At 70.8% G+C, this 45320-nt stretch carries 29 protein-coding genes and 3 pseudogenes; 15 read left to right on the top strand and 17 right to left on the bottom strand.

Going from position 1 to position 45320, the window contains the following annotated elements:
• The first annotated feature begins 21 nt into the window (after window positions 1–21).
• Window positions 22–390, top strand: a complete 369-nt coding sequence (locus A5624_RS27670) for an HAD hydrolase-like protein (RefSeq protein WP_369827507.1) — start codon at window positions 22–24, stop codon at window positions 388–390.
• On the opposite strand, the pseudogene A5624_RS21145 reads toward A5624_RS27670, so the two are convergent.
• From A5624_RS21145 to A5624_RS21125, 5 genes and pseudogenes are all read right to left on the bottom strand, one after another.
• A pseudogene (locus tag A5624_RS21145) lies at window positions 309–743 on the bottom strand (HAD-IIA family hydrolase); the annotation flags it as partial. The gene A5624_RS27670 and the pseudogene A5624_RS21145 overlap by 82 nt on opposite strands.
• A 1-nt stretch (window position 744) precedes the next feature.
• Window positions 745–1545 carry a tetratricopeptide repeat protein gene (locus A5624_RS21140; RefSeq protein WP_232002298.1) on the bottom strand — a complete coding sequence of 267 codons (801 nt, stop codon included), beginning with the start codon at window positions 1543–1545 and terminating at the stop codon, window positions 745–747.
• A 28-nt stretch (window positions 1546–1573) separates the two neighbouring features.
• Entirely contained in the window at window positions 1574–1936 is a 363-nt protein-coding gene (locus tag A5624_RS21135) for a DUF732 domain-containing protein (protein ID WP_066870543.1), read from the bottom strand.
• 98 nt (window positions 1937–2034) lie between these two features.
• Window positions 2035–3306: a tyrosine--tRNA ligase gene (gene tyrS, locus A5624_RS21130; protein WP_066870540.1), complete on the bottom strand. Its 1272-nt coding sequence runs from the start codon at window positions 3304–3306 to the stop codon at window positions 2035–2037.
• A gap of 32 nt (window positions 3307–3338) precedes the next feature.
• Complete coding sequence (locus A5624_RS21125; protein WP_066870537.1) at window positions 3339–3983, bottom strand: DNA-3-methyladenine glycosylase; 645 nt, start codon at window positions 3981–3983, stop codon at window positions 3339–3341.
• A 108-nt stretch (window positions 3984–4091) separates the two neighbouring features.
• Between A5624_RS21125 and A5624_RS21120 the strand changes: the two genes are divergently transcribed.
• The 4 genes from A5624_RS21120 to A5624_RS21105 all read left to right on the top strand — a co-directional run bounded on the left by A5624_RS21120 (window position 4092) and on the right by A5624_RS21105 (window position 7671).
• A complete protein-coding gene (locus A5624_RS21120; protein WP_066870534.1) occupies window positions 4092–5369 on the top strand; it encodes an ammonium transporter in 1278 nt (425 codons plus the stop codon).
• 127 nt (window positions 5370–5496) lie between these two features.
• The gene (locus tag A5624_RS21115; RefSeq protein ID WP_066870531.1) at window positions 5497–6261 is read left to right on the top strand and encodes an ABC transporter ATP-binding protein; all 765 of its coding nucleotides are present in this window, start codon (window positions 5497–5499) and stop codon (window positions 6259–6261) included.
• A gap of 2 nt (window positions 6262–6263) precedes the next feature.
• Window positions 6264–7013, top strand: a complete 750-nt coding sequence (locus tag A5624_RS21110; RefSeq protein ID WP_232002299.1) for an ABC transporter permease — start codon at window positions 6264–6266, stop codon at window positions 7011–7013.
• Between the two features lie 34 nt (window positions 7014–7047).
• Window positions 7048–7671, top strand: a complete 624-nt coding sequence (locus tag A5624_RS21105; RefSeq protein ID WP_066870525.1) for a TetR family transcriptional regulator — start codon at window positions 7048–7050, stop codon at window positions 7669–7671.
• Here the strand turns inward: A5624_RS21105 and A5624_RS21100 are convergent.
• The 3 genes from A5624_RS21100 to A5624_RS21090 are packed head-to-tail and all read right to left on the bottom strand — an operon-like array spanning window position 7637 to window position 12406.
• Window positions 7637–7852 (bottom strand): Trm112 family protein, encoded by a 216-nt coding sequence (locus A5624_RS21100; RefSeq protein WP_066870523.1) that lies wholly within the window; start codon window positions 7850–7852, stop codon window positions 7637–7639. The genes A5624_RS21105 and A5624_RS21100 overlap by 35 nt on opposite strands.
• Window positions 7845–10883 (bottom strand): acyl-CoA synthetase, encoded by a 3039-nt coding sequence (locus tag A5624_RS21095; RefSeq protein WP_156749111.1) that lies wholly within the window; start codon window positions 10881–10883, stop codon window positions 7845–7847. Before A5624_RS21095 ends, A5624_RS21100 begins: the two co-directional genes overlap by 8 nt.
• A gap of 29 nt (window positions 10884–10912) precedes the next feature.
• Window positions 10913–12406, bottom strand: coding sequence for an HNH endonuclease signature motif containing protein (locus tag A5624_RS21090; RefSeq protein ID WP_066870517.1), 1494 nt, complete (start codon window positions 12404–12406; stop codon window positions 10913–10915).
• An 89-nt stretch (window positions 12407–12495) separates the two neighbouring features.
• On the opposite strand from A5624_RS21090, the gene A5624_RS21085 reads away from it, so the two are divergent.
• The 9 genes from A5624_RS21085 (at window position 12496) to A5624_RS21045 (ending at window position 23233) form a co-directional block, all read left to right on the top strand.
• Entirely contained in the window at window positions 12496–13335 is an 840-nt protein-coding gene (locus A5624_RS21085) for an SDR family oxidoreductase (RefSeq protein WP_066870515.1), read from the top strand.
• Between the two features lie 403 nt (window positions 13336–13738).
• Entirely contained in the window at window positions 13739–14242 is a 504-nt protein-coding gene (locus A5624_RS21080) for a hypothetical protein (protein ID WP_066870512.1), read from the top strand.
• Window positions 14243–14260: 18 nt separating this feature from the next.
• Window positions 14261–15007: a gluconate 2-dehydrogenase subunit 3 family protein gene (locus tag A5624_RS21075; RefSeq protein ID WP_066870509.1), complete on the top strand. Its 747-nt coding sequence runs from the start codon at window positions 14261–14263 to the stop codon at window positions 15005–15007.
• Complete coding sequence (locus A5624_RS21070) at window positions 15007–16713, top strand: GMC family oxidoreductase (RefSeq protein WP_066870506.1); 1707 nt, start codon at window positions 15007–15009, stop codon at window positions 16711–16713. The genes A5624_RS21075 and A5624_RS21070 overlap by 1 nt, the downstream gene beginning before the upstream one ends.
• Window positions 16706–18496: a glycoside hydrolase family 15 protein gene (locus A5624_RS21065; RefSeq protein WP_066870503.1), complete on the top strand. Its 1791-nt coding sequence runs from the start codon at window positions 16706–16708 to the stop codon at window positions 18494–18496. Before A5624_RS21070 ends, A5624_RS21065 begins: the two co-directional genes overlap by 8 nt.
• 31 nt (window positions 18497–18527) lie before the next feature.
• On the top strand, window positions 18528–19544 hold the full coding sequence (locus tag A5624_RS21060; RefSeq protein ID WP_066870500.1) for an SDR family oxidoreductase: 1017 nt from the start codon (window positions 18528–18530) through the stop codon (window positions 19542–19544).
• Window positions 19541–20656, top strand: coding sequence for an enolase C-terminal domain-like protein (locus A5624_RS21055; protein WP_156749110.1), 1116 nt, complete (start codon window positions 19541–19543; stop codon window positions 20654–20656). Before A5624_RS21060 ends, A5624_RS21055 begins: the two co-directional genes overlap by 4 nt.
• A 69-nt stretch (window positions 20657–20725) precedes the next feature.
• Complete coding sequence (locus A5624_RS21050) at window positions 20726–21412, top strand: PAS and ANTAR domain-containing protein (RefSeq protein WP_066870497.1); 687 nt, start codon at window positions 20726–20728, stop codon at window positions 21410–21412.
• Window positions 21413–21436: 24 nt separating this feature from the next.
• Window positions 21437–23233, top strand: a complete 1797-nt coding sequence (locus tag A5624_RS21045; protein WP_066870494.1) for an ABC-F family ATP-binding cassette domain-containing protein — start codon at window positions 21437–21439, stop codon at window positions 23231–23233.
• A 32-nt stretch (window positions 23234–23265) separates the two neighbouring features.
• On the opposite strand, the gene A5624_RS21040 is transcribed toward A5624_RS21045, so the two are convergent.
• The 9 genes and pseudogenes from A5624_RS21040 to A5624_RS21000 all read right to left on the bottom strand — a co-directional run.
• Window positions 23266–24327, bottom strand: a complete 1062-nt coding sequence (locus A5624_RS21040; RefSeq protein WP_066870491.1) for a type III polyketide synthase — start codon at window positions 24325–24327, stop codon at window positions 23266–23268.
• A gap of 160 nt (window positions 24328–24487) precedes the next feature.
• A complete protein-coding gene (locus A5624_RS21035; RefSeq protein WP_066870489.1) occupies window positions 24488–27577 on the bottom strand; it encodes a type I polyketide synthase in 3090 nt (1029 codons plus the stop codon).
• A gap of 1 nt (window position 27578) precedes the next feature.
• Window positions 27579–33944 (bottom strand): SDR family NAD(P)-dependent oxidoreductase, encoded by a 6366-nt coding sequence (locus A5624_RS21030; protein ID WP_369827506.1) that lies wholly within the window; start codon window positions 33942–33944, stop codon window positions 27579–27581.
• 22 nt (window positions 33945–33966) lie between these two features.
• Window positions 33967–40347, bottom strand: coding sequence for a type I polyketide synthase (locus A5624_RS21025; protein WP_066870483.1), 6381 nt, complete (start codon window positions 40345–40347; stop codon window positions 33967–33969).
• A 69-nt stretch (window positions 40348–40416) separates the two neighbouring features.
• The gene (locus A5624_RS21020; protein ID WP_066870480.1) at window positions 40417–41478 is read right to left on the bottom strand and encodes a type III polyketide synthase; all 1062 of its coding nucleotides are present in this window, start codon (window positions 41476–41478) and stop codon (window positions 40417–40419) included.
• A 111-nt stretch (window positions 41479–41589) separates the two neighbouring features.
• The gene (argH, locus tag A5624_RS21015; protein ID WP_066870477.1) at window positions 41590–43008 is read right to left on the bottom strand and encodes an argininosuccinate lyase; all 1419 of its coding nucleotides are present in this window, start codon (window positions 43006–43008) and stop codon (window positions 41590–41592) included.
• Window positions 43005–44222: an argininosuccinate synthase gene (locus A5624_RS21010; protein ID WP_066870474.1), complete on the bottom strand. Its 1218-nt coding sequence runs from the start codon at window positions 44220–44222 to the stop codon at window positions 43005–43007. The genes argH and A5624_RS21010 overlap by 4 nt, the downstream gene beginning before the upstream one ends.
• A gap of 27 nt (window positions 44223–44249) precedes the next feature.
• The gene (locus tag A5624_RS21005) at window positions 44250–44744 is read right to left on the bottom strand and encodes an arginine repressor (RefSeq protein ID WP_066870470.1); all 495 of its coding nucleotides are present in this window, start codon (window positions 44742–44744) and stop codon (window positions 44250–44252) included.
• Window positions 44741–45175 (bottom strand): annotated as a pseudogene (locus tag A5624_RS21000) (ornithine carbamoyltransferase); the annotation flags it as partial. The pseudogene A5624_RS21000 and the gene A5624_RS21005, both read right to left, overlap by 4 nt.
• A gap of 21 nt (window positions 45176–45196) precedes the next feature.
• Here A5624_RS21000 and A5624_RS27665 point away from each other — a divergent pair.
• Window positions 45197–45320 (top strand): annotated as a pseudogene (locus A5624_RS27665) (ornithine carbamoyltransferase); the annotation flags it as partial.

The following is a 45320-nucleotide window of genomic DNA, read 5'->3' as shown; positions in this document are numbered from 1 at the left end:
GACGACGACCCGGCCGCCGTCGTGCAGGGCCTGTCCCAGACCCTCGGGTGGCCGGACCTGGCCGAGGCGGCGTTGGCCATCCGGGCCGGCGCGCTCTGGGTGGCGTCCAACGTCGACCTGACCCTGCCCACCGAGCGCGGGCTGCTGCCCGGCAACGGATCGTTCGTGGCCGCGCTGCGGGCGGCCACCGGCGGCGAGCCCCAGGTCGCGGGCAAGCCGGCGCCCGGACTGCTGCGCGACGCCGCGGCCCGCGGCGACTTTCGCGCCCCCCTGGTGGTCGGCGACCGCCTCGACACCGACATCGAGGGCGCCAACGCCGCCTCGGCCAGGTCCGGCCACCCGAGGGTCTGGGACAGGCCCTGCACGACGGCGGCCGGGTCGTCGTCGTAGCTGCGCACCGGGCGCAGTCCGACGGCGGTGACCTCGTCGGCCAGGGCGTCGGTGCCCACGATCAGCACCGGTGCGCCCGGCGGCAATTGGTCGGCCAGCAGCCGGGCGGCGCTTTGCGCGCTGGTGGCGACGTCGTCGGCGACGGCGGTGAAGCCCAGCTCGGTCAGGTGCGCGGCCACCTCCTCGGCGCTGCGCGAGGCGTTGTTGGTGACGAAGTACGCGCGGCTGCGCACCCGCGCCAGCGCCTGCACCGCGCCGTCGGTGGGCCGACGACCGCGAAACATCGTGCCATCCAAATCGATGAGCAGGCAGTCGTATTGCTGCGCAAGGGTTTTGGGTTGTTCGGCGGACATGTCAGCCGAGTTCACTGACCCGGTCTTCGGCGTCGGTGACACCGTCGACGTCCGCGGCGGCGGAGCGCAGGAACCATTGCAGCGCCTCGTCGGCGCGGCCGAGCGCCAGCAGTGTGTCCGCGTAGGCGTAGAACAGCCGCGCCGCCGTGCTGCCGGTGCGGCCCGGATCCAGTTGCGGCGTCGACAACACGGTCAGCGCCTGTTCCAGCTGGCCGAGGTCCGCGCGCGCCCCGGCCGCGACGATGCGCAACTCGTCGGCGTCGTCCCCGGACAGTTCGGCGGCCTCGGGCCCGCGCGCGAGCTCGATCGCCCGCTCCGGGCGGCCAAGTCCGCGTTCGCAATCGGCGATCAGGGCCAGCAGCGGGGACTTGCTGCCCATCCGGCGGGCCGCACGCAGTTCCGCGAGCGCCTGCGACCAGTCGCCGCAGTGGTAGGCGGCGATGCCGACCGCTTCCCGAATGGTGGCGAGCCGGCTGGACCGGGCGCGCGCCGCCCGGGCGTGGCTCAGGGCGGCCTGCGGGTCTTCGTCGAGCAATTCGCCCGCGGCCACCAGGTGGCGCGCCACCGCGTCGGCGGTGGCGCGGTCCAGGGTGCTCAGCTCGCGGCGGATGTCGGGTGCCAGCTGCTTTGCCTCCACTCCGGGCGGTATCGGCGGGCCGTCCTGCGGCGCGCGCTCGGCCTGGCCGTCGCGGCGTCCGGCGCTCTGCGGCTGGACCGGGCGCGCACGGCCCGGACCCGACCAGCCGTTGGATGCCGGCCGCCCCCGCCGTTCGCCGCGCTGCCGTTGCCTGTCGTCGACCACGCTGCCGAGAATACGGGCAGCGCCACGCCTAACTTTGCAGCCGGTTACCCAGCAGGGGCGCAATCACCGCCGGACAGTAGGTCGCGATCGCGACGATGGTGAACCGGCCCGCCATCTCGTACGACATTCCGTTGCCCTCGGCCATCCTGGACGTCACCTCGTCGAACGACCCGCCGGGCTCGAACAGCATCGGGCACACCGACTGCCCCATCGCCATGGTGCTGGTCGGCTGCGTGTAGGCGATCCCGGCGTTCGTCAGCGCCGACAGGAAGGCATTGCCCAGCATGTCCGCGCGGATCGGTGCCGACAGCGTCGCGGCCAGCGCCACCAGGCCGGCGTTCACCCCCAGGATCCGCAGGGCGGTGGACCGCACACGCGTCGCGAAAATCACCGTGACAACAGTGGTCGCCCACGGTCACGTCGACGACACGGGGAGGTAAAGATCTGTGCACGCACGCGTTTTGCGGCGCCCCCCGGCGGCCGGTCGGGCTAGAGCTTTTCGACCCCGGCGACCGTGCGCTTGCCGCGGCGCAGCACCAGCCATTTGCCGTGCAGGAAGTCCGACAGTTGCGGCGCCCATTCCTCGCTCTCGATGCGGACGTTGTTGACCGAGACGCCGCCCTCGCCGAGCGTGCGGCGCGCGGCCTTGCGGCTTTCGGACAGGCCGGTGGCGACCAGCAGGTCCACGATCCCGTCCGGGCCACCGGGTTTGAGCTCGGCGACCGAGGTCTCGCGCAGCGCCGCCGCCAGCGTGGCCTCGTCCAGCCGGTCCAGCTCGCCCTGCCCGAACAGCGCCCGGCTGGCGTGCTCGACGGCCTCGGTGGCCGCCTCGCCGTGCACCAGCACGGTCAGTTCGCGCGCCAGCCGCCGCTGGGCGGCGCGCTGCTGGGGACGCTCGGCGGTCGCCTGTTCCAGCTCGCCGAGCTCGTCGGCGGTCAGGAAGGTGAACCAGCGCAGGTAGCGGACGACGTCGGCGTCGGCGGTATTGAAGAAGTACTGGTACCAGGCGTACGGCGTGGTCAGCGCCGGGTCCAGCCACAGGCTGCCACCGCCGGTGGATTTGCCGAACTTGGTGCCGTCAGCGGCCGTCACCAGCGGCACCGTCAGCGCGTGCACCGAGGCGGACAGCTGCTGGCGCACCAGCCGCACGCCGGCGATGATGTTGCCCCACTGATCGGAGCCGCCGATCTGCAGCGTGCAGCCGTACCGCCGGTGCAGTTCGACGTAGTCGTTGGCCTGCAGGAGCATGTAGCTGAACTCGGTGTAGGAGATGCCGTCGCCGTCGAGGCGCCGCCGCACGGTGTCGCGGTCCAGCATGACGTTGACCGAGAAGTGCTTGCCGAGGTCGCGAAGGAACTCGATCGCCGACAGCGGGCGGGTCCAGTCCAGGTTGTTGACGACGATCGCGCCGGTGGGCGAATCGTCGAAGTCGACGAAGCGCCGCAGCTGTCCGCCGATCCGCTCGGTCCATTCGGCGACGGTGTCGGCCTCGTTGAGGGTGCGCTCGCCGACGTCCCGCGGGTCGCCGATCATGCCGGTGGCCCCGCCGGCGAGCACGATCGGGCGATGGCCGGCGCGCTGGAAGCGGCGCAGCGCCAGCAGGGGCACCAGGTGCCCGGCGTGCAAGCTCGGCGCGGTGGGGTCGAAGCCGGCGTACACCGTCAGCGGCCCGCGCTGCGCTTCGGCGGCCAGCGCATCGAGGTCGGTGGACTGCGCGATCAGGCCGCGCCAGCCCAGCTCGTCGATGATGTTCTCGCCCATGTCCAAGATCCTTTCACCCCAGATCGGTTCGGCTAGTCGCTGGCGCCCGGCGCCGCCGCGCGGGGACTGCGGCGGTAGGCCGAGACCTCCGGGCGCCCGGGCAACCACAACCGCCACGGCCGGTCGGCGGCCTGGCTGACGCCGACCCGGGGGCCGGCCGACGCGGTCAGCGGTTCGTGCAGTTCCAGGCGCACCGGGCTGTCGCGCGCGAACAGGTCGATGCCGTTGTCCTCCATGGTGATTCCCATGGCAGCGCACAGGTTGCCCGGACCGCGCGCCAGCGCCGCGGTGTGCACCAGCTCGCCGCGGCGGGCGCGGGCGACCTCGGTGCCGTCCTCGATGGCGGCGGCCCGCAACAGGACCGCGGCGGCGGTGCCGTCGGGCCCGCAGGACACGTTGGCGCAGACGTGGATCCCGTGGCTGCGGTAGGTGTAAAGCCGCCCCGGGGGCCCGAACATCACGAAGTTGCGGGCCCGCAATCCCTTGTACGAGTGGGCGGCGGCGTCGGGCCACGGACCGTCGGGAACTCCCCCATACGCCTCGACCTCGACGACTATCCCGCTCACGCCCCGCGCGGTCAGGGTGGCGCCCAGGAGCCGGCGCGCAGCCTCGACCGGGTCGACTAACAGCTGGGCCGCAGCCGTGCCTTCGCGAAATCGTCCTCGAGCCTCGACCACATCAGATCCTGAATCCTCTTTTCTTAACCCAACGAACCTACCGGCAGTCCGGACGTGGCAGTATCCCGGTGTCCCGTGACCCCAGGGCCGCGAGAAGGAGCCCACCTGATGCATGCGATCGATCCCGCCGCCACCGCGTGGCTGCTGGCCAGCACCGCACTGGTTCTGTTGATGACCCCCGGCCTGGCCATCTTCTACGGCGGCATGGTCCGCACCACCGGCGTGCTCAACATGATCATGATGAGCTTCATCTCCATACCGCTGGTGACGGTGGCGTGGCTGCTGGTGGGCTACACCATCGCCTTCTCCGAGGACGGGGTCGGCGGACTCGCCGGCAACCTCAGGCATTTCGGCATGCTCGGCATCACCCCCGACACCGTGCACGGCACGGTCCCCGAACTGCTCTTCGCCACGTTCCAGTTGACCTTCGCGATCATCACGGCCGCCCTGGTCAGCGGGGCGATCGCCGACCGCGCCAAGTTCGCCGCCTGGATGGTGTTCGTCCCGGTGTGGACGATCGCGGTGTATTCAATTGTCGCGCACTGGGTTTGGGGGTCCGGCGGTTGGCTGGCCAAGCTCGGCGTGCTCGACTATGCGGGCGGGCTCGTCGTCGAGATCGTCTCCGGGTCTTCGGCGCTGGCGCTGGCGCTGGTGCTCGGGCCGCGCATCGGGTTCAAGAAGGACGCCATGCGGCCGCACAACCTGCCGCTGCTGTTCGTCGGTGTCGGGCTGCTGTGGTTCGGCTGGTTCGGGTTCAACGCCGGTTCCGCCTTGGCCGCCAACGGAACCGCCGCGGCCATCTTCCTCAACACCCTGGTGGCCGGATGCCTGGGCATGCTCGGCTGGCTGTCGGTCGAACAGATCCGCGACGGCCGGCCCACCACGTTCGGTGCGGCGTCGGGAGTGGTCGCCGGCCTGGTCGCCATCACCCCGTCCTGCGGCACCGTCAACACGCTCGGCGCGACCGTCGTCGGACTCGCGGCCGGCGTCGTGTGCGCGTTCGCGGTGGGCGCGAAACTGCGCTTCAACTATGACGATTCGCTCGACGTGGTGGGCGTGCACTTCGTCGGCGGCGTGGTCGGTGTGTCGTTGATCGGCCTGTTCGCCACCGCGGTCATGACGGCGGGCCCGCGGGGCCTGTTCTACGGGGGCGGCTTCGGCCAGTTGGGCAAGCAGGCGCTGGCGATCGCGGTCGTCGCCCTCTACGCGTTCACGATGACGTTCGTGTTGGGCAAGGCGATCGACCGGCTGATCGGATTCCGGGTCAGCGCCGAGGACGAGACCACCGGCGTCGACCTCACCCAGCACGCCGAAACCGCCTACGCCGAAGGCGTGCACGGGCACCTGCCGCAGCGCCGCCCCGCGACCGGCGAGCGCTTCAACTAGGCCCGTCGGCGCGGCGCTAGCGGCCGTGCCAGCCGTTTAAAACTCACTACGGCGACGGAACCGCGACCCCTCGCGCCGTCGTCGGCAGCCCTTGACAACCCGGCGCGACGCGACGATTATTCATCGCATGATGAGTTCATCCCGTGATGAATTAATTGCCGGCCCCGCGGAGCCGGCGGTGCGCATCGATCACCTGCGCGTCATCCGCGGCAAACGCCCGGCCCTGCACGACTTCTCCGTGCAGATCGCCAAGGGCAGCATCACCGGCCTGCTCGGACCGTCGGGCTGCGGCAAGACCACACTGATCCGCTGCATCGTCGGCACCCAGATCCTCACCAAGGGCACCGTCACCGTGCTCGGCAAAACCGCCGGCAGCGCCGAACTGCGCCACCGCGTCGGTTACCTGCCGCAAGACCCGACGATCTACAACGACCTGCGGGTGGTGGACAACGTCCGCTATTTCGCCGCGCTGTACGGGTTCGACGGCCAGGCCGCCGACGCCGCCATCGACCGGGTGGGGTTGACCGATCACCGAACCGCCTTGTGCGCCAACCTCTCCGGGGGTCAGCGCACCCGGGTGTCGCTGGCCTGCGCGCTGGTCTGCCAGCCCGACCTGCTGGTGCTCGACGAGCCGACGGTGGGCCTGGACCCGGTGCTGCGCGCGGATCTCTGGGAGCAGTTCGCCGAACTGGCCCGCGGCGGGACCACGCTGCTGGTCTCCAGCCACGTGATGGACGAGGCCGATCACTGCGGCGACCTGCTGCTGATGCGTGACGGCCGGTTGGTCGCCCACACCACCCCAACCCAACTGCGAGAGGACACCGGATGCACGTCACTGGAGGACGCGTTTCTGTCCATCATCAAGCGCAGCACCATGCGCGAAGCGGGCTGACCCTGCGCGGCTACACCGCGACCACGGCGCGCATCCTGCGCCAGCTCGTCGGCGACCGCCGCAGCGTCGCGATGATCCTGTTGGTGCCGGTCCTGGTGATCACGCTGATGTACTTCATGTTTGAGAACGCCCCGCACCGCCCGGGCGGCCCGACCCCGTTCGACAACGCCTGCCTTATCCTGCTGGGCCTGTTCCCGTTGTTCGTGATGTTCATCATCACCGCGATCACCATGCAACGTGAACGGGCCTCCGGGACGCTGGAGCGCATTCTGACGACGCCGCTGCGGCGCCTCGATCTGCTGATCGCCTACGGCACCGCCTTCTCCGTCGCCGCTGCGGCGCAAGCGATTCTGGCGTGCATCGTCTCGTTCTGGCTGCTGGGTTTCGACACGGCGGGCAGCCCGGTCTGGGTGTTCGTCATCGCGATCGTCAACGCCGTGCTGGGCGTCGGCCTTGGCCTGCTCTGTAGTGCGTTCGCCCGCACCGAGTTTCAGGCCGTGCAGTTCATTCCCCTGGTAATGGTGCCGCAGCTGTTGCTGGCCGGCATCATCGTGCCGCGGGCCCTGATGCCACACTGGCTGCAATGGATCAGCAACGTGCTGCCGGCCAGCTACGCGCTGGAGGCCTTACAGCAGGTGGGTGCCCACCCGGACCTGACGTTCATCGCGGTGCGCGACATCGTCGTGGTGCTGGGCTTCGCCCTGGCGGCGCTGTGCCTGGCCGCGGCCACGCTGCGACGGCGGACGCCCTAGTGGCGATCGCAAGCGCGGCGCAGCCGGGCGCCTGGTGACGGCCACCAGCGCCGGGCGCCGGCGGCGGGGGCGGCCGGCCGGTGTCTCCGACAGCCGCGACCGCATCCTGGCCAGCGCGCGAGAGCTGTTCGCCAGCAAAGGAATCCGTAACACCTCCATACGGGCGGTGGCCGCGGCGGCGGGCGTGGACTCGGCGCTGGTGCACCACTACTTCGGCACCAAGGAGCAGCTGTTCGCCGCGGCCGTGCACATCCCGATCGACCCGATGGAGGTCATCGGCCCGCTACGCGAGGTGCCCGTCGAGGAGCTCGGCTACCGGCTGCCCTCAATGTTGTTGCCGCTGTGGGACTCCGAGATCGGTGCGGCGTTCATCGCCACGCTGCGATCGATCCTGGCCGGTTCGGAAACCAACCTGTTCCGCACCTTCATCGAGGACGTGATCGCCGTCGAAGTCGGCAGCCGCGTGGACAATCCGGCGGGCAGCGGAACCCTGCGCATCCAATTCGTGGCCTCGCAGCTGGTGGGCGTGGTGATGGCGCGCTACATCCTGGCACTGGAGCCGTTCGCGTCGCTGCCGCCCGAGCAGGTCGCCCGGACCATCGCGCCGAACCTGCAGCGCTATCTCACCGGGGATCTGCCGGATGGTCTTGTGCCATGATCCGCGCGTGCTCGTCGTCGCCGACGTCGCGGGCCTCGTCGATCAGCAGCACCGGGATGCCGTCCTCGATGCGGTAGGCGCGCCGCAGCCTCGGGTTGTAGAGCAGTTCCTCGCCGACCAGCACCAGCGGGCCCCGGTCGTCCGGGCACACCAGGATGTCGAGCAATGCCCGGTCAATCATCGTCACCTCGATACACGGCGCTCAATTCCGCCCGCACAGCGGGCGTCAACCTACGGTACTGCTCGCTGGCGGTGTCGAAATACCAAGCCTGGCGCCCGGACTTGGGAATCCCGGCCGCCCGCAGCGCGCTGACGGTGGGACGGTAGGTCGCGCTCAGGTTCATTTCCGGTATGACACACACGATGTCGGGGCCCAGTCCGATCGGCAGGTCCGCGAAGGCTTCGGTCAGATCCGCCGCGGTGATGCTGGCCCCGGGCAACAGCGTCACGGCCGACACCGCGACATCGAGGTTCCCGAACGGCACGTTGTAGGTGACCGCGAGGTCGACACCGTTGATGCACCCCAGCGCGTCGGTGACCGGCTCGGCATAGACCAGGCCGCGCGCGGTGTGCACCACCGAGCCGCGCCGGCCCGCCAGCCAGTAGTCGCCGTCGTCGTCGCGATAGAACAGGTACTCGGTCGATATCCAGGTGTCGCCGGCGGCGAAGACGCCGCGTTTGACCGAGGCGCTCGGATCGATCGGGCCGTTGGAGGCCGCGAGCAGGACCCCGACCTCCTTGGGTGCGGCGATCTGCACGAAGCCGCGTTCGTTCTCCAGGATCAGATCGTGCTCGGCGTCGTAGGCGCCCAGCTCGATGCGCCCGGCGCCCGGCAGCGGTCGGCCCTTGCTGCCGACCTTGGCGCCGGACACGTTGGCCAGCACCGCCTGCCCGTCGGTGGTGGCGAAGAACTCGACGACGTGGGCCGGCGCGAACGCCTCGACGACGCGCCCCCACAGCCCGGTCGGCATGCCGGAACCGATGAACAGCCGCACCGGGTGATTGCCCTGCAGCACGAACGCCGGGTCGTCGACGATCTCGCGGAGCATGGCCCAGGTGTAGGACACCACCGTGACGCCGTACTGGCGCACCTCCTGGACGAATCGGTTCCGGTCCAGGCCCCGCGACAGCGCGATGCGGGTGCCGCCGACCACCGCGCCGCCGAGGCTGACCAGCAACGCCGACTCGTGGTGCAGCGGCGTCAGGCAGTAGACGGTGTCGCGGCGGTCCAGGGCGGCCGTCGAGGCGGTGCCGAAGGCCGACACCGCCCAGCGGTAGTTGGTGATCTGCCTGGCCACCAGTTCGCCGCCGGCCGCGGTGAACGCGATGAACGCCAGGTCCCGGGCCAGTCCCGGGTTGGGGCGATACCAGCCGGGCAGCTCGACGGCGTCCGGGTCGATCTGTTCCATGTCGATGACGTCGGAGTCCTCGGGCAGGTGCAGGTCCCGCGACTCGCCGCCGCCGAGCACCAGCACCTGGCGCAGGCCTTGGCGGTCGGAGCCCAGCACCGCGTCGAGGTTGGTGGGGTCGGTCAGCAGCTCGGTCACTCCCCCGAGCCGCACCGAGGCGGCCAGGTCGGTGTCGGGCCGCATCACCACCGCGATGGCGCCGAGCCGGGACAGCGCGGCGATGGCCACCAGCGCGCTGGGCCGGGTCTCCATCAGCACGCCGACACGATCGCCCTGTCGCACCCCGACGTCGATCAGGCCGCGGACGACGTTGTTGACGCGCCGGTTCACCGCCTCGTAGGTATGCACGCGGCCGTCGAACAGCAGGAATTCGCCCTGCGGGGCGTCGTGGGCCTGCTCTTCGATGATGCGGCCCAGCGAGATTCGGGTGTGGTCGTTGATCTGGCCCAGGCGGACCAGGCGGGGCAGGGTCCGGGCCGTCTCGACGGCGAGGGTGCGCACGGACTTGTTGGCGGCGACGACGGTGTTGGCCGCGCCACGCGCGATGCCCAGCGCCGCTTCGGAGGCCTCCCCGAGGCCGTGCGCGATCCGGGAGCTGAGCGCCACCCCGCTGTCGGTGTGCTCCGCGGGCTGGTCGGCCATCAGGTCGATGCTGGTGGGTTTGTCGCCGCCGGTGGACAGCCACTTCACCCATTCGGCAACCGTCGGCCAACTGTGCTGTGCCGCTTTGGATCCCACGACCAGGCCGAAATGCCCTGTGCGGATGGTGTATTCGTAGACTTCGGCGTTGGGGGCAGCCCGCCGGATGCCGCGCACCGAGGCGGGCTGTCCGATGTCGTCGACCTCGCCGACGAACGCCAGCACGGGGCAGGTGATGTCGGTGAGCGTGACCATCTGGCCGTTGACGGCGAAGCCGCCGGTCATCATCCGGTTGTGGGCGATGAACTGCTTGAGCAGCTCGGAGATCGCCGGACCCGACCACGCGATCCAGCCTTCGCGCTCGAGGAATCGGCGCTGCTGCTCGCGCGGCAGCAGCGCCTCGCGGTCGTGCAGCTGGCGCAGGAAGTCCACCCGCGCCTTGGCGGTCTTGAGCGGGTCGAGCATCTGGAAGCCGGTGCGCGCCATCCAGCTGGGGATCGCCAGCCGGCTGAAGACGTGGTCGGCCATGAAATTGGCGGCGGGCGCCGCGAAATTCGCCGGGATGCCCATGGGCAGCGCGGCCAGCGTGTCCACCGGCGAACCAAAGGTGACGATGCTGGCGAGGGCCTTGGAACGCCGGTAGGCGGCGACCTGGTAACACCACATCCCGCCCTGGGAGTAGCCGACCAGGTGCACGTCGCTGCCGGTCACATCCTTGACGGTGTCGATGGCCTGGCCGAGCGCGACGATGTGGTCGGCCAGGGTGCGCCGCATGCCGCCTTCGACCTTGTCCGGCTCGCCGAAGTCGATGACCCAGGGGTCGATGCCCTGGGCGTGCAGGATGCCCACCGCGCCTTCCTCGCGCGTGACGTCCCACATGTCCGCCGACATCATCATCGGGTGCACCATCAGCACCGGCGGCCCGGCGGGTGACGGGCCGCGCCGGCCGTCCGGCGGAAAATACCGCCGCAGCTTGTACATCGGCACGCTCTCGACGATCTGCGACGGCGACGGCACGCTACCGGTTTCCAGGCCCCCCAGTCGCAAGACCTCCAGCCCGTTCTGCGCGGTAGCGATCAACCGCTCGACCGGTCGTGTGACCATCGAAAAATTGAGATCCACTGCTGCTCCCTGAGTCTTGACAGCTTGGACATCATGGCACATCAGGGCAGCTAGAAAGGCGGTGGTTCCCGTTAGAACGGTGGTGGATCCTCGTCGAACCCGTGCGTGGTGGGCCAGGCGTGGTTCGCCGGTGGGGCCGCTCGGGCCAGGCGTGCGTCGCGGTTGTGGCGGCGTTCGGTGGCCACGCGCGCGGCGCGGTCCTGGGCGCGGGTGCGGCGGCGTTTGGGCATCATCGCCGTCCGGTCGGCGCAGTAGTCGCGGGGCGGGTCGGCTTCGGTGGCCGATATCGCGCCGGTGGGCACGCACAGGCTGGGGAAGAGCGCGCTGCCCGGGGTGGTGACGTAAGTGTGTCCCGCCGGTGAGGTCAGGATCAGGGTGCCGTCGGGCAGCTGCTGTTCGCGCCAGCCCCAAAACGTCTTGACCAAATGATGGGTGCGGCACAGCGCCTTGAGGTTCGACGCATGCGTCGGCCCGCCGTCGGCGTACGGGATCGTATGGTCGAGGTCGCAGTCCGTGGCCGGGCGGTCGCAGCCGGGCCAGCGGCAGGTCAGGTCCCGGCACCGCACGAAATCGGCCAGCGCTTTCGAAGGGATGTAGCCGTGCTCGGGGGCGGCCTCGCCGGGGTGGATCAGCGGGGAGAGTTTGGCCGTGGCGGCCAACTCGGCGACCAGTTCGGGGGCGATGAGCCCGTCGGCGCCCAGCTCTGATGCCGGCGCCTTACCCACCCCGTCCAGCACCGAGCGCTCGGCGATCACGTGGATTACCACCGGACTCGGCGCGGGTCGTTTGCCGGCCGCGCAGTCGGCGCGCCCGCAGCGGCAGCCCAGCCGGTCCGCCCCGCATGCCAACGCTCCCAAGGCATCGGCGCGGCGCTGGTCACGGCTACGCGGGTCGTGCTCGCATACCGTGCCCGCCAACGCAGTCAACCGCCGGTCCAGCGCATGGGCGTCCGGGGTGAGCAGGCTGGCGTGAATCTCCGCGATGCCCCCGACACCATCGGCGATACAGACCTCCCGGTCTGCCACGAACTCCTTGCGTCGCCGCACCGCATCCGCATCGGCCATGGCCACGATCTTGTCTATCTGCGCGCCGAGCCGTCCGCGGGTCATCGACGGCCACCGCGCCAAGTTGGCGGCCAGCGCCGCGTCCACCGCCGCCAGCACTTCCACGTCCTCAATCAAATCGGTGCGGAACACGATCGTCTGGAACATCAAATATCCGATGTCGCCGGCCCTGAAGACCGCGCCCACCTTCGGCAACCGTTCCCGCATCGCCCGCGCGTAGCGCAACCGGCTCGCGGCCAACCCCTGACTGATCCGCAAGGCCGCGGCCACCTCGGCGGCCGCCGCCGCCTCGGTGTCGACCGCCCAGTCCTCGGTCTCCGAACACCGCGACAACCGGTAGGCGAACAACTTGCCGATCGCGACCAGCTGGGCGGCCGCGGCCCGGTTCTCTGCGCGCGCCGACCCGCAGATGTCGTCGATCAACGCCCTCGACTCCCCCGTGGTCGACGGATAATGCCGCTCGAACTGCCCATCGAACCGCGCGATGACTTCTTCGAACATACGTGCGATCATGCCACCGGCCACCGACAACTTCAGTCATCGCCGGCGAACCACTGTTGAGCTGCGCAGACGGCGCCTATCCTGCCCCCATGGCGTCGAGCGTGTCGGGCAAGGTCGCATTCATCACCGGCGGAGCGTCGGGCATCGGCGCAGCGCTGGCCACCAAGTTGGTCGACGGCGGCGCGCAGGTCTGGCTCGCCGATCGCCAGCTCGAGGCGGCCCAGCGGCTGGCACAGCGCCTCGGCGGCGGCAAGGCCCACGCGATCGAGCTCGACGTCCGCAGCTACCCCGCGTTCGAGGACGCGGTCGCCCAGGCCGTGCAGCGCTCCGGGCGGATCGACTACCTGTTCAACAACGCCGGCATCGGCGTCGGCGGTGAGGTCGACTCCTACAGCCTCGAGGACTGGAACGACGTCCTGGCCGTCAACCTGCACGGTGTCGTGCACGGCATCCAGGCCGTGTATCCGATCATGATCCGGCAGCGCTCGGGCCACATCGTGAACACGGCGTCGATGGCCGGTCTGCTGGCCGGCCCCGGCACCGTCAGCTACACCGCCTCCAAGCACGCCGTCGTCGCACTGTCGAAGGCGCTGCGGCTGGAGGCCGAACGCCACAACGTCAAGGTGTCCGTGCTGTGTCCGGGCGCCATCCGCACCCCGATCCTCACCGGCGGCGTCTACGGCCGGATGAACAATACGGGCGCCAGCGACGAGGACATCCTCAAAGCCTGGGAGCCGACGCGGCCGATGGCGCCGGAGAAATTCGCCGATCGTGTCCTGCGTGCCGTGCTGCGCGGCGACGCCATCGTCATCGTGCCGGCGTGGTGGAAGGCGCTGTGGTACCTGGAGCGCCTGTCGCCGACCATTTCGATGCAGGTGGGACGACTCGTGCTCAAACGCCTGCGCGAATTGGGTTCCCGCGCTTCGTGATCCGTCGGCCGCCGGCGAAAGCGGAGTCCGCCGATTCGTCGTCGCGACCTGCGCTCCTTAAGGCACGCTGAGAACCAGCTGCGAACCCGTTTGCGCAGCATGACGCCGGGTACACAGCCGATGCGCTTCGGTCGCGACGCGTCGTCGGGACCTCCTCGGTTGAAAGACACAGCTGGGCGCTTCCCAGTTTTCTGGGCGGCTTTGGCGACCGTTACTGCACCCACAGTGCGGATGCCGAAGCCCGCCGGGACCGTGTTTCCTTCCAGCCCGAAGGCGAGGTCGCTTGATGGATACGACGACGGAATCGCTCGGCGAGCGACAAGCCACCGACCGTTCGATCTACGAAATCAGCCCGGGCCGGTAACCGCCGGCCCGGGGATACGCGCGCGAGAAAGGGAGACAGATGTTGTTGCTGGGCAACGGCGGACGGCAAAAGGGCCGCACCGCCGGCGACGGACTCGGCGAGGTCCAACATTTGGCCGGGCGAGCGTTATACGACGTCGCGCACGGCCGTTTCGAACGCTCGCTGTCCGGTCTGACCGCCATCGCGGCAATGGTCACGACGGCCGAAATCTACTTCGAGCACTACAAAGCGAGCTTCGGCGACAAATGGATGTGGAGCCCCATCGTCGTGACGCCGCCCGTGGTCGTCGCCGGCATCGGCGGCGTGTTCTCCCGGCGCTGGGCGAAGCTCTGGCTGCCCATCACCGCGGGCATCTACACGGCCAACGGCCTGATGGGCGAATACCTGCACGCGCGCGGGGTCGCGCGCAAGCCGGGCGGGTGGAAGAACGCCTCCTACAACGTGCCGATGGGGCCTCCGATCGCGGCGCCGGGATTGATGTGCATGGTCGGCGGGATGGGGCTATTGGCGTCGATCCTGCGCCGCGAACGGTTCCGGGATTAGGGAGCTGGGATTCCCGAGATGGCCAACACCGCACGCCCCGACCACCTGCCCAACCTGCGCCCCGACGGCAAACCACCGCACCCGTCCTGGCTGCCCAAGCAGCGGCGCGGCGTCACGCCGCAGATGATCGGGCGCTACCCCGACTACGACGTGCTCGAGACCGCCGACAACTGGGACGAGGCCACCCGCAAGGTGGTGCTGGCCCGCCTGGAACCGCCTGGGCCGCTGCGGTTTTTCACCGCCGAAGAGGAGCCGTGCCTGCGCGCGTTCTGCGACACGGTGCTCGCGCAGGACGTCGAACCGCGGGTGCCGGCGGCCGAGTCGGTGGACTCCAAGCTCGCCGACGGGCGCCTCGACGGCTACCAGTACGCCGACATGCCCGACGACCGCGACACCTGGCGGCTGGTGCTGCGCGGGCTCGATGAGACGGCGAGGAACCACTACGGCGCAACCTCTTTCGCCGACGCCGATATCACCACCCGCGAGGCGATCATCGACAAACTCTCCCAGGCCGACCTGCAGGGCGGGGCGTGGCAGAGCCTGAACGTCAAGCGGGCGTGGTCGGTGTGCATGCGAATGACGTTGTCGGGCTTCTACTCCCACCCGTGGGCGTGGAACGAGATCGGGTTCGGCGGCCCGGCCTACCCGCGCGGCTTCATGCGCCTCGGCGGCGCCACCGGTCCGGCCGCCGCGCGCGAACCGTACGAGACCCGCGGCGCCACCGACGAGGACCCGGTGCAAATCGTGAACAACGGGGAGCTGTGATGGGCGACTTCTTGCGGGGTCTGTTCAAGGGCGCGGTCGGACCGAAGGACAACGACTCGCGGTTCCTGCTCGACGTGCACACCCGCGATCTACCGGGCGAAAAGACCATGCGGCGCTACGCCGATGACGACGAGGTCGATTTGGTGGTCGTCGGTGCCGGGGCCGGTGGCTCGGTGCTCGCGCAGCGGCTGGCCCGCGAGGGCTGGCGGGTGGTGATCCTGGAAGCCGGCCCGTTCTGGCATCCCGACGAGGACTGGGTGTCCGACGAGGCCGGATCGCACGCGCTGTACTGGACACAGAAACGCATCATCGGCGGCGACGACCCGATCGAGTTGGGCAAGAACAACTCCGGGCGCGGGGTGGGCGGCTCGATGGTGCACTACGCCGGATACACCCCGCGGTTTCACCCCAGCGACTTCGAGACCTACACCCGCGACGGGGTCGGGGCGGACTGGCCCATCCGCTACGAGGACATCCGCCGCCACTACGAGCAGGTCGAGCTCGAGCTGCCGGTGGCCGGCCAGAATTGGCCCTGGGGCGATCCGCATCGCTATCCCTTTGCGCCGCATCCCATTTCGGGTGCCGCCGCCAAGATCTGGCGGGGGGCGCTCAAGCTCGGCATCGAGATGCGGGTCGGGCCCGTCGGCATCGTCAACGGCACCTTCGGCAATCGCCCGCACTGCATCTACCGCGGCTACTGCCTGCAGGGCTGCAAGGTCAACGCGAAGGCCAGCCCGTACGTCACGCACCTGCCCGACGCGCTGGCCCATGCCGTGGAGATCCGCGCCAACTGTATGGCCTCGCGCGTCGAGCTGGACGAGAGCGGCACCGCCCGCGGCGTGGTCTACTACGACGAGGTGGGCGGCAAGGAGCGGCTGCAACGCGCCAAAGTGGTTGCCATAGCCGGGTATTCGATCGAGACACCGCGGCTGCTGTTGAACTCGGCCAGGGACCGCTTCCCGAACGGGTTGGGTAACAACGACGACCAGGTCGGGCGCTATGTGATGGTTCAGGGCGCCACCCAGTCCGCGGGCCGGTGGTCCGAGGAGGTGCGGATGTACAAGGCGCCGCCCCCGGAGGTGACCTCCGAACAGTTCTACGAGACCGACCAATCCCGTGGCTTCGCCCGCGGCTTCGCCATCCAGACCGTATCGCCGTTGCCCATCGGCTGGGCCGAACACGTGCTGGCCGAGGGGCACTGGGGCCGCGCGATGCGGGAGTACATGCGCGATTACAACCACTGGGCGACCGTCGGCGTGCTCAACGAGCTGCTGCCGCTGCCGGACAATCGCGTGACGCTGGCCTCTGGGGATGAAGCGAAGGACCCCTACGGCATCCCGGTGGCCCGGTTCGACTACACGCTGTGCGACAACGACAAGGCCAACATGGCCTACTCCACCAAGGTGATCGGCGACATCCTGCACGCCGCCGACGCCCAGGACGTGCTCACCATCCAGCGCTTCGCCCACCTGATCGGTGGCGCCCGGATGGGCACCAGCCCGGACAATTCGGTCGTCGACTCCGATCAGCGCGTGTGGGGCGTCCCGAACCTGTTTCTGGCCGATGGCTCGGTGTGTCCCACGCAGGGCTCGGCGAACCCGGCGCTGACCATCATGGCGCTGGCCTCGCGGCTCGCCGAACGGTTGGCCGGCGGGAAGATCGATACCACTGCGGGACGGAGGTCGGAGGCGAGAGCCCGTGGCTGACCGAACGATCGACGTCGAGACGACCTTCGCCCCCCGGGTGCTGCGTGAGTACGCGTTGCTCGCAGACGGCGAGCGCGGCGCACTGATCGGGCCGCAGGGCGACATCGCGTGGATGTGCGCGCCGCACTGGGATTCCGACGCCGTCTTCTCCAATCTCATTGGCGGCGGCGGGGTTTACGCGATCACGCCGACCGACGTCTGGCACGTGTGGGGCGGCTATTATGAGCCGGGCACCCTGATCTGGCGCAACCGCTGGATCACCCGCGACGGCACCGTGGAATGCCGTGAGGCGCTGGCCTTTCCGGGCGACCCCGACCGGGTGGTGCTGCTGCGCCGCCTCACGGTGTGCCGCGGGACGGCGCGGGTGCGGGTGCTGCTGGCGCCGGGCGCGGGGTTCGGCAAACACGGCCTCGGCCAGCCGTCCTGCGAGGACGGCGTGTGGAGCGGCCGCTCGGGCCGGTTGCGCTGGCGGTGGCTGGCCGGCTGCCAGGCCCGCGTCGTCAAGGCCTCGCACGACAGGAGCGAGCTGCTCACCTGCGAGATCACCCTCGAGGACGGCCGGCACCACGACCTGGTGCTGGAGCTGTCCGAACGCGCGCTGCCCGAGCGGCCGCCGGACCCCGACCTGGCCTGGGACGCCACCGCGGCCGCCTGGCAGCGCAGCGTGCCCCGGCTGAACTGCACCATCGCCGCGCGCGACGGCAGCCACTCCTACGCGGTGCTGCGCGGCCTGACCAGCAGCGGGGGCGGCATGGTGGCCGCCGCCACCATGAGCCTGCCCGAACGCGCGCACACCAACCAGAACTACGACTACCGCTACGCCTGGATCCGCGACCAGGTGTACGCCGGCATGGCCGCCGCCGCCGTCGGCACCACCGAACTGCTGGACCGGGCGGTCGAATTCGTCGGCGCCCGGCTGCTCGAGGACGGCCCCGACCTCAAGCCCGCCTACACCGTCACCGGCGGCGCGGTGCCCGGCGAGGAGACGCTCGACCTGCCCGGCTATCCCGGCGGCTCGGACAAGGTCGGCAACTGGGTCAACCAGCAGTTCCAGCTCGACGTCTTCGGTGAGGCGCTGCAGTTGCTGGCCAAGGCGGGTGCCGCCGACCGGCTCGACGCCGAGGGGTGGCGCGCGGTGCAGACCGCCATCCGGGCCATCGAAAAGCGTTGGCGTGAACCGGATGCCGGGGTGTGGGAAATCGAGAACGAGCACTGGACGCAGTCCCGGCTGGCCTGTGTGGCCGGGCTGCGCGCCGTCGCCAAGCTGGCCGGCGCCGGGCCAGAGGTCACCGCGTGCGCTTCCCTGGCCGACGCGATCCTGGCCGACACCGCGTCGAGCAGCCTGCACCCGCACGGCTACTGGCAGCGCAGCCCGCGGCTGACGGGGGTGGACGCGTCGTTGCTGCTGCCGCCGGTGCGCGGCGCCGTGCCCGCCGACGACCCCCGCACCCGGGCCACCCTGGACGCCGTTCGCCGCGAACTCACCGAGGACGGGTTCGTCTATCGCTTCCGGCACGACGAGCGCGAGCTCGGCGACGCCGAGGGCGCCTTCCTGCTCTGCGGATTCATGATGGCGCTGGCCGAACACCAACTGGGCCACGGCGATTGCGCCATGCGCTGGTTCGAACGCAACCGCGCCGCGTGCGGCCCGCCGGGGCTGTTCTGCGAGGAGTACGACGTGCGGCAGCGCCAGCTGCGCGGCAACCTGCCCCAGGCGTTCGCGCACGCCCTGATGCTCGAATGCACGGCCATCCTCACCGACGACGACGCCCACCATCAGTGACAACTCCGACCGAGCGAAAGGCAGTTCTGCGATGACACAAACAGTGGTGATCACCGGAGCCAGCGCCGGCATCGGCCGCGCCACCGCGAAGGAGTTCGGGCGGCGCGGCGCCAACGTCGCCCTGCTCGCTCGCGGCGCCGCGGGGCTCGACGGCGCCGCCCGTGACGTCGAGGCCGGCGGCGGCAAGGCGCTGGCGATCCCGACTGACGTGGCCGACCACTCGGCCGTCGTCGCCGCCGCCGACGAGGCCGAATCCGCCTTCGGCCCCATCGACGTGTGGGTCAACGTCGCGTTCACCTCGGTGTTCGCGCCGCTGCGCGAGATCAGCGCCGAGGAGTTCAAGCGCGTGACCGAGGTGTCCTACCTCGGCTACGTGCACGGCACCATGGCGGCGCTGGCCAAGATGCGCCCCCGCAACCGCGGCACCATCGTGCAGGTCGGCTCGGCGCTCAGCCAGCGGTCGATCCCGTTGCAGTCGGCGTATTGCGGCGCCAAGCACGCGGTCAACGGGTTCACCGAATCGGTGCGTTGCGAACTGTTCCACGAGGGCTCGAAGGTGCGGATCACCGTCGTGCAGATGCCGGCGGTCAACACCCCGCAGTTCTCCTGGGTGCTGTCCCGGCTGCCCCGCCATCCCCAGCCGGTGCCGCCGATCTACCAGCCCGAGGTCGCCGCGCGCGGCGTGGTGTATGCCGCCGACCATCCGGGGCGCAAGCAATATTGGGTCGGCGATTCCACCATGGTGACGCTGCTGGGGCAGAAGTTCGTCGCGCCGCTGCTGGATCGCTACCTCGGGCGCACCGGCTACGACTCCCAGCAGACCGAGGAACACGTCGGGCCCGGCCGGCCGCACAACCTGTGGCAGCCGCTGGACGACGAACCGGGCACCGACCACGGCGCGCACGGCCAGTTCGATGACAAGTCGCACGCGCGCAGCCCGCAACTGTGGGCGTCGCAGCATCCCGCCATCAGCGGTACCGGCGCGCTCGGCGCGGCGGGGGTGGGCGCGTGGCTCGCGGCGCGGGCGGGCCGCCGGTGGGCGCGATGACAACCGCGCGCATCGACGCGGCTATCGAAGGGGTCACCGCGCAGGCCTACGAAATCCCCACCGACGCACCGGAAGCCGACGGCACCCTGTCGTGGTCGTCGACCACGCTGGTGCTCGCCGAGGTTGCGGCCGGCGGCCGGCGCGGCATCGGCTACACCTACGCCGACGGCGCGTGCGCCGCGTTGATCACCGGCAAGCTCGCCGGCACGCTCACCGGCCACAGCGCCGTGGACATCCCGGCCCGGTGGCAGTCGATGGTCATCGCGATGCGCAACAACGGGCGGCCCGGGCTGACGTCGTGCGCGATCTCCGCGCTCGACACCGCGCTGTGGGACCTCAAGGGCAAGCTGCTGGAGCTGCCGGTGTGCCGGCTGCTCGGCATGGCGCACCCCGAGGTGCCGATCTACGGCAGCGGCGGCTTCACCACCTACGACGAGCGCACCACGCGTGCCCAACTCGAACGCTGGGTCGGCGAGTGGAAGATCCCGCGGGTGAAGATCAAGATCGGCGAGTCATGGGGCTCCGACGTGGGCCGCGATCTGGATCGAATCGCCTTGGCGCGCAAGGTGATCGGGCCGGACACCGAACTGTATGTCGACGCCAACGGCGGCTACCGCCGCAAGCAGGCCATCCGGGTGGCCCACGCCATGGCCGACCACGGCGTCACCTGGTTCGAAGAACCCGTCTCCTCCGACGACCTGGCCGGCCTGCGGGAGGTGCGCGACCAGGTGAGTCCGGATGTCACCGCCGGCGAGTACGGCTACGACCTGGCCTACTTCAACCGGATGCTCGCCGCCGACGCGGTGGACTGCCTGCAGATCGACGTCACCCGCTGCGGGGGCATCACCGACTGGGTGCGCGCCGCGGCCGTGGCCGCTTCCTACAACGTCGACGTGTCCGGGCACTGCGCTCCCAACCTGCACGCCCACGTCGCCACCACGATCCCGAACCTGCGACACCTGGAGTACTTCCACGACCACCACCGCATCGAACACCTGCTCTTCGAGGGCGCCCTGTCCCCCGAGGGCGGGGCCCTGCGCCCCGATCAGCACCGCCCGGGCTTCGGGTGCGAGTTCAAACACCGCGACGCCGAGCGGTACCGGGTGGCCTAGGCATGGAGCCGCGCAAAAACGGGAATTGACAAGCCAAGGTTTTCACAACGGCGATTGGGGAATCGCACCATGACGGTGAACTCCAGCGACGACACTGTTGAGCGCCGTGAGCCGGTGGTGACTGACGTCGTCGAGGAAGGCGACCTGAGTGCGGTCGACCTGGTGCTGGGCCTCGGCGAGCCGCAGCGCGTCGGCAGGTTCTGGTTCTACATCGACGGCCATCGCTGGGAGTGGTCGGACGCGGTCGCGCGCATGCACGGCTACAAGCCGGGACAGGTCAAGCCCACCACGGAACTGCTGCTGCAACACAAGCATCCGGACGACCGGGAGCGGGTGGCGGCCGTGCTCGACCGCGTGATGAAGGGCAAGCCGTTCAGCAGCCGGCACCGCATCATCGACACCGCCGGTCGCACCCGGTGCGTCGTCGTCGCCGGCGATCGGATGGTCGACGGCACCGGTGCGCTGGCCGGCACGTCCGGGTTCTACGTCGACGTCACCGACTCCCTGCACTCCGACATCACCAACGTGCTGTCGGCGGTGGCCGATGCCCGCGCGCGCATCGAGCAGGCCAAGGGCGTGCTGATGACCGCGTACGGCATCTCGGCCGAGCGCGCGTTCGACATCCTGGTGTGGCGTTCCCAGGAGGCGAACCTGAAGCTGCGCGACGTCGCGAGCCGCTTCCTGGACGCCGTGGCCAGCAAGGCGTCGGCGGAAACCCAAAGCCAGGTGGACCACGCGCTGCTGACCCTCGGCTAGCGGCGGGACGCTAGGGTCGGCCCGGTGGCGCACCTACTTGGGGCCGAGGCCGTACACCTCGAATATCCGACTCAGGTGGTCTTCGACTCGATCACGCTCGGGGTCAACGACGGCGCCCGCATCGGCATCGTCGGGCGAAACGGCGACGGCAAATCCAGCCTGCTGCGGCTGCTGACCGGTCAGCAACGACCCGACGCCGGGCGGGTCACCCGGCGCAGCGGGTTGCGGGTCGGCGCGCTGAGCCAGGCCGACACCCTGGACCCGGACCGCACCGTGGGCTACACGCTCGTCGGCGAGGCGGCCGAACACCAGTGGGCCGGCGACGCGCGGGTGCGCGACGTGGTCACCGGGCTGGTCTCCGACATCGCCTGGGAGGCAACGGTTTCCACCCTGTCCGGTGGGCAGCGTCGCCGGGTGCAGCTGGCCCGATTGCTGATCGGCGAATGGGACGTCATCGCGCTCGACGAGCCCACCAACCATCTCGACATCGAGGGCATCACCTGGCTGGCCGGGCATCTGCGGCAACGCTGGGCGCGCAACACCGGCGGGCTGCTGCTGGTGACCCACGACCGCTGGTTCCTCGACGAAGTCGCCACCACGACGTGGGAGGTGCACGACGGAATCGTCGAACCGTTCGACGGCGGCTACGCCGCCTACGTTCTGCAGCGCGTCGAGCGGGACCGGATGGCCGCCGTCGCCGAGGCCAAGCGGCAGAACCTGATGCGCAAGGAGCTGGCGTGGCTGCGCCGCGGCGCGCCGGCTCGGACGTCAAAACCCAAGTTCCGGATCGAGGCGGCCAACCAGCTGATCGCCGACGTGCCGCCGCTGCGCAACACCGTCGAACTGGCCAAGCTGGCCACCGCCCGGCTGGGCAAGGACGTGGTCGACCTGCTCGACGTCTCGGTCTCGTTCGGGGGCCGCCCGGTGCTGCGCGATGTCGAGTGGCGGATCGCCCCCGGCGAGCGCACCGGCATCGTCGGGGCCAACGGCGCCGGCAAGTCGACCCTGCTGAGGTTGATCGACGGCACCATCGAGCCGGACGCGGGCCGCGTCAAGCGCGGCAAGACCGTGCGCCTGGCGGTACTCGACCAGCAGGGCGACGCGCTGGCCGCGGTCCGCGGCGACCGGATCGCCGATGTGCTGGGCCGACTACAGGGCGGCTACCAGGTCGACGGCCGCGAGGTCACCCCGGCGCAGCTGCTGGAGCGACTCGGCTTCGGCGTGCGCGGGTCTCAAGGCCAGCTGTCGGCCCGCGTCGAGGATCTCTCCGGCGGTGAGCGGCGGCGGCTGCAGCTGTTGCTCACCCTGCTTTCCGAGCCCAACGTGTTGCTACTGGACGAGCCGACCAACGACGTCGACACCGACACGCTGGCCGCCATGGAGGATCTGCTGGACTCGTGGGCCGGCACGCTGATCGTCGTCTCGCACGACCGCTATCTGCTGGAGCGGGTCACCGATCAGCAGTACGCGGTGCTCGACGGCCGGTTGCGGCACCTACCCGGCGGCGTCGACGAGTACCTGCGGCTCGCCGGCGAGCGGACCGCCCGGGCCGCCCAGGATTCGCCGCGGCCCGCTTCCCTGCCCGAGGCCCAGGCGATGTCCGGCGCACAACGCCGGGCCGCGGAAAAGGAGGTGGCCGCCCTGGACCGGCAGCTCGCGCGGTTGGCGGACCGGATCGCGGACAAGCACCACGAACTGGCCGCGCACGACCAGTCCGACCACGTCGGCATCACCCGGCTCACCCGGGAGTTGCGCGCGCTCGAGGACGAGGTCGCCGCGACGGAGGGACGCTGGTTGGAGCTCTCCGAGTTGCTCGAGTAAACACTTGGGCCGCAACGGGTTTCGCGAGAGCGTCAGTGCCAGCGCAGCAGCACCAGTTCGGACCCGAAGCCGGGCCCCATCGCGAGCAACAGGCCGGGGCTGGCGGCCGGCGGCGGTTTGGCGATGGTGTCGCGCAGGATGTGCAGCACCGACGCCGACGAGAGGTTGGCCACCTCCCCCAGCGAGCGCCAGGTCAGTTCCTGCGCCTCCGGGGGCAGTTCGAGGCTCTTGGCGATCGCGTCGATCACTTTGGGGCCGCCGGGGTGGGTGACCCAGGCGCCGATGTCGTCCTTCGTCAGCCCGTGCGGCGTGAGGAAGCTGCTCACGTCGTCGGCCAGATAGCGGTCGATGACATTGGGCAGCTCCGGCGACATCGTCGGTTGCACGCCGTCCGAGCCGATGTTCCAGCCCATGATGTGCAGCGATTCGGGATACAGGCGGCTGCGCGAATCCACGATGTCTGGCCCGGCGGAATTCAGTTGCTGGGCGCGACGGTCCCCGGCGGCGACCACGGCGGCGGCGCCGTCACCGAACATCGCCGTCCCGACCAGTCCCGACACGGTCGGGCGGACCGTCGGAAAGGTGAGCGAACACAGCTCGACCGACACCAGCGCGGCGACGCCGTCCGGGGCACCGCGCAGGTAGTCGTGCAGCCGGCCCACCCCGGCCGCCCCGGCCGCGCAACCCAGGCCGAACAGCGGCATCCGCCGCACGTCCGGGCGCAGGCCCAGCCGCCCGACGATCCGCGCGTCGAGTGACGGCACCGCGATGCCGGTCACCGTCGTCGTGGCGATCATGTCAATGTCCCGCGGTCGCAGCCCGGCCTCGTCGAGCGCGCCCAGCAGCGCTTCACAGCCCAGCTCCACGGCCTTGTCGACGAAGATCTCGTTGGCGGCACCGAAGTCGGTGAGCTCGTGGTAGCGCTCGAGGGGCAGCACCAGGTGGCGGCTGTTGACCTTGGCGGCGGCGTGCAGGCGCCGGACGATCTCTTCGTGCTCGGCCAGCGCGGGGAACTTGACCACCTGGTCGGTGACCTCGCTTTGACTGTAGCGATGCGGCGGCACTGCGCCGAACACACCCGCGATGACGCTCATGATCTGCTCTCTTGGTTGCCGACCAACCTCAATACGGCTCCGCGTAATGCCGGAAGTTTATGCCGTCCCGTAGCGCGGCGCAAAAGTCTTTGGTATTCAACACATGCCTCATTAGGGCGTCTTTCTGTTCGCGTAATCATATCCGCCAGTGGGGAATTCATCACTCGGTGTCTTCCTCGTCCGCCGAGCTCAGCGCCATCGCGATCAACGCGTCCGGGCTCAACGAGTCGATGTCGTCGGCACCGGAATGTGCGTCTGCGGCCGACGTTTCCGGTGCGCCGGCGAGCAATAAGAGTTTTTCGAGCATTCCCGTTCTTCGGAGCTCGCGCACCGGAATCTTGCGCAGCGTCGACCAAATTCTTTCGTCGTCGGATTCGCCCGCCTCGTCGTGCAGCAGTTGCCGGCGAAGATGATCGGCCAACGCGGCCGGCGTCGGATAATCGAAGATCAGCGTTCGCGACAAAGCCAGTCCGGTATGGCTGGTGAGACGGTTGCGCAGTTCGACCCCGATCATCGAGTCGAACCCGATGTCGCCGAACGCGCGGTCGTGGTCGATGGCGTGGCCGCCGGGATGCCCCGAGACGGCCGCCGCGTGCTCGCAGACCAATTCGACCAGCACACGGTGCTGATCGTCGAGGGCCAGTCCGTGCAACCGCTGCGCCAGGTCGGGTGCTCGAGCCGCCGTGGCGGGCGGCGCCGCCCCGGCTCCACCGGATCCCAGCCAAAAACGTTGCCGTGCAAAGCCGTACGTGGGCAAGTCGATCCGCCGGGCGTTGCGTCCGGCGAACACGGCGGCCCAGTTCGGGTCGAGGCCGCGGGAGAACAGCCGGGCGGCCGCGAACACCAGCGATTCCGTTTCGGGGTGGTCCTTGGCCATCGTGGGCACCGATACGGCCTGCGGCGTGCTCAGCGATTGGTCGACCGCCGCCGTCAGCGCCGCGCCCGGGCCCAGCTCCACGAAGGTCCCGGCGCCGGCGGCCTCGGCGGCGCGCACCCCCTCGAAGAAGCGCACCGGCTGGCCGATGTGCGCCGCCCAGTACTGCGGCGAGCCGTAGCCGCCGCCCGCGAACTGGCCGGTCAGGTTGGACACCAGCCCGATTCGCGGCTGCCTGGCCTCGATGTCGGCCACCGCCGCGGCAAACTGCGCCACCATGGGCTGCATCAGCGACGAGTGAAACGCGTGCGACACCGCCAGCCGATGCACGCGCCGACCCATCCGGGCCAGCCGGTCCGCCAGCGCTTCGACGGGGGCCTCGGCGCCGGACAGCACCACCGCGTTGGGGCCGTTGACCGCCGCGAGGCTCACCCCGTCGGTCAGCAGCCCGGCGACCTCGGCTTCGCCGGCCTCGACCGCCACCATCACCCCGCCGGCCGGCAGTTGCGCCATCAACCGGCCTCGCGCCGCCACCATGCGCGACGCGTCCGCGAGCGACAGCACCCCGGCCACGCACGCCGCGGCGATCTCACCCACCGAGTGCCCCATCACCACATCCGGTGTCACACCGAAGGATTCCCACAAGGCCGCCAGCGCGAGGCCCAACACGAACAAGGCCGGCTGGGCAAACTCGGTGCTGCGCAACAACTCCGGGTCGTCGCCCCACATCACCTCGCGCAGCGGCAGCCGGACGTGCGCGTCCACCGACGCGGCGGCCTCGTCGAACGCGCGGGCGAACGCGTCGAACCGGTCGTACAGTTGCCGACCCATGCCCAACCATTGCGAGCCCTGACCCGGGAACACGAAGGCCGTCGCGCCGGACGAACCCGCCCGGCCCACCGCGACATTCGGCCGTGGCTCCCCCGCGGCGACGGCCGCCAACCCCGCCGTCAGCGCCGCGGCGTCGCGACCCACCACGACCGCGCGGTGCTCGAAGAGTGTCCGGGTGTCGACCAGCGACCGGGCCACGTCGAGGGGGCTCACGCCGGCCCGGTCGGCCACGAAGTCAGACAGCCGCCGGGCCTGGTTAACCAGCGCCCGTTCGGAACGGGCCGACAGCACCCACGGCACAACCCCATCCGTGGCCGCCCGCGAATCCGATGGCGCGGTGTCCCGCTGGGCCGGGGGCTGCTCGACAATCAGGTGTGCGTTGGTGCCGCCCATGCCGAACGAGGACACCCCGGCCCGCCGCGGCCGATCCCCCGACGGCCACGCCGCCAGGGCGGTGTTGACTTGCAGCCCAAGATGATTCAGCCCGGCCTCGGGGTCGGTGTAGTTGAGGCTGGGCGGGATCGCGGCATGTTCGACCGCCAGGGCGGCCTTGAGCAGGCCCGCGATTCCCGCGGCGCTGCCGGCGTGACCGATGTTGGTCTTCACCGAACCGACCCGCACCGGATCGTGCGCGCGCCCGGCGAAGACCTCGCCCAGCGCCCGGGCTTCGATCGCGTCGCCGACCTTGGTCCCGGTGCCGTGCGCCTCGACGTAGTCGATGTCGCCGATGTCGAGGCCGGCGTCGGCGAGCGCGCGCCGGATCACGTCCGCTTCACTGCGCGCCGACGGGACGGTCTGGGCGGCTCCGCTGTGCCCGGCGTTGCCGACGGCACCGCCGCGAATGACGGCGTGAATGCGGTCGCCGTCGTCCAGGGCGGCCGCCAACGGCTTGAGCAGCACCAGTCCGCCGCCTTCACCGCGCACGTAGCCGTCGGCGCGACGATCGAAGGCGTAGGTGTGGCCCGACACCGATACCGCACCGAATTCCCGTTCCAGCATGGCGATTTCGTCGGACAGGTTGAGGTGGACGCCGCCCGCGACGGCCATCGTCGCCCGCCCGGTGCGCACGCTGTCGCAGCCGAGGTGCACCGCCACCAACGAGGACGACTGACCGGAGTCGACGGTCATGCTGGGTCCGCGCAACCCGAAGGCGTACGACACCCGGTTGGCGATCATCGCCCGGCTGATGCCGGTGAAGGTGTGGTGGTCCAGGTTGTCGACGAGATCGCGCAGCGTCAGGGCCGCGTAGTCGTCCGTCATCGCCCCGAGGAACACCGAGACCTCTTGTCCCCGTATCTTTTCCGGCACCACGAACGCGTCCTCGAGCAGCTCCCAGGTCAATTCGAGGGCCAGGCGCTGCCGCGGATCCATCGCGGCCGCCTCACGCGGCGACAGGTTGAAGAAGTCCGCGTCGAATTCCCCGGCGTCCCCGCCCAATTGGGCGGCCTCACGCCCGTCACGGATCAGGCGCCAGAACGCGGACGGGTCGGGCGCGCCCGGAAACCTGCAGGCCAGCCCGATGATCGCGACGTCTGTCGGAGGCAAGTCAGGGGCCGACTTCGTCGTCGAGAATGGCGAACAGCTGACTGTCGGTGGCGGTGGAGATGTCGTCGTCGAACGCGTGCTCGGGGTGTGCCAGCAGCGGTGCCGGTGCCGAGCCCGGCACCGTGTCCAGCAGGCCTTCCAGCCGGGCGACCAGTTGCTTCTTGTCGCCGGGACTGAGGTCGGGCTGATTGAGCAGCGCCTGCAGTTCGCGGGTGATCTCCTCGAAGCGGGCCGTCCGGTCGGGCGGGGTGGCGGCCGCCGCGCCGGGGCCGCCGGTGGCGAGCTGGGTGCCGAGGTGTTCGGCAAGCGCGGCCGGTGTGGGGTGATCGAAGATCAACGTGGGCGAAAGGGTGAGTCCGGTAGCGATTTTGAGCCGGTTGCGCAGCTCGACGGCGGTCAGCGAATCGAACCCGAGATCGCCGAACGCGTCGTCGGCGTGGACGTCCGCGGTGCTGTGACCCAACACCGTGGCCGCGTTGCTGCAGACCAGTTCCACCAGTTCGCTGTGCCGCTGCTCGGGCGACATGCCGCCCAGCCGCGCCCGCAGGCCGGTCAGGGACACCATGTCGGTGTGCTCCAGCATCCGGCGAGCCGGGCGGGCGGCCAGCTGGCTGAGCAGTGGCGGCAACGTGGCGCTGTGCTGCCCCAGCGCGCCCCGATCGAGTCTTGTGCCCACCACCATGGGGTGTTCGGCGAGCAACGCGGCGTCCAGCAGTTCCAGCGCTTGCCGGGTGGTCAACGCGCTCAGCCCGGCGCGGCTCATCCTGGCCTTGTCGCGCTCGCCGAGGTGTTGGGTCATCGCGGAGGATTCTTCCCACATTCCCCAGGCGACCGATAGTCCCGCCAGCCCGTGAGCGTGGCGATGCGCCGCCAGCGCGTCGAGGAAGCTGTTGGCCGCCGCGTAGTTCCCTTGGCCAGGGGCGCCCACGATGCCCGCCATCGACGAAAACGCCACGAACGCCGCCAGATCCAGGTCCCGGGTCAGCTCGTGCAGGTGCCAGGCCCCGTCGACCTTGGCCCGCAGCACGGTGTCCATGCGCGCCGCCGTCAGGGAGGCGATCACCGCGTCGTCGAGCACGCCCGCGGCGTGGAACACCGACCGCAACGGGTACCGCGCCGGCACCCGGGCCAGCAGGGCCGCGACGGCCGCCCGGTCGCCGACGTCACAGGCGACCACCGACACCGACGCTCCCGCGTCGCGCAGTTCGGCGGCCAGCTCGGTCATGCCGTCGGCGCGGTCACCGCTGCGGCTGACCAGCATCACGTGGGGCACCCGGTGCCGCTCGACCAGATGCCGTGCCACCGCCGAACCGGCCATGCCGGTCCCGCCGGTGATCAGCGCGGTGCCGCCGGCCAGCCCGGCGGGCCCGCCCGGCATGGTGAGCACGACCTTGCCGATGTGGCGGGCCTGGCTGACGAACCGGTAGGCGTCGGCGGCGCCGCGCGCATCAAACGCCTTGACGGGCAACGGCACCAGGACGCCGGCCGCGAACAACCTCAGCAATTCCGCCAGCATCTCGGCGATGCGGTCGGGGCCGGCCTCCATCAAATCGAACGCGCGGTACGTCACGCCGGGATGGGCCCGGGCGATGTCGTCCGGGTCGCGCAGATCGGTCTTGCCCATTTCGATGAAGCGACCGCCGGCGCCCAGCAGCCGCAGCGACGCATCGTTGAACTCCCCCGCCAGCGAGTTGAGCACCACGTCGACGCCCCCGGCGAACTGCTGCTCGAAGTCCAGCGTGCGCGAATCCGCGATGTGCGCATCGTCGAATCCCATGGCGCGCAGGGTGTCCCACTTACCGCGGCTGGCGGTCGCGTAGACCTCCGCCCCCCAGTGCCGGGCCAGTTGCACCGCGGCCATGCCCACCCCACCGGTGGCGGCGTGCACCAGCACCCGCTGCCCGGCGCGCAGGCCGGCCAGCACCGACAGCCCGTAATAGGCCGTCAGGAACACCACCGGCACGGCCGCGGCCTGGGCCATCGACCAGCCGCGCGGCACCCGGGTCACCAATCGGCGGTCGACGGCCGCCTCCGAACCGGCCAGCCCGAAGATCCCCATGACCGCGTCCCCGACGGCCAAATCGGCGACGCCGGGGCCGAGTTCGGTGACGATCCCGGCGCCCTCCGCGCCCAGTTGGGCCGCACCCGGGTACATGCCCAGTGCCACCAGCACGTCGCGGAAGTTCACCCCGGCCGCGGCCACCGCCACCCGCACCTGGCCGGGCTCCAGTCGCGCGGGCGGATACTCCTGGACGGCGAGATCTTCGAGCGTCCCGGCGTCGCCGGCGGCCAGCCGCCACACCGCCGGCGGGTCGGGCAGCTGCAGCAGGGGCCGCCGGTCGGCCGGTTTCAGCCGGGCGCTGTAGGCCACCCCGTCGCGCACCACGACTTGTGGCTCGCCGCAACCGATCACGGCGGCGACATCGAGCGTTCCGTCGGTATCGACCAGCACCACGCGACCGGGGTGTTCGGCCTGCGCCGACCGCGTCAACCCCCACACCGCCGCACCGGCCAGGTCCGTCACGTCCTCGGCCGCCAGTCCGACCGCGCCGCGGGTCTGCACCACCAGGACCCCGGCCGCCTCACCGGCCAGCCGACTTTGCAGCGCACCCAGGGCCTCGTGCGTCGCCGCATACACCGACGCCACCGCGCCGGCATCCGCCGCCGATGGCTCCCAGACGGTGAAGTCCGCCCCGATCCCGTTGCCCGGCAACGACATCGGCGACCACACCACGTCGAGCAGCTCACCGCTTCCCGAACGGGCGGCCACCGCCGCCGTCAACTGGTCGGCCGAGACGGCGCGCGTGACCAGCTCGCGCACCGACAGGACCGGTAGGCCGGACGAATCGGCCAGCTCGATCGAGACGGCACCGGGACCGGCCGGCGCCAGCCTGACCCGCACCCGCGACGCGCCGGCCGCGTACAGGCTCACGCCCTGCCACGAGAATGGCAAGACGGTCTCGATCCGCTCGTTGGCCACCCCCAGCGCGTGCAGCGCCGCGTCCAGGACCACCGGATGGATGCCGAGGCCGGCGGTCGAGACGCCGGCCTGCTGCGGGAGCTCGACCTCGGCGAAAATCTCGGCGCCCCTTCGCCAGACGGCGCGCAGCCCCTGAAACGCCGGTCCGTAGCCATAACCGCGGGCCGCCAGACCCTCGTAGGCGCCGGTCACGTCCACTCCGTCCGCGCCCGGCGGCGGCCACATTGACAGGTCGGCGGCCGGTTCCCGCGTCGCGCCGTCGCTGAGCACGCCTTCGGCGTGCAGCACCCAATCACCTTGCGCGGCGCGGGAATACACGGCGACCGAGCGGGTGCCCGCCTCGGCGGCCGCGGTCACCACGACCTGCAGGTGTACCACGCCGGCCGCCGGCGGCGACGGAACCACCAGTGGCGCCGACAGAGTGAGCTCTTGGACCAGCGAGCAGCCGACCTCGTCGCCGGCCCGCAACGCCAACTCCACGAAGCCGGCCCCGGGAAACAGCACGGTGCCGGCGACCGCGTGGTCGGCCAGCCATGGCTGGGCGGCTACCGAAAGCCGGCCCGTCAACACCACACCACCGGAGTCCGGGCGATCGACCACCGCGCCCAGCAACGCGTGCTCGGCCTCGGTGAGACCGAGGCTGGCGATGTTGGCCGACCCCACCGAATCGCCGGACAGCCAAAACCGGCGGCGCACAAAGGCATAGGTGGGCAGCTCGACACGCCGGGGATGCAGATCGGCGAAGGCCGCCGCCCATTGCACGTCGGCGCCGGCCGTGAACAGCTCCGCCGCCGCCCGCAACAGCGAGTCGATCTCCGGGCGGCCTTTGGCCATCGTGACCACCGTGGACGCCCGGTCGGCGGTCAGGGACTGTTCCACCGCGGACGTCAACGCCGCGCCCGGCCCCACCTCCAGGAACACCCCGGCAGCCAGGGATTCCGCCAGCCGCACGCCGTCGACGAACCGCACCGGCCGGCGCACGTGGTCCACCCAGTACGCGACCGAGCCATAGCCGGGGCCGGCCAGTTGCCCGGTCAGGTTGGACACCAAGGCGATTCGCGGCTCGGCCGCCGAGACCCCGGCCGCCACCGCCGCGAAGTCGTCCAACATGGGTTCCATCAACGGCGAGTGAAACGCGTGCGAGACCGCCAGCCGGTGCACCCGCGCGCCACCGGCGGCCAACCGGTCGGCGACCGCCCCCACCGCGGCCTGCTCACCGGAGAGCACCAGCGAACGCGGGCCGTTGACCGCCGCGATGCTCACGGCGCCGTTCAGCAGGGGGGCCACCTCGTCCTCGGTCGCGGCCACGGCGATCATCACCCCGCCGGCCGGCAGCGCGGCCATCAGGCGACCGCGCGCCGCCACCAGCCGGGCCGCGTCGGGCAGCGAGATCGCCCCGGCCACGCACGCCGCGGCGATCTCGCCCACCGAGTGGCCGATCACCACATCCGGTGTGACGCCGAAGGACTGCCACAGCGCGGCCAACGCGATCTCCACCACGAACAGTGCCGGCTGGGCGAATTCGGTGCTCTGCAACAACTGCGGGTCGGTGCCCCAGATCACGTCGCGCAGCGGCAGCCGCGTGTGCGCGTCCACCGCCGCGATGGCCTCATCGAAGGCCTGCGCGAACACCGGAAAACGTTGGTACAGTTCGGCACCCATGCCAAGCGACTGGGAACCCTGCCCCGGAAACACGAACACTCGCCTGCCCACCGACCGGGTCCGGCCGACCAGCACGGCCGGATCGGGGCGCCCGGCCGCCAAACCCGCCAACCCCGCGCTCAGGGCGGCCCGGTCGGCGCCGATCAGCACCGCGCGATGCTCGAAGGCCGCCCGGGTGGTCGCCAGCGACCAGCCCACGTCCACCGCCCGCGGGCCCGCCTCGACGTTCAGCCGGTCCAGCAAGCGTTGCGCCTGACCCGTCAGCGCCTCGGGCGATCGGGCCGAAAGCACCCATGGCACAACCAAATCGGGCGTCTCCAGAACCGGCTCGGTATCCTCGTCGAGGGTCGCGGGGGGCTGCTCCACGATGACGTGCGCGTTGGTGCCGCTGATCCCGAACGACGAGACGCCCGCCCGCCGTATCCCGCCGTGGTCGGGCCACGGCCGCGGATCGGTCAGCAGCGAGACCGCGCCGGCGGACCAATCCACGTGCGGCGACGGGATGTCCACGTGCAGCGTCTTGGGCAGCACCCCGTGCCGGATCGCCTGAATCATCTTGATCACCCCGGCCACCCCGGCCGCGGCCGAGGTGTGGCCGATGTTGGATTTGATCGACCCCAGCCACAGCGGGCGGTCCGCGGCGCGATCCTGCCCGTACGTCGCCAGCAGCGCCTGGGCCTCGATGGGGTCGCCGAGCACCGTCCCGGTCCCATGGCCCTCGACCACATCCACGTCCGCGGCCGTCAACCCGGCGTTGGCCAGCGCCGCCCGGATGACGCGCTGCTGCGATGGCCCGTTGGGTGCGGTCAGACCGTTGGACGCGCCGTCCTGATTGACCGCGGTACCGCGCAGCACCGCCAGCACCGGATGCCCCAGCCGCCGGGCGTCAGCCAACCGCTCCAGCACCAGGACGCCGGCGCCTTCCGACCACGAAGTCCCGTCCGCCGCACCGGCATACACCTTGCAGCGACCGTCGGGGGCCAGCGCACGCTGGCGGCTGAACTCGACAAAGGCCGCGGGGGTGGCCATCACGGTCACGCCACCGGCCAGCGCCAGATCGCACTCCCCGGACCGCAGTGACTGCGCGGCCAGATGCATGGAGACCAACGACGACGAGCACGCGGTATCCACCGACACCGCGGGGCCCTCCAGGCCCAACACGTAGGACACCCGGCCCGAGGTCACGCTCAGCGTCGAGCCGGTGAGCCCGTAGCCCTCCAGCTCGCCCTTGACCTCCCCGCCATAGCCGGCGTGGATGACGCCCGCGAAGACCCCGGTCGCCGAGCCGCGCAGCGTGACGGGGTCGATCCCGGCCCGCTCCAACGCCTCCCAGCAGATCTCGAGCATCATCCGCTGCTGGGGGTCCATGGCCAGCGCTTCGCTGGGCCCGATGCCGAAGAAACCGGCGTCGAAATCGCCCGCGTCCGCCAGGAAACTGCCCTGCCGGGTGTACATCTTTCCCTTGGTGTCGGGGTCGGGGTCGTACAACCCCTCGACGTCCCAGCCGCGGTCGGCCGGGAAGTCCGACACCGTGTCGCGGCCCTGAATCACCAATTCCCACAAGTCTTCCGGCGATTCGACTCCACCGGCGTAACGACACGCCATGCCCACCACCGCAACGGGCTCGGAGAGCCGGCCCTCCAGTTCCGCGACGCGCCGCCGGGTCCGCCTGAGATCCGCGGTGAGGCGTTTCAGGTAGTCGACGTGCTGCGAGGTGCCCGGCATCGTTGCTCCTTGCGGCGGGGGGTCAGCGGCCGAGTTCTTCATCGAGGATCGCAAAGAGTTGGCTTTCGGTGGCGGCGTCGAGGTCGTCGTCGAGGTGTTCGGCGTCGGAAGGCCGGCTCGGCGCAACCGCGGCCAGCAGGTTGTGAATGCGGGCCCGCAGCACCGACTTGTCGTCGGCGTTCCAGTTGGGCGCGCCGAGCAGCGCCTGCAGTTCGCGGATGATGTCGTTGAAGCGACCCATCAGGTTCGGCGGTTCACCGGCGTCACCGGCCAGTTGAGTGTCGAGATGCGCGGCCAGCGCGACGGGTGTCGGGTAGTCGAAGATCAGCGTCGGCGAAAGGGTAAGGCCGGTGGCGTTTTTGAGGCGGTTCCGCAGTTCGACGGCGGTCAGCGAATCGAAGCCGAGCTCGCCGAAGGCGCTGCTGGAGTTGATGTCCGCCGGATTGGGCACCCCGAGCACCATCGCCGCGTTGGCGCAGACCAAGTCGACCAGCTCGCGGTGGCGCGCCTCGGGGCTCAGCCCGTGCAGGCGCGCCGAAAGCCCCGCCGTCGACGCGGTGACGTCGGTGTCGTCGATGACGCGCCGGGTCGGGCCGGCGACGAGCTCGGACAGCAGCGGGGGCAGCGCGGCGATGTTGTCGGACAGCGCGGCGCGGTCCACCCGCGCGGCCACCAGCACCGCAGCGTCCACCAGCATCGCGGCGTCGAACGCGGCCAGCGCCTGCTCGGTGGACAGCGGCGCCAGCCCGATCCTGCTCATCCGCGCCTTGTCGCGCTCGCCGAGGTGCGCGGTCATCGCCGACGCCTGCTCCCACAGGCCCCAGGCCAGCGACAGGCCGGGCAATCCGTGGGCCCGCCGGTAGGCGGCCAGCCCGTCGAGGAAGCTGTTGGCCGCCGCGTAGTTCGCCTGACCCGGGGTCCCCACGATCCCGGCCATCGACGAGAACACCACGAACGCCGAGAGATCCAGGTGCCGGGTGAGCTCGTGCAGGTTCCACGCCCCGTCCACCTTGGCGCGCAGCACCGCGTCCACCCGATCCGGGGTCAGCGATGAGATCAGCCCGTCGTCGAGAATCCCTGCGGCATGGACGATTCCGCGCAGCGGATACTGCGCCGGTATCTCGGCCAGCATCCGTGCGGCGGCCTCCGGGTCGGCGACGTCGCAGGCCACCACCGACACCTGCGCGCCGCAGCGCTGCAGGTCGGACACCAGCTCGGCGACCCCGGGCCCCCGGTCGCCGGTCCGGCTGACCAGCACCACGCGGGCCACCCGGTAGCGCTCGACGAGGTGGCGGGCCAGCGCGGAACCGGCCATGCCGGTGCCGCCGGTGATCACCACGCTGGCCCCGGCCAGGCCACCGCCGCAGCCGCTGAGCACCTCACCGGGACCCGACGGGACGGTCAGCGCGACCTTGCCGATGTGGCGCGCCTGGCTGAGGTACCGATAGGCCGTCGCGGCGCAGCGGACATCAAACGTCTTGAGCGGCAACGGTGTCACGATTCCGTCCGCCAGCAGTTCGGTGATCTCGGCCAGCATGGCCGCGGTGCGGTCGGGACCGGCCTCCATCAGGTCGAACGCCCGGTACACCGCGCCCCGGTGCTGGTCGGCGACGACGCGCGGATCCCGCACGTCGGTCTTGCCCATCTCGATGAAGCGACCGCCGGGAGCCAGCAGCCGCAACGACGCGTCAGTGAAGTCGCCGGCCAGGGAGTTGAGCACGACGTCGAAGCCCGCGCCGCCGGTCGAGGACGCGAACGTCTTCTCGAACTCCGTCGTGCGCGAATCGCCGATGTGGTCGTCGTCGAATCCCATCGCGCGCAGGGTGTCCCACTTGCCGCGGCTGGCGGTGACGAACACCTCGGCGCCCCAATGCCGCGCCAGCTGCACCGCGGCCATGCCCACCCCGCCGGTGGCGGTGTGCACCAGCACCCGCTCACCGGGGCGCAGCCCGCCCAGCACCGACAGCCCGTACAGCGCGGTCAGGAACACCACCGGCACGCCCGCGGCCTCGACCAGCGACAGCCCCGGCGGCACCGGCGTCACCACGCGCTGATCCACCACCGCTTCCGAACCGACGACCCCGAGCAACCCCATCACCGCGTCTCCGACGGCCAGGCCGGTCACGTCGGGGCCCACCTCGACGACGACGCCGGAGCCCTCGGCACCCAGCCGGCCTCCGCCCGGATACATTCCCAGGGCCACCAGGACGTCGCGGAAGTTGACCCCGACCGCGGCCACCGCGACCCGCACCTGCCCGGCGGTCAATTCCGGGTGCGGGCAACGGCTTACGACCAGGTCCTCGAGGGTACCCTCGCCGCCGGCATCCAATCGCCAGCCCGCGGAGGGCAACTCGACCGCGGAACCGGCGCGCACCGGCCGCAATCGCGCCGCATAGGCGACGCCCTGGCGAACCACCACTTGCGGCTCGCCGCAACCGATCACCGCGCTGACATCGACCGAGCCGTCGGAGTCGATCAGGACCACCCGGCCCGGCTGCTCCGCCTGCGCCGAGCGCACCAGGCCCCACACCGCCGCACCGGCCAGGTCCGAAACGTCCTCGCCGGCAAGGGCGACCGCGCCGCGGGTCTGCACGGCCAGCACCCCGGCGTTCTCGTCGCGCAACTCCGACTGCAGCACCGCCAAGATCTCGGCGGTCGCGGCGTGCACGGACTTCACCACGTCGCCGCCGTGATCGCCCGGCTCCCACAGCGTCACGGCGACGCCACCGGAGCCCAGCGCGACCGGCGACCAGGTGACGTCGAGCAGGCCCTCGCCGAGCGGTCGGCGGGCGGGGGCCGCCGCCGTCAGCTGCCCCGGCGCGACCGGCCGCATGGCCAACGACCGCACCGAGAGCACCGGCAGCCCCGCCCCGTCGGCCAATTCCACCGAGACGGCGCCGGCGCCGGCCGGTGCGATCCGGACCCGCGCCCGCGACGCACCCGACGCGTGTAGCGACACGCCCTGCCAAGAGAACGGCAGCACGGTGTCGTCGTTCCCGGCGGCGACACCGAGCGCGTGCAGCGCGGCATCCAACAGCACCGGATGTATTCCGAAGCCGCCGTCGGGGGCGGCGGCATCGTCGGGCACGGCGACCTCGGCGAAGATCTCGTCGCCGCGCTGCCACATCGCTCGCAGGCCCTTGAAGGCACCGCCGTAGTCGTAGCCGCGCCGCGCCAGCCGCTCATATGCGTCGGTGACGTCCACCGCGGTCGCCCCGGCGGGCGGCCAGCTCGAGAGGTCCGCGTCCGGTGTCACGGCGCCCGGCCGCAGCAACCCCTCGGCATGCAGCACCCACTCCGAATCCGGCTGCGCGTCAATCGAATACCCTGCCAGCCGCCGGCGGCCCGACTCGTCGGGGACGCCGACCACCAGCTGCACCCGCACGTCCCCGGCCGCGGGCAGCAGCAAGGGCGCCGAGATGGTCAGCTCGTCGAGCACCCCGCAACCGACCTCGTCGCCCGCGCGGATGGCCAACTCGACGAACCCCGCACCCGGGAACAACACCGTGTCGCCGACCGCGTGATCGGCCAGCCACGGGTGGGCCGCCGTGGACAACCTGCCGGTCAGCACCACGCCGCCGGAATCGGGCCGCGGCACCACCGCGCCCAGCAGGCCGTGCTCGGCCGCGGCCAGGCCCAGGGTGGCGACGTCCTGCGACCCGGTCGACCCGCCAGGAAGCCAAAAGCGTTGCCGGACAAAGCCATACGTCGGGAGGTCGACGCGGCGGCCATCGAGACCGGACAGCGCGGCCCGCCAATCCACCGCCACGCCGGCGACGTGGGCCGCAGCGGCCGAGAGCCAGAAGCGGTCCAGGCCGCCGTCATCGCGGCCCAGCGACGGGATGACGCACCCCCGCTCGCCGTCGGGCATCGTCTCTTCGATGGCGGCCATCAGCACCGGATGCGGACTGGATTCGATGAACGCCTGATAGCCCGCATCGCACGCGCTGCGCACCGCCTTCTCGAATTGCACGGTGCTGCGGATGCTTTGGAACCAGTAGTCGGCGTTCAGCCTCGCGGTGTCCAGCGGTTCGCCGGTGACCGTGGAGAACAAGGTCACGGCGGACGGCCGCGGCGCCAGCCCGTCCAGCGCGGCGGCGAGGGGGTCCCGAATCGCCTCCACCTGCGCCGAGTGGGACGCGTAGTCGACGTCGATCTTGCGGGCCCGGATGTCGTCGGCCTCGCACCGTTGCATCAGCTCCGCCAGAGCGTCCACCTCGCCCGAGACCACCACCGCCGCAACGCCGTTGACGGTGGCGATGTTGAGCCGGTCGCCCCAGGCGGCGATGAGCTGCTCGGCGCGCGGCAGGCTGCAGGCCAGCGAGACCATGCCGCCCCGGCCCGACAACCGCACCAGCAAGCGGCTGCGCAGCGCGACCACCCGGGCGGCGTCTTCCAGCGACAGGGCGCCCGCCACGTAGGCCGCCGCGATCTCGCCCTGCGAATGGCCGATCACCGCGTCGGGTGTGACGCCCACCGAGCGCCACAGTTCGGCCAGCGACACCATCACCGCCCACAGCGCCGGCTGCACCACGTCCACGCGGTCCAATCCGGGTGCGCCCGGCACCCCGCGGATGACGTCGATCAGCGACCAGTCGACGTGCTCGGCGAGCGCCTTGTCGCACAGCTGCAGGTGTTCGGCGAATGTCGGTGAACTGTCCAGCAATTGGGCACCCATGCCGGCCCATTGCGAGCCCTGGCCGGGAAACACGAACACCGTCTTGCTCATCGGCTGGGCCCGGCCCACCACCAGGCCCGCGCCCTGCTCGCCGGCCGCCAGGGCCGCCAACCCGCGCAGCAACTGCGCGCCGTCGGCGCCCACGACCACCGCGCGGTGCTCGAAGCGCGACCGCGTCGCGATCAGCGACCAGCCCACGTCCAGCACCCGCACCCGGGGATCGGCCTTCACGCGGGCCAGCAGCCGCGCGGCCTGATTCGCCAGCGCCTCACCCGAACGGGCCGAAAGCACCCACGGGACGATGACGTCATCGCCTGGGGGCGCGGCGTTTTCGAGCTCCGCGGCGTACTGCTCGACGATGACGTGCGCGTTGGTGCCGCTGATGCCGAAGGACGAGACGCCCGCGCGCCGCGGCCGGTCCACGGCCGGCCAGGGCCGCCGTTCGGTCAGCAGCGACACCGCCCCGGCCGTCCAATCCACGTGCGGCGTCGGCTCATCCACGTGCAGCGTCTTGGGCATCACCCCGTGGCGGATCGCCTGCACCATCTTGATCACCCCGCCGGCCCCCGCCGCGGCCGAGGTGTGACCCATGTTCGATTTGATCGAGCCCAGCCACAGCGGCCGATCGGCCGGCCGGTCCTGGCCGTAGGTGGCCAGAACCGCCTGGGCCTCAATGGGATCGCCGAGCGTGGTGCCCGTCCCGTGGCCCTCGACCAGATCGACGTCGGCGGTGTCCAGCCGCGCGTTGGCCAGCGCCGCCCGGATCACCCGTTGCTGCGATGGCCCGTTGGGTGTCGCCAGGCCGTTGGACGCGCCGTCCTGATTGACCGCCGATCCGCGGACCACGGCCAGCACCGGATGCCCGTGCCGGCGGGCGTCGGCCAGCCGTTCCAGCACCAGCACCCCGACGCCTTCGGAGAACCCGGTGCCGTCGGCGGCGCCCGCGTACGCCTTGCACCGGCCGTCGGCGGCCAGCGCCCGCTGGCGGCTGAACTCGATGAACATCGCCGGGGTGGCCATCACCGTCACGCCGCCGGCCAGCGCCAGATCGCACTCGCCGGAACGCAACGACTGCGCCGCCAGGTGCAAAGCCACCAACGACGACGAACACGCCGTGTCCACCGAGACGGCCGGGCCCTCGAACCCCAGCGAATAGGCCACCCGGCCCGAGGCCACGCTCAGCGTCGAGCCGCGCAGGCCGTATCGCTCCAGGTGGCCCGGCACCCGTCCCTGGCCCCCGTAGGAGCCGTGGAATATCCCGGCGAACACGCCGGTCGCCGAGCCGCGCAGGGTGGCCGGGTCAATTCCGGCCCGCTCCAACGCCTCCCAGGACACCTCGAGCAGCAAGCGCTGTTGCGGGTCCATCGCCAGCGCCTCGCTGGGCGCGATGCCGAAGAACGCGGCATCGAAATCGCCGACTTCCGAGAGGAATCCGCCGCATCGGGCGTACGACTTGCCGACGGCGTCGGGGTCGTCGTCGAACAGGCCCGTCAGGTTCCAGCCGCGGTCGGCGGGGAACTCCGAGACCACGTCGCGCCCCTCGACGACCATCTGCCACAAAGCCTCTGGCGAATTCACTCCGCCCGGATACCGGCAGCCCATGCCCACCACCGCCACCGGTTCGGTTGCCGCGCCCAGGTATTGGCGGTTTTCGCGCTTGAGCCGCTCGTTTTCCTTCAGCGACTGGCGAAGGGCCCGGACGAGCTCTTCGGTGTTGCCGTTCATGGCAGGCGGCCTCTCGTGTCACTCATGGCGATACTTCCTGCCGTCGCACCGCAAAAACGCGGACGAGGATCAGTGCCAACGCAATAGCACCAGCTCGGAACAGAATCCAGGCCCCATCGCCAGCATCAACCCGGGGCTGTCGCTCGGCGGCGGCTTGGCCATGGTGTCGCGCAGCACGTGCAGCACCGACGCCGACGACAGGTTGCCGATCTCGCCGAGCGAGCGCCAGGTCAGTTCGAGGGCCTCGGGCGGCAGGTCGAGCGCGGCGTTGATCGCCTCGATCACCTTGGGGCCGCCGGGGTGGCTGACGAACGCGCCGATGTCGGCGGTGGTCAACCCGTGTGCTCCGAGGAACCCGGTGACGTCGTCTTCGAGGTATTGCTCCACGACGGCGGCGACGTCCTTGGACAGCACCAGTTCGAAGCCGGTGGTTCGCACGTCGAAGCCCATGGTGCGCAGGGAATCGGGATACAGGTGGCTGCGCGAGTCGAGGATGCTGGGCCCGCTGGCGGCCAACCGTTCGGCACGACGCTCGCCGACGGCCACCACCGCCGCGGCCCCGTCGGCGAACAACGCGCTGCCGACCATGCCGGCCAGCGACGGCGTGTATCCGGGATAGGTCAGCGAGCAGAGCTCGACCGAGATCAGGGCGGCGACGGCGTCGGGCGCGCCGCGCAGGTAGTCGTGCACGCGGGCCACCCCCGCGGCGCCGGCCACGCAGCCCAGCCCGAACAGCGGCACCCGTCGCACGTCGTCGCGCAGGCCGAGCTTCGCGGCGATCCGGGCGTCCACGGAGGGCACCGCCAGGCCGGTGACCGTCGTGGTGATGAGCACGTCGACGTCCTCGGGCCGCAGCCCCGCCTCGTCGAGCGCCCCGGACAGCGCCTCGCAGCCCAGCTTCACGGCGTGTTCGGTGAAGATCCGGTTGGCCAGGCCGAAGTCGGTCAGCGCGGGGTACTGCTCGAGCGGCAGCACCAGATGACGGCTGCCGACTTTGGCGCTGGCGTGTAGCTGCCGGACGATGTCCTCGTAGCCTTCGAACTCCGGGATGCTGACGAAGAAATCGGTGAGCTCGCGCTGGGAGTATCGGTGCGGCGGTAACGCACCGAAGACGCCGGCGACGACGCTCATTTTTCTCCCACCCCTTGGTGACGAGGACCCGGCCCGTGGCGTTCAACCGGATCGCTTTGAGCCCGAAGTCTAGTCTGCATGTCCCCGGCCGTCAGGGAAAACAAGCTCATCTCAGGCGCCGCCACCCAGCCGGCTTTTGAGCCGATCGGCGCTGGCCAGGACGGTTTCGATCTGCTCGGCGACCCGCGCCGGCGCGGTGCCGCCGCGCGCGTCACGCGAGGACACCGACCCCTCGATCGTCAAGACCTCCCGCACCTGCGGCGTGAGATCGGGGCTGATGGCGGTCAATTCGTCATCGGTCAGCTCGTCGAGTCCGACGGACCGCTGCTCGGCGGCGCGCACCGCGGCCCCGGCGGCCTCGTGCGCCGACCGGAACGGCACGCCCTGGCGCACCAGCCATTCGGCGATGTCGGTGGCCAGCGTGTAGCCGGCCGGAGCCAGAGCGGCCATCCGCTCGACGTCGAAGGTCAGGCTGGCCACCAGCCCGGCCATCGCCGGCAGTACCAGCTCCAGCTGGGCGACCGAGTCGAACACCGGCTCCTTGTCTTCCTGCAGGTCACGGTTGTACGCCAGCGGCTGGGCCTTCAGCGTGGCCAGCAGGCCGGTCAGGTTGCCGATCAGCCGGCCGGACTTGCCGCGCGCCAGCTCGGCGATGTCGGGGTTCTTCTTCTGCGGCATGATCGAGCTGCCGGTCGACCACGAATCGTGCAGCTTGACGTAGCCGAATTCCGTCGAGCTCCACAGGATGATGTCCTCCGCCAGCCGGGACAGGTCCACCCCGATCATGGCGAACACGAAGGCGGCCTCCGCGGCGAAATCCCGGGATGCGGTGGCGTCGATGGAGTTGTCGGCGGCGGCGGCGAAGCCCAGTTCCGCGGCGATCGCGTCGGGGTCCAGGCCCAGCGACGATCCGGCCAGCGCGCCCGAGCCGTACGGCGACACCCCGGCGCGCCGGTCGAAGTCGACGATCCGGTCGACGTCGCGCAGCAGCGGGTGGGCGTGGGCCAGCAGGTGGTGGGCCAACAGCACCGGTTGGGCGGACTGCAGGTGGGTCTTGCCCGGCATGATGGCGCCGGGGTGGGCGGCGGCCTGGGCGGCCAGCGCGGCGACGACGTCGAGCGCCCCGGCGGCGACCCGGCGCACCGCGTCGCGCAGCCACATCCGGAACAGGGTGGCCACCTGGTCGTTGCGCGACCGGCCGGCCCGCAGCCGCCCGCCCAGGTCGGGCCCGACCCGGTCGATCAGTCCGCGTTCCAGCGCCCCGTGCACGTCCTCGTCGGTGACCAGCGGCGAGAAGCTGCCGTCGGCGACGTCGGAGGCGAGCTGGTCGAGGCCGGCCAGCAGTCCGTCGCGCTGCTCCTCGGTCAGCAGCCCGGCGCGAAACAGGATCACGGTGTGGGCCCGCGAGGCGACGATGTCGTAGGGGGCCAGCACCCAGTCGAAGTGGGTGGACTTGCTCAGCGCGGTCAGCGCATCCGACGGGCCGTCGGCGAACCGCCCGCCCCACAACGACCCTTCGCGAGTGCTCACGCGTCGGCCGGGCCCTGCAACGTCCGGTCCCGGCGCGAGGCGATCTTCGACGACAGCCCGTGCACGTAGACGAAACCCTTTGCGGCCGACTGGTCGAAGCTGTCACCCTCGTCGTAGGTGGCCAGGTTGAAGTCGTACAGGGATTCGGCGCTGCGCCGGCCGTTGACCGCAATATGGCCGCCGTGCAACACCATTCGCACTTCGCCCGTCACGTGTTCCTGGGTCTTGGCGACGAAGCTCTCCAGCGCCTCCTTCAGCGGTGAGTACCACAGCCCGTCGTAAACCAGCTCGGCCCAGCGCTGATCGGTGTGCCGCTTGAACCGGCCCAGCTCGCGTTCCAGCGTGACGTGCTCGAGCTCGGTGTGGGCGGTGATGAGCACCATGGCGCCGGGTGCCTCGTAGATCTCACGGCTCTTGATGCCCACCAGCCGGTCCTCGACGACGTCGAGCCGGCCGACGCCCTGCGCGCCGGCGCGGGCGTTGAGTTCCTCGATGGCCTGCAGTACCGACACTTTCTTGCCGTCGATCGTCACCGGCACGCCGCGCTCGAAGCCGACGATCACCTCGTCGGGCGTGCTCCAGTTCAGCGTGGGGTCTTCGGTGTAGGCGTAGACGTCCTTGGTGGGGGCGTTCCAAAGGTGTTCCAGGAAGCCGGTTTCCACCGCCCGGCCCCACACGTTCTGATCGATGGAGAACGGTGAGCGCTTGGTGACGTTGATGGGGATGGCGTTCTCCTCGGCGAACGCGATGGCCTTCTCGCGCGTCCAGGCGTAATCGCGGACCGGCGCCAGCACCTCGAGATCGGGTGCCAGCGACCCGAATCCGACCTCGAACCGGACCTGGTCGTTGCCCTTGCCGGTACAGCCATGCGCGACGATGCTGCCGCCGTGCTCGCGGGCCGCCGCCACCAGGTGCTTGACGATCAGCGGCCGGCTGATCGCCGACACCAGCGGGTAGCGATCCATGTAGAGGGCGTTGGACAGGATGGTGGGCAGGCAGTAGCCCTCGGCGAACTCGTCGCGGGCATCGACGACGACGGCTTCGACCGCGCCGCAGTCCAGGGCCCGCTGGCGAATGACCTCCATGTCCTCGCCGCCCTGGCCGAGGTCGATCGCCACCGCTACGACCTCACGGCCGGTCTCCTTGCCGATCCAGCTGATGGCCACCGAGGTGTCCAGACCGCCGGAATACGCCAGGATGACGCGTTCTGACATGAACCAATCTCCTTATACTTGAAGCGCTTACGTGAGTTTTTCCAAGGTGGTGGCCAGCTCGGCGCCGGTCATCGGCTCTCGGGCGGCCACGAAGACGGTGTCGTCGCCGGCGATGGTGCCGACGACGTACGGTAGCGCCGCGCGGTCGATCGCGCTGGCCAGATAGTTGGCGCCGCCCGGCGGCGTGCGCAGCACCGCGAGGTTGGCGCTGGCGTCGGCGGACACCAGCAGTTCGCCCAGCAGCCGGGACAGTCGCGCGGTGCCGCCGGACACGCCCCGCACCGGGCTGCCGTCCTCGGGGACGACGTAAACCCCGACGCCGCCGTCGGCGCCGCGCAGCTTGACCGCGCCCAGTTCCTCCAGGTCCCGCGACAGGGTGGCCTGGGTGACCTCGATGCCCTCGTCGGCCAGCCGGGCCGCCAGCTCGCTTTGGCTGCTGATCGACGCCGAGGACAGGATCGCCACGATGCGGTCCTGCCGGCCGGCCCGGGTGGTTTCGGGAGCGCTCTTCGAGCGGGTCATGACCGCCGCTCCACAAGCCAGGCCAGCAGCGCCTTTTGGGCGTGCAACCGGTTTTCGGCCTCGTCGAAGACCACGCTGGCCGGCCCGTCCATCACCTCGTCGGTGATCTCCTCCCCGCGGTGTGCCGGAAGGCAGTGCAGCACAATGGCTTCCGGGTCGGCCAGAGACAGCAGGTCGGCGTTGATCTGGTAGGGCCGAAACGGTGTGAGGCGGTCCAGCCCCTCGTCCTCCTGGCCCATCGACGTCCAGGTGTCGGTGACCAGGACGTCGGCACCGCGCGCGGCCGCGCCGGCGTCGGCGGTGAGCGTGACCGAGGCGCCGGTGTCCTCGGCGCGCCGGCGGGCCGCGGCGACGAACGCCGGGTCGGGGGTGAAGCCGTCCGGGGCGGCGATCGTGACGTGGATGCCGGCCGTGACCCCGCCGAGCGCAAGGGGTCACTGCGCGGTCTGAAGATGACCTACCTGGGCGACGGCGCCAACAACATGGCGCACTCGCTGATGCTCGGCGGGGTCACGGCCGGCATCCACGTCACGATCGCCGCCCCGGACGGCTTCACCCCCGACCCGGCGTTCGTCG

The organism is Mycobacterium sp. 1482292.6 (assembly GCF_001672995.1).
Lineage (GTDB): Bacteria > Actinomycetota > Actinomycetes > Mycobacteriales > Mycobacteriaceae > Mycobacterium > Mycobacterium europaeum_A.
The sequence above is the reverse complement of the archived record's forward strand: the minus strand, read 5'-3'. Positions and strand labels throughout refer to the sequence as shown.

Excerpts from the sequence above, each read along its gene's own strand:
- tyrS (WP_066870540.1), bottom strand. The coding sequence starts at position 3,306 with ATGGGCGAGAACATCATCGACGAGCTGGGCTGGCGCGGCCTGATCGCG.
- A5624_RS21120 (WP_066870534.1), top strand. The coding sequence starts at position 4,092 with ATGCATGCGATCGATCCCGCCGCCACCGCGTGGCTGCTGGCCAGCACC.
- A5624_RS21115 (WP_066870531.1), top strand. The coding sequence starts at position 5,497 with ATGATGAGTTCATCCCGTGATGAATTAATTGCCGGCCCCGCGGAGCCG.
- A5624_RS21100 (WP_066870523.1), bottom strand. The coding sequence starts at position 7,852 with ATGATTGACCGGGCATTGCTCGACATCCTGGTGTGCCCGGACGACCGG.
- A5624_RS21095 (WP_156749111.1), bottom strand. The coding sequence starts at position 10,883 with ATGTGCCATGATGTCCAAGCTGTCAAGACTCAGGGAGCAGCAGTGGAT.
- A5624_RS21090 (WP_066870517.1), bottom strand. The coding sequence starts at position 12,406 with ATGTTCGAAGAAGTCATCGCGCGGTTCGATGGGCAGTTCGAGCGGCAT.
- A5624_RS21085 (WP_066870515.1), top strand. The coding sequence starts at position 12,496 with ATGGCGTCGAGCGTGTCGGGCAAGGTCGCATTCATCACCGGCGGAGCG.
- A5624_RS21080 (WP_066870512.1), top strand. The coding sequence starts at position 13,739 with ATGTTGTTGCTGGGCAACGGCGGACGGCAAAAGGGCCGCACCGCCGGC.
- A5624_RS21075 (WP_066870509.1), top strand. The coding sequence starts at position 14,261 with ATGGCCAACACCGCACGCCCCGACCACCTGCCCAACCTGCGCCCCGAC.
- A5624_RS21070 (WP_066870506.1), top strand. The coding sequence starts at position 15,007 with ATGGGCGACTTCTTGCGGGGTCTGTTCAAGGGCGCGGTCGGACCGAAG.
- A5624_RS21060 (WP_066870500.1), top strand. The coding sequence starts at position 18,528 with ATGACACAAACAGTGGTGATCACCGGAGCCAGCGCCGGCATCGGCCGC.
- A5624_RS21055 (WP_156749110.1), top strand. The coding sequence starts at position 19,541 with ATGACAACCGCGCGCATCGACGCGGCTATCGAAGGGGTCACCGCGCAG.
- A5624_RS21050 (WP_066870497.1), top strand. The coding sequence starts at position 20,726 with ATGACGGTGAACTCCAGCGACGACACTGTTGAGCGCCGTGAGCCGGTG.
- A5624_RS21040 (WP_066870491.1), bottom strand. The coding sequence starts at position 24,327 with ATGAGCGTCATCGCGGGTGTGTTCGGCGCAGTGCCGCCGCATCGCTAC.
- A5624_RS21030 (WP_369827506.1), bottom strand. The coding sequence starts at position 33,944 with ATGCCGGGCACCTCGCAGCACGTCGACTACCTGAAACGCCTCACCGCG.
- A5624_RS21025 (WP_066870483.1), bottom strand. The coding sequence starts at position 40,347 with ATGAACGGCAACACCGAAGAGCTCGTCCGGGCCCTTCGCCAGTCGCTG.
- A5624_RS21020 (WP_066870480.1), bottom strand. The coding sequence starts at position 41,478 with ATGAGCGTCGTCGCCGGCGTCTTCGGTGCGTTACCGCCGCACCGATAC.
- A5624_RS21010 (WP_066870474.1), bottom strand. The coding sequence starts at position 44,222 with ATGTCAGAACGCGTCATCCTGGCGTATTCCGGCGGTCTGGACACCTCG.
- A5624_RS21005 (WP_066870470.1), bottom strand. The coding sequence starts at position 44,744 with ATGACCCGCTCGAAGAGCGCTCCCGAAACCACCCGGGCCGGCCGGCAG.